Here is a 57,671-nt window from a genome sequence, read left to right on the forward strand (position 1 = left end):
GACCGTGATGAACCCGGGTCGTACGCCATTTCCTGCGGGGACCCCCCTGCACGCCCCCACCCTGCATCACTCGCGTCTGCACGCCGGTGGGACGAATGCCGCAGACGCAGGGCGGCCGGGTCCGGGGCCGTGCAGGGGAGTCCCCGCAGGACGACGAACAGGTACCCGGGGCGCTTTGCGTACCTGCGGAACGTTCGTCGTCTGAGGAGACGCCCCGGAGGGGCCCCGGACCCTCACCCACCGGGGAGCGGCGAAACCACGCGGGGCACCCGCACAAACAAGCCCGTCCGGCGATTGAGGACGGAACGGGAAGCCGCCTTGACCCGCGGTGAACCGCTGCCTTAGCGTAAGGGCTGTTCATGAATATGGACGTCAATCAGAATTGTGCACGCCTGAATCCGCTCAGGGAGCGCCCGTGACCTCAGCCCCACTTGCCGCCCGACTCACCGCTGTCGCCGGGCCGCTCTTCTTCCCCGTCACCGCCTACGGACCGGACGGCTCCGTCGACCTCGACGCCTTCCGCGCGCACGTGCGCAAGGGCGTCGACGCAGGTGCGGCGGCCGTGTTCGCCTGCTGTGGCACGGGTGAGTTCCACGCCCTGACGCCCGAGGAGTTCCGCCTCGTCGTCGCTGCGGCAGTCGAGGAGACCGCCGGTGAGGTGCCCGTCGTGGCAGGCGCCGGATACGGCACCGCACTGGCGGTCCAGTTCGCGAAGCTCGCCGAGGAGGCCGGCGCGGACGGCCTCCTCGCCATGCCGCCGTACCTGGTCTTCGCCGGCCAGGAGGGGCTGCTCGCCCACTACACGGCGCTGGCCGCCGCCACCGGCCTGGAGACGATCGTCTACCAGCGCGACAACGCCGTCTTCACCCCCGAGACCGTGGTCGCGCTGGCGCAGACGCCGGGCATCATCGGTCTCAAGGACGGCTACGGCGACCTCGACCTGATGCAGCGCATCGTCAGTGCCGTCCGCACCGGACTGCCGGGCCAGGACTTCCTGTACTTCAACGGGCTGCCCACGGCCGAGCTCACCGGTCTCGCCTACCGGGGCATCGGCGTCACGCTCTACTCCTCCGCCGTGTTCGCCTTCGCACCCGACATCGCACTGGCCTTCTACCGCGCCATGGAGTCCGGCGACGACGGTCTCGTCAACGCGCTGCTCGACACCTTCTACCGCCCGCTCGTCGAACTGCGCGCCAAGGGCCGCGGCTACGCGGTCTCGCTGGTCAAGGCGGCCGTCCGCCTCCAGGGCCTGGACGTCGGCGAGGTGCGCACCCCGCTCACCGAGCCACCGGCCGCGCACATCAAGGAGCTGACGGAGATCATCGAGGCCGGCCGTGCGCTGCTGGAGCGCAGCGGCGCGGGGGAGCGCGGGTGAAGACCTCCGCCTTCCTCTACCCCTGGGACATCGTCGGGGATCCGGACGCGGCCGCCCGGGTCGCGGACCTCGGTGTCCAGCAGGTGACGCTCGCCGCGGCCTACCACTCCACCCGCGCGCTGACCCCGCGCCATCCGGCCCGCCGCATCGTCACGGCCGAGCACGCCGCGGTGCTCTACCCGCCGGACGCCGCCCGGTGGGCGGGGCGCGAGCTGCGCCCGTACCCGCAGTCCTGGGTGGCATCGGACGACGCCTACGCGGAGGCCGCCGAGGCGCTGGCCGGAGCCGGGCTCGACGTGCACAGCTGGGTCGTGCTCGCGCACAACTCCCGGCTGGGCGCGGAGCACCCCGGCACCTCCGTGGTCAACGCCTACGGGGACCGCTACCCCTGGGCCCCCTGCATCGCGCAGCCCGCGGTCCGCGCGTATCTGGTGGACCTGGCCGCGGAGGCGGCGGTACGGGACGGGGCGCGCGGCACCGAACTTGAGTCGTGCGGCTGGTACGGCTTCGCGCATCTGCACGCCCACGACAAGATCGCGGGCGTCGGCCTCGGTGACGCTGCGCAGTACCTGATGTCGCTCTGCTTCTGTCCCGACTGCCGGGCCGGATACGACGGCCAGGGGCTGGACGCCGAGGAGGTGGGCCTGGCCGTGCGCCGTGCGCTGGAGCCGGTGTGGTCCGGTTCGGGCGCCCCGGAAGCGGGCTGGGACGGCATCGAGAAGCTGCTCGGTGCGGATCTCGCCGCCGCCACCCTCCGGTGGCGTACCCAGGTGGCCCGAGGGCTTCAGGAGTCGGTGGTCGCCGCGGTGCGGGCGTCGGCCTCGCCCGATTTCCAGGTGCTGCTGCACGCCGATCCCGCGCCGTACCGCTCCGGTGCCAACGTGGGTGTCGACCCGGAGCACATCCTGTCCGTGGCGGACGGTGTGGTGCTGCCCTGCACGGGTGGTGACGCGGTGCGCGAGGCCGTGCTCGGCCCGTTCGCCGGCCGCGGAGGCGTTCTCGCGGCCAACCTCACCGTGGTGCGGGGAATGGGAGGCAGCCCCGGCACGCTGGAGCGCGACGCCGCCCACGCGGCCTCGCTCGGCGCGAACCAACTGCGCCTGTACCACGCGGGGCTGGCTTCGGACCCGGATCTCGAAGCCGTCGCCGGAGGGCTCTCACGCCTCAGCCGCTGACGCACGCGGGCCGGTGGGGACCTTCCCCCCGCCGGCCCGTGACCAGCCATGCCGCCGTCAGCAGCGCCGCCGCGCCCACCAGGGGCAGCAGCACCCGCACGTCCACCAGTGCGACCAGCCCCGCGCCGAGCGCCAGCGCCACCGCGTTGGGCGCCATCATCAGCGTGCCCGCGGTCGCGGCCGTCCGGCCCAGGACCGCGTCCGGCGTCTCCCGCTGCACCGCCGTCATCGCGGCGATCAGCACACACGGCAGGCCCACCCCGATCAGGCCGCACGCCACCAGCGCCACCGCGTCGTACGGCAGGGCCCGCAGGCCCACCGCCACCGCGAACACGGCGATCCCCGCCGCCGTGAACACCCGCTCCGGCAGCCGCCGCAGCAGCGGTCCGGCCAGCAGCCCGACCGTGACGGACCCGGCGCCCTGGACCGCGGAGAGCACGCCCGCGTACGCGGGGGAGCGGCCGAGCACCCCGTCCACGACGGCGTACAACGTCGCCCCGTTGAGCCCTGCGCACAGCATCGTGACCGCCCCGGCGAGCACCAGCGGCCGCACCGCAGGCGACCCCCACACCTGCCGCGTCCCGGCGGTCCAGCCGCCGTCCCGGTCTCCGGCCGCCGGCTCCCGCCCGCGTACGCGCAGCAGTGCGTAGAGCCCGGCGGCCAGGGCGAAGGAGGCGGCGTCCAGCAGGGCCACCGCGCCGCCCCCGAAGCGGGCGTGGAGCGCTGCTCCGGTGAGCGGGGCCACCAGCTTCATGCCCTCGTTCGCCATCATCCGTAAACCGTTGAAATCGCCCAGCAGGCGCTTGTCCACGGCCTGGGCGACCACGGCCGACTCGGCCGCGTCCATCAGTGCGGAGCCGGTCCCGTACAGCAGGAGCACCGCGAACAGGATCCAGATCCGCCCGGCCGAATCCACCGCGGTCAGCGCGGTCATCAACAGGGCCATGACGGTGTTCGCCCCGACCAGCAGCGGCTTCCTGGGCAGCCGGTCGGCCACCGCTCCGAGGTGCGGCCCGAACAGTACCGGCAGCCAGACGGCGAAGAGGGCGAGCGCCGCCAGACTGTCCGAGCCCGTCAGTGACTTGACCCAGATTCCGGCTGCCAGCAACATCGCGGAGCTGCCGAATCCGGACACGACGACCGCTGCGAGGAACACCCCCGCTGTCCGGTCACGCAGGACCCGCCCCGCCGCCGACTCTGCCCGTATCGCCATCGAACCTCCCTGACCTGCGCGTTCGTTGTGCGATCAGGCTGGCCGGTAAGGCCGTTGCAGAGCATCCGGAGGATGCCGTAGGCCGGCTGTCCGGAGTGGCCGGGGCCCGAGATCGGTGTAGGGCACACGTCGTAGTCCCGTGAAGTTCTTCTGTCAGAAGCGTTGACGAAACATTCGTGGCGCCTCTAGCTTCATCGCGTCGTACTTCGTACGTCATATATGAGACGCGATACGCGAGATGCGAGAGCCCTTCACTCATGACCTTTGCGCCCACCCCGATTCCGTCCCGCACCCAGTACGTGCTGGAGGCGATCAAGCACGCGATCCTCACGGCGCAGCTGAGACCAGGGCAGGCACTCGTCGAGACCGAACTCGCCGCACAGTTCGGGGTGTCCAAGACCCCCGTCCGTGAGGCGCTCAAGACTCTCGCCGGTACCGGCCTGGTCGTCATGAGCCAGTACAAGGGCGCCATCGTGCGGCTGGTCGACGCGTCCATGGCCCGGGAGGTGTACGACGTGCGGCTGCTGCTCGAACCGGAGGCGCTGCGCCGTTCCATCACCCGCAAGGCCTCGCTCGACGAGGCCCAGGAGGCCCTGGAGCGCGCCGACTCGGCGCTCGACAAGGCCGACAGGTCGCTCGCCAACCGGGACTTCCACCGGGCGCTCTACCTGCCCTGCGGAAACCCGCTGCTGGCCCGGATGCTCGACGAGGTCCGCGACCAGGCGGCGCTCGTGTCGACGGTCGCGTGGACGGCCATCCCGTCGTGGGAGCGGGAGGCGGCCGAGCACCGGGAGATCCTGCGGCTCGCGCTCGCCGACGACGCGGACGCGGCGGCCGGGGCTCTGCACGACCACATCGCGTCGTTCGTGCGCCGCGCGTTCCCCGACGACGAAGACGGGGGTGACGCGGCGTGAACCAGCAGCACACCGACGAAAGGCCTGTCCGCATGGACCTCACACCGCTGAAGGCGGCCCTCGCAGATGTCGTCGCGATCCCGGTGACCCCGTTCGCCGCGGACGGGACCATCGACACGGCGGCGCACCGCGCCCTGCTGCGAAGGCTGCTCGACGGCGGCGTACGCATCCTCACCCCGAACGGCAACACCGGGGAGTTCTACGCGCTCACCCCCGAGGAGCGGCGCACCGTCACCGAGCTGACGATCGACGAGGCCGGCGGCCGTGCCACGATCCTGGTCGGTGTCGGACACGACGTGCCGACCGCCGTCGCCGCCGCCGAGCACGCCCGCGACGCCGGCGCCGAGATGGTGATGGTGCACCAGCCCGTCCACCCGTACGTCTCGCAGGACGGCTGGATCGACTACCACCGGGCCATCGCCGAGGCCGTCCCCGGACTCGGCGTCGTCCCCTACATCCGCAACCCGCACCTCGACGGTGAGTGCCTGGCGGTCCTCGCCGACAGCTGCCCCAACGTCGTCGGCGTCAAGTACGCCGTCCCGGACGCCGCACGCTTCGCGGCCTTCGCCCGGGACGCGGGCCTGGACCGCTTCGTCTGGGTCGCGGGTCTCGCCGAGCTGTACGCCCCCGCCTACTTCTCCGCGGGTGCCACCGGATTCACCTCCGGCCTCGTCAACGTCGCCCCCGGTGTCTCGATCGCCATGCTGGAGGCGCTGCGGGCCGGCGACCACCCGGCCGCGATGAAGGTCTGGGAGCAGATCCGCCGCTTCGAGGAGCTGCGCGCCGACCGGCAGTCCGCCAACAACGTGACGGTCGTCAAGGAGGCCCTGGCCTCGCTCGGCCTGTGCGGCCGCGACGTGCGACCGCCCAGCCGGGTGCTGCCCGAGTCCCAGCGCGCCGAGGTCGCCGCCCAGGTCGCGGGGTGGTCCATATGACCGGCCGCATCACCCCCGAGGAGCTGCGCAGCCACCAGTGGTACGGCACCGACGGGCTGCGCTCCTTCAGTCACCGTGCCCGCACCCGCCAGCTGGGCTACCTCCCGGAGGAGCACCTCGGCAAGCCGGTCATCGCGATCCTCAACACCTGGTCCGACATCAATCCGTGCCACGTCCATCTGCGCGACCGCGCGCAGGCGGTCAAGCGCGGTGTCTGGCAGGCGGGCGGCTTCCCGCTCGAGTTCCCGGTCTCCACCCTCTCGGAGACGTTCCAGAAGCCGACCCCGATGCTCTACCGCAACATGCTGGCGATGGAGACGGAGGAGCTGCTGCGCTCCTACCCCGTCGACGGAGCGGTGCTGCTGGGCGGCTGCGACAAGTCGACGCCCGCACTGCTGATGGGGGCGGCCTCCGTCGACCTGCCGGCCGTGTTCGTGCCCGCCGGGCCGATGCTGCCGGGGCACTGGCGCAACGAGGTGCTGGGCTCCGGCACCGACATGTGGAAGTACTGGGACGACAAGCGGGCCGGACTCATCGGCGACTGCGAGATGGACGAGCTGGAGAACGGGCTCGCCCGCTCACCCGGCCACTGCATGACGATGGGCACCGCCTCGACCCTCACCGCCGCCGCCGAGGCGCTCGGCGTCACCGTCCCGGGCGCCTCCTCCATCCCGGCCGTCGACTCCGGCCACGACCGGATGGCGGCGCAGTCGGGGCTCCGGATCGTCGAACTGGTGTGGCAGCAGCGGAAGCTGTCGTCGATCCTCACCGCGGAGGCGTACGAGGACGCCGTCGCCACCGTCCTCGCGCTCGGCGGCTCCACCAACGCCGTCATCCACCTGATCGCGATGGCGGGCCGCTCCGGCATCAAGCTCACCCTCGACGACTTCGACCGCATCGCCCGCACCGTCCCGGTGCTGGCCAATCTGCGCCCCGGCGGGAAGTACCTCATGGAGGACTTCCACTTCGCCGGCGGGCTGCCCGGGTTCCTGGCCCGGCTGACCGACGTACTGCATCTGGACCGTCCCACGGTCACCCATGACACCCTGCGCGAACAGCTCGACGGCGCACTCGTGCACAACAGCGACGTCATCCGGGAACGCGACAACCCCCTGGCGGACGAGGGCGGCGTGGCGGTGCTGCGTGGCAACCTCTGCCCGGACGGGGCGGTCATCAAGCACATCGCCGCCGAGCCCCACCTGCTGCGCCACACCGGCCCCGCGGTCGTCTTCGACGACTACAAGGAGATGCAGCGCACCATCAACGACCCGGCGCTGGCCCTCACTCCGGACCATGTGCTGGTGCTCCGCAACGCCGGACCCAAGGGCGGTCCCGGCATGCCCGAGTACGGCATGCTGCCGATCCCCGACTATCTGCTGAAGCAGGGTGTACGGGACATGGTGCGGCTCTCCGACGCCCGGATGAGCGGCACCAGTTACGGGGCCTGTGTGCTGCACATCGCGCCCGAGTCCTATGTCGGCGGACCTCTCGCACTGGTCCGCACCGGTGACTCCATCACCCTGGACGTCGAAGCGCGTCTGCTCCATCTCGACGTCGCGGAAGAGGAGCTGGCGCGGCGCAGGGCCGAGTGGACGCCGCCGGCCACCCGTTACGAGCGCGGTTACGGGGCGCTCTACCACGACCAGATCACCCAGGCCGACACCGGCTGCGACTTCGCCTTCCTGGCCCGGCCGGGAGAAGTGCCCGACCCGTACGCCGGCTGAACGGCCCACCGGAATTCCGGCGCCCCGCCCCGTTCGGTATATCGAACACCATGCGGCAAGCGCTTGCGCACTACACGCACCGCCTCGCACAGCACCTCCCAGCACCCTCAGCACCACCTCGCACCCCGTACCTGAGAGAGAACGGAGACGTGTCATGGCCCAAGCCGCCGCTGTGGCCACACCGCCCAAGGTGCCCAGGCGCCGCTCCGCGAGCCCCCGCCGGCTGCCGTATCTGCTGATCGCCCCCGCGGGGCTGCTGATGCTGGGCTTCATCGCCTACCCGGTGATCAGCGTCTTCTACTACAGCCTGCAGAACTACAACGTCACCAAGCCGTGGCGGAACGGCTTCGCGGGCCTCGACAACTTCACCCGGATCTTCACCGACGACGACCAGTTCTGGACGACGCTGACCTTCAGCGCCCAGTGGGTGGTCGTCCAGGTCGCGCTCCAGCTCACCCTCGGGCTCGCACTCGCCCTGATCGTCAACCAGAGCTTCATCGGCCGAGGCATCTCCCGCGCCATGGTCTTCTCGCCGTGGGCCGTCTCCGGTGTGCTGACCAGCACCATCTGGATCCTGCTCTACAACTCCTCGACCGGATTCAGCCGCTACCTCGCGGACGCCGGGATCGGCGACTACGGCACATCCGTGCTCTCCGACACCGGAACCGTCTTCTGGGCCGCGACCGTCGCCGAACTCTGGCGCGGGGTCCCCTTCTTCGCCATCCTCATCCTCGCCGACCTGCAGTCCGTCTCCAAGGAGCTGTACGAGGCGGCGTCCGTCGACGGCGCCGGGCGGATGCGCCAGTTCTTCCACATCACCCTGCCCCACCTGCGGGACGCGATCATCCTCTCCACGCTGCTGCGCGGTGTCTGGGAGTTCAACAACGTCGACCTCCTCTACACCCTCACCGGTGGCGGACCGGCCGGCGAGACCACCACCCTGCCGCTCTATGTCGCCAACACCGGCATCGAGGGCCACGACTTCGGGTACGCCTCCGCGCTCACCACCGTCGCCTTCGTGATCCTCCTCTTCTGCTCGATCGTCTATCTGCGCCTGAGCAAGTTCGGAGGCGACCACAAGTGACTGCCGCACTGGCCGAGAAGAACGGCACCGACACCGGGCGACTGCCCCAACAGAGCACTCGACAACCCGCCGCGCACCGGCGACGCAAGCCCGGCCGCGAACGCGCCTTCGACGACGTGCCGCGCTGGCAGATCTACGTACCGCTCGGCATCTACCTCGTCTTCACCCTCATCCCGTTCTACTGGATGTTCCTGTTCGCCGTGCGCCCCTCGGGCTCCACCTCGCTGCTGCCCTGGCCGATGACCGGGGAGCACTTCTCCAAGGTCTGGAACGAGCGCAGCTTCGCGGTCTTCTTCCAGAACAGCATGATCGTCGGGGTCTGCACCCTGGTCTGCACGACGCTCGTCGCGCTGGCCGGCGGCTACGCGCTCGCCCGGTTCAACTTCAAGATCAAGAACGCCTTCATGCTGGCGCTGCTCTGCTCCCAGTTCATCCCGGGCGCGCTGATGCTCGTGCCGCTCTTCGAGATCTTCAAGAACCTCCAGATGATCAACTCCCTGGGGAGCGTGGTCATCGCCGAGACGGTCTTCCAGCTCCCGCTCTCCATCATCCTGATCAGCGGGTTCATCAAGAACGTGCCCGTCACGCTGGAGGAGGCCGCCTGGGTGGACGGCTGCTCGCGCTTCCGGGCCTTCTGCGCGGTGGTGCTGCCGCTGCTGCGGCCGGGACTCATCGCGGTCGGCTCCTTCGCCTTCGTGCACAGCTGGAACCACTTCCTGTTTGCCCTGATGTTCCTCAGCGAGCAGGACAAGCAGACGATCCCGGTCGGCCTGAACACCCTCATCGGCGCGGACAGCGTCGACCTGGGCGCGCTCGCCGCGGGCGGTGTGATCGCCGCGGTCCCCGTGGTGATCGTCTTCGCCTTCATCCAGAAGTGGCTCATCACCGGCTTCAGTGCCGGCGCCGTGAAGGGGTGACGGACATGCCGTCGATTGCCACCACCACACCTGTCCCGATCGTCCTCGCGGGCGCCCGCGGCCACGGACGCTGGCACCTCGCCAACATCCGCCGCCTTCAGCACCAGGGCCTCGTACGGCTCGCCGGAGTCTGCGAGCTGACGCCGCTCGCCGACGGCGAACTCGACGCATTCGCCGGTGAACTCCCTGAGCAGTCCGCCGACTTCGGTGCGCTGCTGGACTCCACCGGGGCCCGCGCCGCCGTCATCTGCACCCCGATCCAGACCCACACCGAACTGGCACTCACCGCCGCCGGCCGCGGCGTCCACCTCCTGCTGGAGAAGCCTCCCGCCGCGACCCGCGCCGACTTCGAACGGATCCTGGCCGGGGTGCAGCACGCCGGCATCGCCTGCCAGGTCGGCTTCCAGTCCTTCGGCTCGCACGCCGTGCCCGCCATCCGCGAGCTCGTGCGCACCGGCGCCATCGGCACCGTGCAGGGTTACGGGGCCGCGGGCGCCTGGGTCAGGGACGAGGCCTACTACCGGCGGGCACCCTGGGCCGGGCGGCGCCGGATCGGTGACACCGACGTCGTCGACGGGGTCCTGACCAACCCGCTCGCCCATGCCGTCGCCACCGCCCTCGAACTCGCCGGCAGCGGCACGGCCAAGGACGTCGCCGCTGTCGAGACCGAGCTGTTCCGCGCCCACGACATCGAGGCCGACGACACCTCCTGCGTACGCATCACCACCGCGGCCGGCATCCCGGTCACCGCCGCCGTCACCCTCTGCGCCGAACAGGCCGGGGAGCCCTATGTGATCGTCCACGGCGACCGCGGCCGGATCACGTTCTGGTACAAGCAGGACCGGGTCCTCGTCCAGCGTGCCGGACACGGCCCCGAGGAGGCGGTGCACGGACGGACCGACCTCCTGGAGAACCTCGTCGACCACCTGGTGCGGGACGCCGCACTGCTCGTACCGCCGCACCGCACCGGCGCGTTCATGGAGGTCGTCGAGGCGGTACGGACCGCCGCCGAGCCACGCGCGTTGCCGGCCGACGCCTGGTACACCGTGCCGGCGACCGACTCCGCGGCCCCCCGCCGGGTGGTACGTGGCATCGACGCGCTGGTCGAAGCGGGCGCCGACACCCTCACCCTCTTCTCCGAACTCGGCGCCCCCTGGGCGTTCCCCATCGAGGTGAGTTCATCGTGATCACCACCGCACTGCTCAGCTGCGCCGGCCGCCCGGTCGGCCGCTACACCTACCTCCCCGGCGCCGACGGCCGCCCCTACCTCCACCCGGTCACCACGCTCGGGGGGACCCCGGTCACCGAGGAACGCCCGGCCGACCACCTCCATCACCTGGGCACCTCCGTCGCCGTCCCGGACGTCGCCGGGCACAACTTCTGGGGCGGCCGCACCTTCGTCCGCGACCGGGGCCCCACCGCGCTCGACAACCACGGGGTCCAGCGCCACCTGGGCTGGAAGCTCCGCGACCCGGACGGATTCGTCGAGGAGCTCAGCTGGGAGGCCGGAGACACCGAACTGCTGCGGGAGCACCGCACGGTCGCCACCGCCGAACTCTCTCCGAACGCCTGGGCGCTGGACTTCTCCTTCTCGCTCACCAACCGGGGCACCTCGGACCTGTCGATCGGCAGCCCCGCCACCAACGGCCGGCCGGGCGCCGGTTACGGCGGCTTCTTCTGGCGCGCCCCCAAGGAGGCAGTGGCGCCCGCCGTGTTCAGCGGGTCCGCGGACGGTGAGGAGGCGGTGCACGGGCGGGCCGCCGACTGGGTGGCGATGAGCGGTGACGGCTGGACCCTGGTGTTCGCCGGGGCGACCGAGGAGACCCGCCGGGATCCGTGGTTCGTGCGGACCACCGAGTACCCGGGCGTCGGCTCCTCCCTCGCCGCCGACCGCCGGCTCCCCGTCCCCGCGGGCGGGACGATCGTGCGCCGGGTCGTCACCGTCGTCGCGGACGGCCGGCTCGACCGGGACGGGGCCGCCGCCTACGCCCGCCGGGCGGTGACCGCGTGAGCGCGGCCGGCGAGCGCCCCTGGACCGCCGACCTCGGCAACGGCACCTACCGCAACCCGGTACTGAACGCCGACTGGTCCGACCCCGACGTGGTGCGGGCCGGCGACGACTTCTACCTCACGGCCTCCAGCTTCGGCCGGGTCCCCGGACTGCCGCTGCTGCACTCGCGCGACCTCGTCAACTGGACCCTCATCGGCCACGCCCTGGACCGGCTGGAGCCGGCCGCCGACTTCGCCGTGCCCCGCCACGACTGCGGGGTGTGGGCGCCGTCGCTCCGGCACCACGCCGGACGGTTCTGGATCTTCTGGGGCGACCCCGACCACGGCATCCAGCAGATCAACGCCGAGGACATCCGCGGCCCGTGGAGCGCGCCCCATCTGGTCAAGGCGGGCAAGGGACTGATCGATGCCTGCCCGCTGTGGGACGAGGAGACCGGGGAGGCCTATCTCGTGCACGCCTGGGCCAAGTCACGCTCCGGGATCAAGAACCGGCTCACCGGCCACCGGATGAGCCCCGACGGACGGGAACTCCTCGACGAGGGCAAGACCCTGATCGACGCCGACACGATCCCCGGCTGGTTCACCCTGGAGGGCCCCAAGCTCTACCGTCGCGACGGCGAATTCTGGATCCTCGCCCCGGCCGGCGGGGTCACGACCGGCTGGCAGGGTGCCTTCCGCTCCCGGGAGTTCTTCGGGCCGTACGAGGAACGCGTCGTCCTCGCCCAGGGCCGCACCGAGGTCAACGGGCCGCATCAGGGCGGCTGGGTCACGACCGCGGCCGGCGAGGACTGGTTCCTGCACTTCCAGGAGCGCGGGGCGTACGGGCGGGTGGTCCACCTCCAGCCGATGCGCTGGGACGCGGAGGACGGCGGCTGGCCGGTCATCGGCGACGGGGGAGAACCCGTATCCGTGCACACCAAACCGGCCGCGCCCGAGCAGTCCGCCGCCGCCCCGGCCAGCGGCGACAGCTTCCCGGGCGGCCGGTACGGCAGGCAGTGGCAGTGGACCGCCGATCCGCGCCCCGGCTGGACCGTCGAGCACGGCGGGGACGGGCTGCGGCTCAGCTGCGTACGGACCGCGTACGCACACGATCTGCGGGCCCTGCCGAACGTGCTGGTCCAGCGGCTGCCCGCCGAGACGTTCACCGTCGAGGCCGGGCTCACCCTCGGCAGCGAGGCGGCGGGTGCCAAGGCCGGTCTCGCGGTGCTCGGGGACGCGTTCAGCTGGATCGGCCTGGAGCGATCAGCGGACGGTGCGGACGGCGGGATCCGGCTCGTGCACCGGTACGCCGAGACGGTCGCCGAGCACGAACGCGACGCCGCGCACAGCAGGCCGGCCCCCGAGGGCCGGGTCCGGCTCCGGATCGAGGTCACCCCGGGCGCCCGCTGCCGCTTCTTCGCCGACACCGGGGACGGGACCGGATTCCGCCCCTCGGGCCAGGTCTTCGCCGCGACTCCGTGGCGCTGGGTCGGTGCCCTGCTCGGACTGTTCGCCACCGCACCGCCCGGGACGGGGCCGGCCGGGACGGCCTGCTTCACCGGATTCCGCACCACCGCATGACCCGTACGGAGCACATCCGCCCTGCCTGATCCGCATGTACAGGAGCCGCATCGATGCACCTGAGCGACAAGCGCACCAGAGCACGAACTCTTACCGCGGCCTTCGCCCTGGCCGCCGCACTCCTCGTACCGTCCGCCCCCTCGGCCGGCGCCGCCGCACAGCCGGCCGGTCCCGGCGCCGCGCACGACACCTGGTCCGACACCGCGCACGGATTCGCCTCGCTGGCCGGCGGTACCACCGGTGGCAGCGGCGGCAAGGTCGTCACCGTCTCCACCCAGGCCGAACTGGCGGCCTACGCGGCCGCGCCGGAGCCCTACGTCATCCGGGTCGCCGGATCCGTCGCCGTCGAGCCGTTCGGCCACGACATCGTGGTGGCCTCCGACAAGACCATCGTCGGGGTCGGCGACAGCGGGGAGATCGTCCACGGCGAACTGCACCTGAACCCCGGCACCCACAACGTCATCATCCGCAACCTCACCATCCGGGACTCGTACGTCGAGGGCGACTGGGACGGCAAGACCACCGACTTCGACGCCATCCAGATGGACTCGGCCGACCACATCTGGATCGACCACAACCGCCTCACGCACATGGGTGACGGACTGCTCGACATCCGCAAGGACAGCGAGTACATCACCGTCTCGTACAACCACTTCAGCAACCACAACAAGGCGCTCGGCATCGGCTGGACCGCGAACGTCAAGACGCAGATCACCATCGACCACAACTGGTTCGAGGGCACCAAGCAGCGCAACCCCTCCGCCGACAACTGCGCCTACGCCCACCTCTACAACAACTACCTCTCCGCGCAGGTCGCGGACGGCGACCCGGTGTGGACGTACGGCAACTGGGCGCGCGGCGCCACGAAGATGGTCATCGAGAACAGCTACTACCGGGACGTCCAGCACCCGTACCAGGCGGACGCCACGGCCGAACTGGTGCAGCGCGGCTCGATCCTGAGGAACACCACGGGCCGCACCGACGCCTGGGGCACCGCCTTCGACCCGCGCGACTTCTACCCGTACTACCTGGACCGCGCGGCCGACGTTCCGAAGCTGGTCACCCGTGACTCCGGGCCGCAGAAGGACATCGGCACCGAGACCGTGCTCCGGGTGCCCGGCGCGTACGCCACCGTGCAGGCGGCCGTGGACGCGGTGCCGCAGGGCAACGACGGCCGGATCACCGTACGGATCGCCCCCGGCACCTATCGCGAGCACGTCAGGATCGGGAAGAACCAGCCGTACGTCTCGCTCGTCGGCACGGGCAGGAACCGCTCGGACACGCTCGTCGTCTTCGACACCCCGCAGGGCGAACTCAAGCCGGACGGCACCACCCAGGGCTCCTGGGGCAGTGCGACCGTCGTCGTCGAGGGACACGACTTCAGCGCCCGCAACCTCACCTTCTCCAACGACTTCGACGAGGCCGCCGTCGAGCTGAGCGGCGAGCAGGCCCTCGCCGTGAAGACCACCGGCGACCGGCTGACCTTCGAGAACACGGCCTTCCTCGGCAACCAGGACACCCTGATGACCGACACCCCGGTCCTCACCCAGAAGGCCCGGGTGTACCTCAGGGACGTCTACATCGAGGGCGACGTCGACTTCATCTACGGCCGCGCCACCACGGTCATCGAGCACTCCGTGATCAAGGCGCTGAGCCGTGGCTCGGCCCTCAACAACGGCTACGTCACGGCCGCCTCGACGTGGAAGGACAACCCGTACGGCTTCCTGATCACCCGCAGCCGGATCATCAGCGACGCCCCCGCGGACACCTTCCACCTCGGCCGGCCCTGGCACCCGAGCGGCAACCCCGACGCGGTCGGCCAGGTCCTGATCCGCGAGACCCTCCTGCCCGCGGCGGTCAAGGCCACGCCGTGGAGCGAGATGGGCGGCTTCCCGTGGCAGGACGCCCGGTTCACCGAGTACCGGACCTACGGGCCCGGCGCCGCGGTGACCGCGGACCGGCCGCAGATGTCCGCCGAGGAAGCCGCGCACCACCAGATCTCCGACTACCTCAGGGGCGAGGACGGCTGGGCGCCGCAGGGCACCCACCGCTGAATCCCGGAGTTCGGCACACCCCCCATGCAGTGCGCACGACACAACAGAGAACCGAGAGAGAAGAGCCGACCATGACCATCTCGAAGACGCAGCGTGGGCGTGCCGCGGCAGCGGTGTCCCTCGCGGCAGTGCTCGCCCTGACGGCGACCGCCTGCGGTGACGACGGCAGCGAGACCGGTACCGAGGGCAGCGGGAAGGGTGAGATCACCTTCTGGGACAACAACGGTGGTCCGCGCACCGCCATCTGGACCGAGATCATCAAGGACTTCGAGAAGAAGTACCCGGACATCAAGGTCAAGTACGTGCCGATCCCGATCGCCGACGTGCAGTCCAAGTACGACACGGCCATCGCGGGCGGCGGACTGCCGGACGTCGGTGGCGTGGGCACCGCCTACCTCGCCAACATGGTCTCGCAGGAGGCCCTCGACCCGCTCAACGACCGGATCAAGGGCTCCGCCCTCAACGGCAAGCTCGTCGAGGGCATGGTCGCGAGCGTCAAGGACGCGGGCGGCCGGGGCGACGACATGTACACCGTGCCGACCTCCGCCAACAACGGTGCCCTCTGGTACCGCACCGATCTGTTCAAGGCGGCGGGCCTCGAAGCACCCACCACCTGGGCCAACTTCTACACGGCGGCCGACAAGCTCACCGACTCCAAGGACAACAAGTTCGGCTACACCATCCGCGGTGGCGCCGGCTCCATCGCCCAGGCGATCGACGCGTCGTACGGGCAGTCCGGCATCACGGAGTTCTGGAGCGGCGACAAGACGACGCTCAACGACCCGAAGAACGTCGCCGCGCTGGAGAAGTACGTGGCGCTGTACAAGAAGACGACACCCGCCGCCGACGTCAACAACGACTTCACCAAGATGGTCGCCCAGTGGGACACCGGCACCATCGGCATGCTGAGCCACAACCTCGGCTCCTACCAGGACCACCTGAAGGCGCTGGGCAAGGAGAAGTTCGCCGGCATACCGAACCCGATCGGTGACAGCGGCACCCGGGTCCAGGTCTCCAACCCGGTCGACGGGCTCGGCCTGTTCCGGTCGAGCAAGAACAAGACGGCGTCCTGGAAGTTCATCGAGTTCGCCGCCTCGCACGAGTCGAACAGCAAGTGGAACGAGTCCGCGGGCGCCATCCCGGCCAACACCGAGGCCGCCAAGGACCCGTGGATCAGCGCCACCGAGCCGACCGAGCTCGCCGCGAAGGCCCTCACCGACGGTTCCACCAAGATCGTGCAGCTGCCGTACTACCTGCCGGACTGGAACAACATCAGCAAGGCGGACAACGAGCCGGAGTTCCAGAAGCTGTTGCTCGGCAAGGTCACGGCCAAGGCCTTCCTGGACAAGATCGCGGACGAGCTGAACACGGCCCAGAAGGAGTGGAAGGAGATCGGCAACGGCTGACCGGCCGCTCGCCAGGCCGACACCCCGGTGACCGGGGACCGGCGGCGGTTCGGGTCGCGTCCCGCCGCCGGTCCCCTCTCCTCCTGCACTCCGTACCGCCGTACGCCCGCGTACGCACCGCTACGCATCCATGAGAGAGGCAGCTTCACCGTGTCACTCACCCGCAGGCAGACCGTGGCCGCCATCACCGCGCTGCCCCTGGTACTCGCCACCGGCACCGCAGCGGCGGCGCACAGCCCGGGCGGCCGCCCCCGTCCCCGTACCCTGCACATCGCCGGCGATTCGACGGCCGCGCAGAAGTACGCCGACGCGGCGCCCGAGACCGGCTGGGGGATGGCCCTGCCGTTCTTCCTGGGCCGTACCCTGGCCGTCGCCAACCATGCGATGAACGGCCGCAGTTCGAAGAGCTTCATCGACGAGGGCCGGCTCGCGGCCCTGCTGGAGGGGGTCCGCGAGGGTGACCTCCTGCTGATCCAGTTCGGGCACAACGACGAGAAGACCGAGGACCCGGCCCGCGGCACCGACCCGTACACCACCTACCAGGACCACCTGCGTCAGTACGTGCGCGGCGCGCGGTCCCGCCGGGTGCGGCCGGTCCTGCTCACCCCGGTCGAGCGCCGCCGCTTCGCCGCCGACGGCACGGCGAAGCCCACCCACGGCGAGTACCCGGCCGCGATGCGCGCGCTGGCCGCCCAGGAGCGCGTACCCCTGCTCGACCTCCAGGCGCTCACGCTCGCGCGCTGGCAGGAGCTCGGGCCCGACGGCACGTCGGATTACTTCAACTGGCTGGAGCCGGGCCAGTCGCCCAACTACCCCGACGGGCGACAGGACAACACGCACTTCCAGCCCCGCGGCGCCGTCGAGGCCGCGCGGCTCGTCGCCCGGGCCCTCGTGGCCGGGCAGGTACTCGCCCCGCGCGACGTACGCCGTACCGACTCCGCGATCCCGCTCGAGTGGATCACCTGGCCGCAGGCCTGACCCGGCCGCCCCACCCGTTCCTTCTCACCTCACCTCACCTCACCACTGAAGGATCCGCCATGCCCGCACGCATCTGTCATGCCCGCGCCATCGCCTTGGTGATGGGCTGCGCCTCCCTGGCGCTCGCCGTCTCCGTCCCCGCTCAGGCCACCGGGCACCCGGCCGGCCCCGGCCACCACAAGGGCATCGACCGCGCCGTCCTCGCCAAGGGCGACGGCTGGGCCGCCGCCGATGGCTCCACCACCGGCGGCGCCGCCGCGACCCCCGACCACATCTACACCGTGAGCAACCGGGCCGAACTCATCGCCGCCTTCGAGGACGCGGGCGACGCACCGAAGATCATCAGGATCGACGGAACCGTCCACGGGAACTCCGACGCCGAGGGCACCCCGATCGACTGCGAGGCGTACCAGACCGACGGCTACACCCTGGACACGTATCTCGCCGCCTACGACCCCGCCACCTGGGGCCGGGACGAGGTCCCGTCGGGCCCCCTGGAGGACGCCCGGCTCGCGTCCGCGGCGTTGCAGAAGGCCGCGGTGAACGTCTACGTCCCGTCCAACACCACGCTCGTCGGGGTCGGCAAGGACGCGACGGTCATCGGCGCCAGCCTCCAGATCCAGAACGTCTCCAACGTCATCGTCCGGAACATCTCGTTCGAGGACACCTACGACTGCTTCCCCCAGTGGGACCCCACGGACGGTGAGACCGGCCACTGGAACTCGGAGTACGACAACCTCGTCGTCTACGGCTCCGACCACGTCTGGGTCGACCACAACACCTTCAGCGACGGGGACCGCCCCGACGCCGGCCAGCCGCGCTACTTCGACGAGCTGTACCAGCAGCACGACGGGCTCTTCGACATCGTCAAGGGTGCCGACCTGGTCACCGTCTCGTGGAACGTCCTCAAGGACCACGACAAGACGATGCTCATCGGCAACAGCGACGGCGCCGGTGCGACCGACAGCGGCAAGCTCCGGGTCACCCTGCACCACAACCTCTTCAAGGACGTGAACGAGCGCGCCCCCCGCGTCCGCTTCGGGCAGGTCGACTCCTACAACAACCACTTCGTCGCCACGACGGGCAGCGTCTACGGCTACACGTACGGCATCGGCGCCAAGTCCCAGCTCGTCGCCGAGCACAACGCGTTCACCCTCGGCGCCGGATTCGACCAGGCGAAGATCCTCAAGAAGTGGTCCGAGTCCTCGCTCACCGCCGCGGACAACTACGTCAACGGCCGCCGGACGGACCTCGTCGCCGTCCACAACGCGGGCGTCCCCGCGGAGCAGCTCACCACCGGCGCCGGCTGGACGCCGACCCTGCGCGCCAAGGTCGACCACCCGCTGCTCGTGCCCCTGCTCGTCGGCCTCAAGGCCGGCGCCGGCCGGATTCCCGGCGCCTGACCACGGACCGCCGTCCGGTGGATTCCCCGCCGGTGCCTTCCCGGCACCGGCGGGGGCCGCCCTACCGCCGCTGCTCTGAGTGCTCGGGTGCGCGACGGGCTGCCGCCGTCCGCTGTCCGCCATCTTCCGGCCGTCCGGACGAGCGGTCAGTGGTCCGGGCCGAAGTAGTCGCCCACCGAGGCCCGTTCACCGGAAACGGGTATCGCGTGCGCGGTCAGGTAGTCGCCCACCGCGTTCCGTTCGCCCTCGGCGTGGTTGTACTGCCCCGCGAACGTGTGGGTACCGGCGGGGACGGTCCGGCCCGCCTTCAGCGCCCACCGGTAGACGAGATAGCCGCCGTCCTCCGTCGCCGACACGGTGAAGTCCTTCTCGGGCAACGAGCGCCAGGAACCGGTGCTGTTCACCCCGCCGGTGAGGGCGATGCGCAGCTCCACGGTGAGCGCGGACAGCGGCCGGGTCGTCCGCAGCGTCACATCGCTCTGCGCCCAGTACGCGTTGGAGTGCGGGTCGACGGCACCGTCCGTCCACAACGGCCCGTCCTCGGTACGCAACGCCCCGAGGCCCGCGGGCGCAGTCGCGGCCGCGGCGGGGGAGGAAGCCGGCGGCGCGGCCACCCGCTCCCCGCGCGGTCCGTCGTCCCCGCCGGCGGAGGTGACGGCGACGGCGCCGAACGCCAGCACTCCGCAGACCGCGGCCGTCGCCCCCGCGATCCGCAGCCACGGCGCCGCGGCACGCGGCGGGCGCACCACGCGGGCCGGCGGGCGGCCCTCGGCCATACCGCGCTCGACCCGGGCCAGCATCCGCTCCCGGTCGGGGCGGTGCGCCTCGGCGGCCTGGCGCAGCCGCACGGACAGCTCCTCGTCCTTCACCGGTCTCCTCCGCTGGGCTGCGCCGCGACAGCCGCCTGGATGTGCGTGGCGGAGGTCTGTGGACCCAGCAGCCGCTGCAGTTCCGCGACAGCACGCGAGGTCTGGCTCTTCACCGTACCCACCGAGATTCCGAGCACCAGAGAGGTGTCCCGCTCCGAGAGGTCGAAAGCGTGCCGCAGCACCACACAGGCACGTTTGCGGAACGGCAGTCTGCGCAGCGCCCCCTGGACGTCGACGACGGCCGGCACGTCCGGATCGTCGACAGCTTCCCCGCTGCCGCGCGGCGCCCAGAACAGCGCGATCCGGCGCCGCTCGCGCACCGCGCTGCGGATCCGGGTCCTCGCCATGTTGGCGACGACGCCGCGCGCGTACGCCACCGGATGGTCGGCGTCCCTGACCCGGTCCCAGCGGTGCCAGAGCGCCAGCAGTGCGTCGGCCGCCAGATCGTCGGCGGCATCGGCCTCGCCGGTCAGCAGATGGGCCAGCCGGGCGAGTTCGGCGTAGTGGGCCTCGAAGAACTCATGGAACTCGGCGGCAGCGGCATCGGCATTGGCATCGGCGTGGTCGAGGGACGTGCCCACAGCTACCTCATCTCTTCGCTCGAATCCCGGTGCCGCGTGGTCGGGTTGTGTACGTTCCCAGCCGCTGCCCACGGCGGGCGGCGGGGCGAGAGCGTACCAGCGCACCACGGAAGCGCTTCGACGCGGGTGCGTACCCAAGTAAGGCGTAACAGGGCGCAAACCTGAAGGGGCCGGGACACAGCGAACGTCCCGACACCCCGAAAAGAATGGAGGTACCGGGACGTCGCGCGGCTCTCGCCTACCGCTGGAGCGCGGCCTTCATCATCTTCTGGGCGATCGGCGCGGCGAGGCCGTTGCCGCTGACCTCCGACGCCGCAGAGCCCGAGTCCTCCACGATCACGGCGACCGCGACCTCCTGGCCGCTGGAGTCGTCCTTCGCGTACGAGGTGAACCACGCGTACGGGGTGTTGCTGTTGCCCACACCGTTTTCCGCTGTGCCCGTCTTGCCGCCCACCTCAGCTCCGGCGATCCGGGCGTTGGTGCCGGTGCCCTCCTCCACGACGGTCACCATCGCGCTGCGCAGCTGCTCCGCCGTGGACGAGGACACGACCCGCTTCATGTCACCGTCCTCGAAGTCCTCCAGCGTGCCGCCGTCCGCGTCCGTCACCTTGGAGACCATGTGCGGTGCGGCCAGCTCGCCGTCGTTGGCGAGGGCCGCGGAGACCATCGCGATCTGGAGCGGCGTCGCGGTGACCTCGAACTGGCCGATGCCGCTCAGCGCCGTCTGCGCCTTGTCCATCCCGGACGGGTAGACGCTCTTCGAGGCCCGGACCGGCACATCGAGCTTCTCGGTGTTGAAGCCGAACTTCTCCGCCATCGCCCGCACCTTGTCCTGGCCGAGATCGGCGGCGACCTTGCCGAAGACGTTGTTGCAGGAGTACTGGAGCGCCACGCGCAGCGTCGCGTTCTCGCACGGGGCGGTGGCGCTCTCGTTCCGCAGGACGGTGCTGGTTCCGGGCAGCGTGTAGGGGACGGGGCTCTTCGTCGGCTCGTCGACGGAGCTGTACAGACCGTTCTCCAGCGCTGCCGATGCCACCACCAGCTTGAACGTCGAACCGGGCGCGAGCGGCTGCCGCAGCGCACGGTTGACCAGCGGCTTGTCCGGGTCGGCGAGCAGCTTCTGCCAGGTGTCGCCGTCCGTCGTCCCGCTGATGTCGGAGGGGTCGTAGGACGGGGAGGAGACCATCCCCAGGATCTGCCCGCTCTTCGGGTCGATCGCGACGGCCGCGCCCTTGTCGTCCCCGAGCGCCTCGTACGCCGCCTTCTGGACGTCGGGGTCGATCGTCGTCAGCACGTTGCCGGGCGTGCTCTGCTTGCCGGTCAGCGCGTTCAGCGGATTCTTCAGCCGGGTGTCGGTGCCGTCCAGCACCTCGCTGTAGATTCCTTCGAGCTGGGTGGAGCCGTAGGCCTGCGAGCCGTAACCCGTGACGGCCGCGTAGAGGTCACCTTCCTTGTAGGTGCGCTTGTACGCGAGATCGCTGCCCTCCGTCTTCTTCGATCCGGTGACCGGGGAGCCGGCCACGATGATGTCGCCGAGCGGCTGCGCGTACTGCGCGATGGTGTTCCGCCGGTTGTGGTCGTTGTCTGCGAGCGCCCGGGCCTGGTACGCCTGCACCCAGGTCGCACGCCCCAGCAGGGCGAGGACCAGCAGCAGGGAGAAGACCGAGGCGCGCCTGATCGTCTTGTTCATCCCGCTGGAGGGACGAGCGGGATGCCGTACTCCGTTCCCGCCTGTGCCGTTTCTCACCGATTCCTCATCGATTCCGCCGTGCCCCGCCGAGGTCGGCCGGGGCCGGCCGCGGTCAGCCGGGCGTGATGAAACCCGACTCGTACGCCGCGATGACCGCCTGGGTACGGTCCCGGACGCCGACCTTCGCGAGGACGGCCGCCACATGGCTCTTCACCGTCGCCGGGCCCACTTCCAGCCGGGCGGCGATCTCCGCGTTGGTGAGCCCGCTCGCCATCAGCCGCAGCACGTCCGCCTCCCGGCCGGTGAGCCTGGCCACCCACGGCGGCGCGGCGGACGGCTGCCGCTTCCCGTACGCGGCCGCGAGACCCCGTACCGCAGAGGGGAAGAGCAACGAGTCGCTGCGGGCGACCAGCCGTACCGCCTGCACCAGGTCCTCGGCCGCCGCCCGTTTGAGCAGGAAGCCCGACGCCCCGGCGCGCAGCGCCTCGTACACATAGGAATCGTTCTCGAACGTGGTGACGACGACGATGCGGGGGGCCGGGTCGAGCGTGGCCAGGATCTGCTCCGTCGCCCGGATCCCGTCGATCTCCGGCATCCGCACATCCATCAGCACCACATCGGGGCGCAGTGCCCGCACCACGGAGACGGCCTCCGCGCCCGTCGACGCCTCTCCGACGACCTCCAGGCCGGTCTCGGCGTCCAGGATGACCCGCAGGGCGGTACGGACCATGCGTTCGTCGTCGGCGAGGACGATCCGGACCGGTGTGTTCATCGCTGCTCCTGTGCGGGGGCGTGCAGGGGGAGGCGGGCGGTCAGCCGCCAACCGCCGTCGTGCGGTCCTGCCTCGGTACGGCCGCCGAGCAGTACGGCCCGTTCGGCGATGCCGCGCAGCCCCAGGCCGCCGCCGGGGCGCACCACCGCCGGCCGTGCGGGCAACGGGCTGTCCAGGGCGATCTCCAGCTCCCCGGTGCGCACCGTGATCCGCAGCCGCGCCGGTTCACCGCGCCCGCCGTGCCGCAGCGCGTTGCTCAGCCCTTCCTGCACGATCCGGTACGCCTCGCGCGACACCGCCGCGGGGACCGTGCCCGTCTCGCCGTCGGCGGCGTAGGCGACAGGCATCCCACAGTGCGCCAGCAGCCCGTCCAGCGCGTCGAGCCCCGGGCCGGACGGCGCGTCCGGTACCTCGTCGTCCTTGCGCAGCAGCCCCAGAACGGTGTCGAGTTCACCGACCGTGCGCCGCGTCGTCTCCTCGATCGCGGTCAGCGCGGCCAGGACGAACTCCGGGTCGCTGTCCAGAACCCTGCGGGCCGCGCCCGCCTGGAGGGTGACGGCGCTGAGCGCGTGGCCGACCGAGTCGTGCAGTTCGCGGGCCAGCCGGTTGCGGACCGCCAGCTCGGCCGCGCGGCGCTCGGCGGCGGCCAGCCGGTCGTCGGGGGTCGGGCCCAGCAGCACCGGTGCCCGGTTCGCCAGCAGTGCCCCGGCCGCCGCCGCGCAGCCGGCCAGCGCCACCAGCATCGCGACCCCGGCGAGGGGCGCCAGGGCCAGGACCCATGTCCGGTCCAGCGCCGGGGGCAGGTCCAGCACGGGGGAGTCCCGCACGGTCGCGAAGAACGGCAGCCCCATGACGCCCACGGCGAACGGGACCAGCGCCAGCGTCATGCCGCTGACGATGCCCCCGAGCCCCACGTGCAGGGTGAACCAGGCCGCCGAACGGATCCTGGCCTGCCGGGTCCTGGCGGGCCCGTCCGCGAGCGGCCGGTCCGCCGGCAGACCGCACAGGGCACGGGCGACGGACACCGAGAGCGGCCGGGCGAGCGGGAGGAGGGCGGTGACCGCGGCCATCGGCAGCGCGTAGGCGAACGCGATGAGCTGGCCGGCCGGCGAGGCGAAGAGCGTGGCTTCCGGACGGTACGCGCCGACGATCACCGTGCCGACCAGGAAGTACGGCATCAGCAGGGCGCCGCCGATGATCAGGTGCAGCCAGCGCTGCCGGGCCCGCCGGCCGAGCAGCGGCGTCACGCCCGCGGGCCTGCCGCCCGCGTCGTGGCCGAGCGCTCCGCCAGGAAGTACGCGCCCAGTGTCATCACCAGTGTCCCGACCAGCATCTGGACAGCGTAGATCAGCACCATGGTGGCGGTGGGCTGATCGGCGATGTCGTCGATGTCGCTCAGCGAGGCGATGCTCATCCAGCCGCCCCAGCAGGCCGTCGCACCGGAGCCGCCCCAGGCCAGGGCGAGCGGCGCCCACAGCGGCAGCGCGGAGTCGCGACGGAAGGCCAGGACCAGGATTGCGACGGCGGTGACGACGACGAAGAGGGCGAAAACGGCTTCGAGTACCGCGGAGCCGCTGGTGCGCTCCGCGATCCGGCCCTCGTTGAGGCCTGTCGTCGAGCCGGCGGCCCAGAGCAGATGCAGGGTGCCGGGCACCAGGGCGATCAGTGAGGCGGCGACGGCGGCGGCCCGGAGCGCGGGAGCGGTGGGACTGTCCGGCAGTTCGCGCAGCGTGCCCTGCCAGAGGTGGCCCCAGCGGTCCCTGGCGTACAGCGCGAACAGGGTGCCGAGGGCCAGTCCCTGGAGGATGAAGCCGCCGTAGACGACGCCGAAGACCCATTCGTCCAGGAAGGGGCGGCCCACGTCGCCCTTGTTGACGGTCTTCCCGCCCAGGGCCTGGACCAGCAGCTGGAGCGGATAGCCGGTCATGATCGGCAGCAGCAGACCGGTCGCCACCCACATCGGCAGGGCGAGCAGCCAGGCGGGTACGCGCCGGCCCCAGGCCTGGGTGAGCAGCAGGGCGATGACCACGACCGCGCTGTCCATCAGGACCGACGCGCCGTTCGCGACAGCCATCGAGGTGCGGTGGTCGAGGAGCGGGCTGCCGGCCGGGATCCCGAGGTGACTGCCGGAGATCCAGGCGGCCTTGAGGGTGATGTAGGGCAGGCAGGAGACGATCGCGACGGCACGCAGCGACGTGCGGAGACGGTTGGTGACGGGTGAGGCGGCTTCCGGTGCGGGAGCGGGTGCGAGAGGTGTCCGTGTCATGGCACCCACGCTGCCGCGCGGCCGGTCCCGGCACGTCGTGCCCGGCGACGATCCGTCTCCGCCGGACGGCGGAGACGGAACGCCGCAGCGGCTCAGACCAGTTCGGGCTGCAGCTCCGGCTGCCGCACCGGTGCGGGCTTCGGGTGGTCCCACTGCCTGGTGGTCCGCACATACGCGTAGATCACCGAGGCCGTCGCCAGAACGAGCAGGGGGCCGAACAGCCACGGATGGGCGGCCATCTGCGTCGGCACGCAGCGGGCGGCCGCCAGGATCGCGGCGAAGACCGTTGTGCCGTAGGCGACCAGCTGGGTCCCGGACCGGTCCCAGCCGCGTTCCTGTGAGCGCAGGGCCGTCTCGATCGTGACGGTGAATATCACGCCGGTGATGATGTCGATGCCGTAGTGGTAGCCGAAGCCCAGCGTCGCGGCGAGGGTGGCCACCAGCCAGAACGCTCCCGCGTACCGCAGGAACCGGGGGCCCTTGCGGGAGTGGATGAAGATCGTGGTGGCCCAGGCCGTGTGCAGGCTGGGCATGCAGTTGCGCGGGGTGAAGTCGTCGAACGGCATGTGCTGCGGGCCGCTGCGCGGCGGCATAGCGTCGGGCCACAGATTGGCCACGGCCCAGTGCCCGCCGTCGGCGCCGTAGGCGAAGACCGGTCCGACGACCGGGTAGATCATGTAGATGGCCGGTCCGAGGAGGCCGATGACCAGGAAGGTGCGCACCAGGTGGTGGGACGGGAAGCGGCGTTCGTCCGCGACGTTGCGCAGCTGGTAGAGCGCTACGACGACCGCGGCCACCGCGAGCTGGGTGTAGACGGAGTTGAGGAAGACCTCACCGAACGACCCGGTGGACCTGACCAGCCGGCCCACCAGCCACGAGGGGTTGCCCAGCGCGTGGTCGGCGGTCGCGACGTACTGGTCGAGTACCAGCGGTCGGGTCTTGGAGGTGATGAGCAACCAGGTGTCGCCGGTCTTGCGGCCGGTCACCAGCACCAGGCCCAGCCCGACACCCTTCAGCAACAGGACGCGTTCCCTGCCGGTGCGGCGGGTGACCGCGATGACCGCGCACCCCAGGATCACCCACAGCGCGCCGTTGCCGAAGGGGTGGCCGTGGGTCACCGGCGCGTCGGCCACCCAGCGCACCAGCAGGATGACGAGGTCGATACCGATCGCGGTCCCCAGCGCGATGAACCGCTGCCGCCAGGTGAGTACGACCATCATCAGGCCCATGCTGGCGTACAGCAGGAAACCTGAGGCGGGGGCGACTATCACCTCTCGCGCCTGGCTGGCGATCGGCCCCGGCAGCCCGTAGTGACGCGCGGCTATCTCCAGAGCGACGAGGAATCCGAGGCCCACCACCGCCGCGGTGGCATACAGCGCCGTCCGTGGCCGACGCCAAGTGCCGGGCGTATTTCCGTTGGTTATTCGCGAAAACACCCGCGATGCTATAGGTATCAAGTGTTTGGCCGATTTGTTAGATGTTGGTGGAGTACGTCACGTCGTGGGGCACTTGTCGCGCCGGGCAGCACGGTTCGCCGGTGAGGGGTGAGCGATGAGGTCAATCGCCATGAATTCGAGCATGTTATCGGAGTGGTGTTCGAGGCCTCGAAGGTCATGGCGAATCGCGCGGCAGGCCGGCCGGCCTGCCGCGCGGGACGGGGCGGCGGTTCTCACCCGGGCAGGGTGAACAGCAGCTCGTCCGTCTCCTCGCCGCGCGCGTGCGCGTAGCCGTGGTCCGTGCCCGTCACTGTGAACCCGCACTTCTCCAGCACCCGCCGCGAGCCGGTGTTGTCGGCCGCCGCGCGCGCGTACAACGGGCGTTCCGGTACGACGTCGAGCAGCGCGCCCAAGGCGGCGGTGGCCAGGCCGCGGCCCCAGTGCGCCCGGTCGATCCAGTACGTGACCTGACGGTCGTCCGGCACTCCGTACGCCCCGGCGCTGCCGACCACCGCACCGTCCGCGAGCACCGTGCGCATCACGACGGAGGGGTCCGCCAGGATGCGCGCCCAGTGGGCGTCGAACGCGTGCCGGTCGGCCGGGTCCTCGCTGGTGAAGGCGGCCGTGCGGACCGACTCCGGGTCGGACATCCAGGCAAAGAACAACGGCAGGTCGACGTCTCGTACCGTGCGCAGCGAGACATCCACGATCAGAGCCTCCGGGTGGCGAGGGTCAGCCGGTCCCGCGCGTCGAACAGCGCGTCCTTGACCATCTGCTCGTGCGCCGGTGTGAGCCGGGCGACCGGCACCGAGCAGCTGATGGCGTCCCGGGCCGGGGTGCGGTACGGGACCGCCACGCCGAAGCAGCGCAGCCCCAGGGTGTTCTCCTCGCGGTCCACCGCGTACCCCTGCTCGCGGATCAGGTGCAGCTCCTCGATGAGCTTCTCCCGGTCGGTCAGGGTGTGCTCGGTCAGCGCGGGCAGCGTCTCCGGGAGCATCTTGCGGACCTGCTCGTCGCTGTGGGTGGCCAGCAGTGCCTTGCCGAGCGAGGTCGAGTGCGCGGGCAGCCGGCGGCCGACGCGGGTGAAGGGGCGCAGGTAGTGCTGGGACTGGCGGGTGGCGAGGTAGACCACGTTCGTCCCGTCGAGCCGGGCGAGGTGGATGGTCTCCGTGGTGTCGTCGGAGAGCCGGTCCAGGGTGGGACGGGCGGCCGCGACCACCTCGTCGCCGTCGATGTACGAGGTGCCGACCAGGAGTGCGCGCACCCCGATCCCGTACCGCGTCCCCGTCGCGTCCGTCTCCACCCAGCCCAGTTCGACCAGGGTGCGCAGCAGCATGTAGAGGCTGGACTTGGGGTATCCGACGGCCTCCTGCACCGCGGCGAGCGAGTGCATGCCCGGCCGCCCGGCGAAGTACTCCAGCAACTCCACTGTCCGTACCGCGGACTTGACCTGTGCCCCACCAGACTCGGCAACCGACATCGCCCTACGCCCCTTCCAGCCCACTTACGAAACCCTGCGACTTCTTGCCAACACCGAACGCCCGGAAATAGAGTCGCTTCATATTCACGATCAGGAACTCTGTTCAGAATACCGAACAACTTCTGATGTGTGGCAGTGGAGCGGAAGGAAACACGGTGGCAGCAGCACCAGTCTGGAGCGTCGACCCCCGCACCGGGAACCCGCGTGAGCAGGTTGCGGTGGAGGCTACAGCGGAGGAGGTCGACCGCGCGGTCCGGGCCGCTCACGCCGCACGCGGCTCCCTGGCCGACCGCACCGTGCGCGCCGCCTTCCTGCGCACCGCGGCCGATCTGCTCGCCGGGGCCGGTGAGCACGTCATCGAGGCCGCCGACGCCGAGACGGCACTCGGTCCGGCCCGGCTGACCGGTGAACTCGCCCGCACCGCAGCCCAGTTGCGTGCCTTCGCGGAGGTCGTCGACGAGGGCGCGTACCTCGACATCCACATCGACCACGAGGACGCCACCCGCACCCCTCCGTGGCCCGACCTGCGCCGCTACAAGATCCCGCTCGGCGTCGTCGCCGTCTACGCGGCCAGCAACTTCCCGCTCGCCTTCTCCGTCCCGGGCGGCGACACCGCCAGCGCGCTCGCGGCCGGCTGCCCGGTCGTGATCAAGGCGCACCCCGACCACCCCGCCACCTCCGAACTGTGCGCCTCCGTGCTGCGCCGGGCCGCGGCGCAGCACGGGCTGCCCGAGGACGTCGTCACCCTGGTGCACGGCTTCCAGGCGGGCGTCGAACTGGTCAGGCACCCGCTCGTCAGCGCCGCCGGCTTCACCGGCTCCATCCGAGGCGGCCGCGCCCTCTTCGACGCGGCGGCCGCGCGGCCGGTGCCCATCCCCTTCCACGGCGAGCTCGGCTCCCTCAACCCCGTCGTCATCACCGAGGCGGCCGCGGCCGAGCGCGGCGAGCAGATCGGCGCGGGGCTCGCGGGCTCGATCACCATGGGCGCGGGCCAGTTCTGCACCAAGCCGGGCTTCGTACTGGCCCCCGCGGGCGAGAGCGGCGACCGGCTGCTGAAGTCCCTCACCGCAGTGGTCAGCGACACCGAGGCCGGAGTCCTGCTCGACCACCGTATGCGCGACGCCTTCCTCGCCGGAGTGAGCGAGCGCGCCGCACTCCCTGACGTGAAGGTCCCGGTCACCCCCGGAGCCGGCGGTGAACACACCGTCGCGGCCGGCTTCCTGACCGTACCGGCGCAGCGGCTCGCCACCGAGGGGCCGCACGACGCGCTCCTGGAGGAGTGCTTCGGCCCGGTCACCGTCGTCGCCCGCTACACCTCCGAGGACGAGATCACCGCGGTCCTGTCCCGGCTGCCCGGCAACCTCACCGCCACGCTCCAGATCGCCACCGAGGAGACCGACGACAGCGCCGCCGCGCTCCTGGCCGCGCTCACCCCGCTCGCCGGACGCGTCCTGGTCAACGGCTGGCCGACCGGCGTCGCCGTCGCACCCGCCCAGCACCACGGCGGCCCCTACCCGGCCACCACCTCCACCTCCACCTCGGTCGGCGCGACCGCGATCGAGCGCTGGCTGCGCCCGGTCAGCTACCAGACCACCCCCGACGCGCTGCTCCCGCCGGAGCTGCGCGAGGACAACCCGCAGGGCCTGCCCCGCCGCGTGAACGGACGACCCGCATGACCCTCCGACTTCCCGAACTCCCCTTCGACCTGGAGCCGTTCGGCCCCGCCGCCGGCTGGAGCTACCAGGACGGCGTACTCACCGGCCGGGCCGGCGCCCGGCAGGACCGCTTCGTCCCGCCGGACGGCACCTCCCTCGACACCGAGAGCGACGCGCCCCGGGTCCTGGGCACCGCCCCGGCAGGCGACTTCCAGCTGATCGCCCGGGTGAAGGCGGGCTTCGCCGCCGCCTTCGACGCAGGGGTCCTCTACCTCCACGTCGGCGACCGGGAGTGGGCCAAGGTCTGCCTGGAGCTCTCCCCGGACCGCCCCACCATCTGCACGGTCGTCACCCGCGGCCACTCCGACGACGTCAACTCCTTCGTCGTCGACGGCGACACCTACTGGCTGCGCCTGAGCCGCACCGGCAACGCCTTCGCCTGCCACGCCTCGCCCGACGGCGAGAAGTGGACCTTCGTCCGCCTCTTCGCCCTGGGCGAGCCGGAACGGGCCGCTACCGCGTCCATCGGCTTCCTGGCCCAGTCGCCCACGGGCGAGGGCTGCGAGGTCTCCTTCGACCGGATCGAGTTCCGGCCGAAGGGGATCGCCGACCTGCGCGACGGCAGCTGACCGGACCGCACACCGTGATGCCCCCGCCTTCCGGACACGGAGGGCGGGGGCATCACGGTGTGCGTGGCCGTACCCGGCCGGGACCGCATACCGCAGGCCTCGACCGGGAGCCCCGCGTGATTGCCGGCCCGCCTGCCCGGCAGCCCGGCAGGATCTGGTGGATCACCGTCCGTGGACCGTGCCCGCCCCGTCAAGGACACGGCCCACCGCCATCCGCCGCCGGAAAATCCCTGCTCGTGCGCCACCTCCCGTGAGACTCTGCCGACGGTCCACTGCCGAACCGTTGGGGGAGAGACGTGCCATGGCTGTGCATCTGATCGGGGGCGGCTGGGACGAGGACGTCGCGTCGCTCGTGTACGGGCCGTTCCTCGCCGAGGCGGGGCGGGACGGTGTGGTGGGGTGCCTGCTGGTCGACGAGGGGGACGGCGACGAGCAGTTCGTGCGCTACGCCACCGTGCTGCGCGCGGTGGCGCCGCAGTGCAGGCCGGTGCCGCTGCTCGTGCCGGTGGGCGGAGTGTTCGCGCCCGAGATGCTTGCCGGTCTGGACGGACTGCTGGTCGGCGGTGGACTGACCCCCGCCTACCAGGACGCGATCGGCCCGGTGGCGGCCGTGGTGGCTCGGGCTCTCACCGAGCACTCGCTGCCGTACGCCGGCTTCTCCGCGGGAGCCGTCGTGGCCGCCGGCCGGGCCCTGGTCGGCGGGTGGCTGGACCGTGGAGTTCCGGTCTGTCCCGATGACGCCGCCGAGGACCTCGAAGAGATCGAGGTCCGCGACGGCCTCGGACTCGTCCCGTACACCGTCGAGGTGCACGCCGCACAGTGGGGGACGCTCGCTCGTCTGGTCGCTGCCGTCGCCCGCGGGGACACGGCCTGTGGTGTCGCCCTCGACGAGAGCACGCTGCTGACCGTGGAGAGCGACGGCCGCGCGGTGGTGGCCGGGGCCGGGCAGGCGCATCTCGTACGAGGTGCGGAGCCGGCCGGTTCCGTCACGGTGAACGCCTTCCGTGCGGGAGAGACGCTGACGGTCTGACCGGTATGCGCGCGCGGAGCAGGGCTCATGTTCCGAGCCGGTACGCCGCCGTGCGCGCATTCAGTTCAGTGCCGGACCGTCACCACGATCTTCCCGGTGTGCGCGTTGGACTCCATGAGCCGGTGCGCGTCCGGCATCCGCTCCAGGCCGTCGAACGTCGCCCCCACCACGGGAGCCAGGGCGCCGCTGCGGAGACCGGAGCCGATGAAATGGGCCGCCCGTCGGCGGCGGTCCGGATCGGCCGACAGGGCGAGATTGTTGTAACCGATCACGGTCAGGGGCCAGTTCGACGGCAGCACGGCCGGCCGGCCGTCCAGCCACCCGTACACGATCAGCGTCCCGTCGTGAGCTGCCGCCTCGCCCAGCGTGGCGAGGCCGGGCCCGCCGATCGCGTCGAAGATCACCTCGGCGCCCTTGCCGCCGGTGATGCGCCCGACCTCCTTCACCACGTCCTCGTCGTCCGTCGTGATGACGTGCGCGGCCCCCAGACCGAGCAGTCGCTGCTTCTTGGCGGCGGTACGGGTGGTGGCGATCGGGACCGCCCCGATCCGCCCGGCCACCTGGAGCGCCGCCGTGCCGACCCCGCTCGACGCCCCGGTGACCACCACGTGGTCGCCGGGCCGCAGGCCGCCCCTCTCCAGCAGGGCGCCGTAGGCGGTGGAGTACGTCAGCCAGGCGGCGGCCGCCTTCACCACGTCCACGCCCGCGGGCCGGTGGAGCACGTACCCGGCCGGAACCACCACGCGCTCGGCGTAGAGGCCGTGGCCGCTCAGTTCCTTCCCGGGTGTGGCCATCACGAGGTCGCCGGGCGCGAAGTCGCTCACCCCCGTACCGACGGCCTCGACGACTCCGGCAGCCTCGTAGCCGTTGCGGGAGGCCGGCAGCGTCGGCTGGTAGAAGTACGTGCCCGCGCGGAAGAGGGCCTCGGCCCGGTTGAGACCCAGGGCCTCGACCCGGATGAGTACCTCGCCGGGGCCGGGCGCGGGCAGTGGCACCTCTTCGACGGTGAGGACGTCCGGGTCACCGGTGGTGTGGAAGAGAACGGCCTTGGTGGTGGCGGGTGTTGCTGTGCTCGTCTCGCTCATGTTCATCACCGTACGAAGGTGTTCCAAGACGATCCATATCCGAGAAGCGCCCTTCCATGTCCGATCGTCTCCTGCTCCCGCGCCCGTGGATACGCTGGCGTCATGGATGTCCTCAGCGACGTGATCACGGCCATGCGGGGCGGCCGACCGCATTCCTCCCGGCAGAGCAGGTTCGCCCCCTGGGGCATGAGGTTCCCCGCATCCGAGGGAGCCGGATTTCATGTGGTGCTCCAGGGCTCGGCCTGGCTGATCCCTCCCGGTGAGGCTCCTGCGGTGCGGCTGGGCGTCGGTGATGTGGTGTTCCTGGCCCACGGCCGAGGGCATGCGCTGGCCGACGACCCCGCCACACCGGTCGACGATGTCGTCCCGGGCCCGGACGGCACCTGGCCGGCGCCCGCCGACGAGCCACCCTCCGACGCGTCGGCTCCGGCCGTGCAACTCCTGTGCGGCGCCTACAGACTGAACCGGGCGCGCGCACATCCCCTGCTCTCGCACCTGCCCGACGTGGTCCACCTCCCGGCCGGGGTCGGCGCCCACCCCGCGCTGCGCTCGGCGATCGACCTGCTCGGCAGCGAGCTCCGGACCCCGCTGCCCGGCTCCGACGCCGTGGTGCCCGCGCTGCTCGACACCCTGCTGCTGTACATCCTGCGCACGTGGTGGCTGGAGGAGCAGGCGGCGCCCCGTCCGAACGGGGCGCCGGCGGGCTGGTCGGCGGCGCTCGCCGACCCGGCGGTCTCGGTGGCCCTGTCCGCCGTCCACGACGACCCGGCCAGACCCTGGACGGTCGAGGAGCTCGGGTCCCTGGGCGGTCTCTCCCGCGCCGCCTTCGCCCGGCGGTTCACCGCCGTGGTCGGCGAACCGCCGCTGGCCTATCTGACCTGGTGGCGGATGACGACGGCGGGCCGGCTGCTGAGGGCCGACGACGCACCCCTGCGCTCGGTCGCCCAACGGACGGGATACACCTCGGAGTTCTCCTTCGCCAAGGCGTTCAAGCGGGAGTACGGAGTGGCCCCCGGGCAGTACCGCCGGCAGGCTGGCTGACCCACTCACGTCAGCGATGCCATCGGCGAGGGAGCGCAGGCCGCGACCCTCCGCACTGAGCAGGCCCAGAGGCACTGGGACCCGAGTTGGGTCCTGGGGCCCATGACGGGGGAGCCTCCGCTCCATAGCCTGGGGTGTCGTCATTCTGCCTTCGGGCAGTGCGGGTTGGGGGGCCAAGCATGTCTGCGACAGGTGGCATATCCGCGTACGGAGGCGTGGGGCCCGCGCCCGGTGCGGGGCGCCGCGCGCTGCCGCGTGCCATGGGCGCGGCCCGGCTGCTGCTGCATGTGCTCTTCGGCGCGACGCTGCTGGGCGGCGTCGGCCTGTTCGGTTCCGCGCTCGCCGCCGACGCGCTGGACGGCGTCGTGGTCGGCCTGCTGCTGTACGGGGCCGTCCCCGGAGTAGTGGGCTGGCTGCTCTCGCGGCGGGTGTGGACCGGCGGCCGCGGTGTGTGGGGCGGACTCGTCGCCGTACAGGTGTGGTTGATCATCGGTGGCGCGGCCAATGCCGCCGACGGGTCGATGCACGGCTTCACTCAGGTGTTCCTGCCGGTGCTGATCCTGGTGTTCCTGACCCGGCCGGAGAGCCGTGAGTGGTTCCGGCTCTCGGCGCGGGAACGGGAGGACAAGCCGGACTTCTCGCTGCCGCACATGATCACGTGGCGCCGTGACCGGGGGCAGTCGACCCTGGAGTACGTCGGGCTTGTCATGCTCGTCGCGGCCGTCGTCGTGGCGTTGCTGCTGAGCGGAGTGGGCGGCCCGATGGCGGACCGCTTCCGGGCCGCGGTCTGCTCGGTCACGGGCACGTCCTGCCCGGCGACGGGCACCGGCGGCGACACGGTGAACGCGGGCGACAGCGCGGGCGGCGCGGACACGGGAGGCGCGGACGAGGGCGCCACGGTGGTCGGCGGCGCGGACGGGGGCGGCGAGGACGGGGGCGGTGCCGCCGGAGGCGCGTCCACCGGAGGCGCGTCCACCGGCACGGGCGGAGCGGGCGGCGCGGGAGCGGGCGGCACCACCGAGGGCACGACCGGCGGTACCGACAGCGGGGCCGGAGGCGCCGGGGGTTCCGCGGGCGGGCCGTCCGGGTCCGACACCGCGGGCGGGCCGTCCGGGTCCGACACCACGGGCGGATCTGGCACCACGGGCGGATCCGACACCGCCGGCGGCCCCGACGGGTCCGGCACCGACAGGCCCGGCACGGAGACCTACCCCGAGACCGCCGCCGAACCCGAGGCCGCGTACGACGACATCCCCGCGTCCGGCGAGGAGGACGCGGGGGACTCCGGCGACTCCGGCGACGGGGAGGACAAGGAGGACTGCGGCGGCTGGGGCTTCTTCGGCTGTGCCTGGGACCGTGGCACGCAGGTCGTCGAGGGCGTGTTCGTGGACGGCATCTGGGGCGACGTGACCGGGGTCATCGACCTCTTCAAGCCCTCGACGTGGTCCGGGATCGTCGACTACGGCAAGCAGCTCGGCAGCCAGTGGACGGACGACTCCAAGGACGCCGGAAGCAAGTGGGACAAGGGCGACTACTTCGGCGCGGTCGGCGACTGGGGCAAGGCGTCGTTCAACACCGTGGTCAAGGTCGGCGACGACATGTTCGTCGGCGACGACGTGCGCGAGCGCTGGAACAACGGGGAGAAGACCCGCGCCGTCACCGACGTCGTGTGGAACGTCGGCTCCCTCTTCATTCCCGGGTACGACGTCGCGAAGGTGATCGGCAAGACCAGCAGGCTCGGCCACATCGGCAAGATCGCCGCCGACGTGGCGGAGGCCGCCGAGGACGCAGGGGCGGCCTCGCGCAGGGCCCGCAAGGCGGCCGAGGCCGGGGACGTCGGCGGCGCCCGCAAGGCGGCGAAGGAGGCCGACGAGGCCGCCGACAAGGCCGAGGACTCGGCCCGTAGGACCGGCTGCTCCATCGCCTTCGGACCCCTTGGATCCAGGACCCGCTACGGAGGCACCGGCGTCGCCGGATCCGGAACCGGAGTGCTCGCAGCCGGCACCCCCGGCCACGTGATCCTCGCCGACGACGGCTGCGACAAGGCGGCCGAGGCCAAGGCGAAGGAGGCCCGCGACCAGGAACGCGCCGCCTGGACGGACAAGAAGCGCGCCGAGGAGGCCGACCGCGCGGCGAAGGCGCTGGAGAAGAAGAAGCCGTGGCCGGACGCCGAACGCAACGACACCTCCGACCCGCGGAACTACAACTCGCCCGACTGGGCCAAGGACCTGAAGGACCCGGAGCTCGGTTCGGCCGACGCGGGCGACGGGTACTGGGGGAGCCGCGACCGCAACCCCAAGCCCAACTGGAAGAACGAGTCGTGGCTCCGCTACCAGGAACAGATCACCGGCACCAACCGCGGCAAGGAGTACATCGTCGCCAACCCCAAGGAGGGCAAGCCTCCGGTGGAGTACGACGGTTGGGACTCCGGCAGGCAGACGTTCCTGGAGGCGAAGAACGGTTACAAGAGCTACCTGTCGAAGGGTGACAAGGGAACGCTCACCCCATCCGGCCGGGAGAAGTTCGTCAAGGAGGCGACGGAGCAGGTCAACGCCTCCGGAGGGCGTCCGGTCGAATGGCACTTCTCCGACCCGGACGTCGCCAAGGCGGCCCGGAAGGCCTTCCGTGACGAGGGCCTTCCGATCAAGGTCGTCTACAGCAAGCAGAACCCGGAGACGAGCACGAGGAAGCCCGGGGCCTTCGACTAGTGCCGGGAGGGGCACTAGCCTGGGACGCGCGCCGATCCGCGTGGGTTGCGGGCGGGACCTACGACGGCTCACGACGGTGGAGGCAGGACATGCGACGTGTGGTGCGGGGCTTCTGGGGACCCCGGAAGGAGTCGCCCCTGGAGCTCGCGGGACGCTGGAAGGCGATGCTGGACGCGCTGCCCGCACTGCTTCCGGAGGCCGGTTCCGCCCCGCCAGGACAGCCGTGGACCTGGACCCACCACCACGCGTCCGGCCGCCCCACGGAACTCCGGCCCGACGAGGCGGAGCTGGCAGCCGCGCTGCAGGCCGACCACGACTCCCCGCAGACCTCGGACGGGGCGGGACTGAGCCTGGCGAGCACGGGCGGGCCGGGCTGGGAGATCAGCCTCTCCGGGCGCGCCGGCGGTGAGTCGGAGTACGTGACCCAGGCCGTCGTCCTGGCGGTGCTCTCCCCGGACGGCGCCGAGGTCCCCGAAGCGGCACTGCTCGCACTGATCGCGGACGTCTGGCAGCCGGACATCGGCGATGTGACCGACGACGACCTGCTCGACGCCCTGGAGGACGACGCCGGCTACGACTACACGCAGTCCCAGCTGTGCGTCGGCCGGCTCGGCTACCTCTCCCCGGGGCGCGCGGCGCTGGCTCCCGGCGGGGTGGGTACGCCCAGCAAGGAGCTGCGCGGAGCGGGCGTGCTCCTCGACATCGCACCGCCCGGGGACGTCGAGCCCGTCGTGGACGCCTATGTGCGCCTCCGCGACGCCGGCGCGCTGGAACCCCTGCCCCGCCCGATGAACCGCACCGCCCTGTAGCGGGACCTCCCGGTGCGCCCGGCCGCACGGTGAGCCGGACCGCGCTTCGGCCTGCCGGGGAATGGCGGGAACCCGGTCGGCGTTTGATCCTGAGCGGAGGGCCCCTCCGTGCTGCGGGAGCAGCCGCACGAGAGCCTGGAGAGTAGAAGAGTCATGCGCGTCGAGATCTGGAGCGACATCGCTTGTCCGTGGTGCTACATAGGCAAGGCCCGGTTCGAGAAGGGCCTGGCAGGGTTCGCCCACCGCGACGAGGTCGAGGTGGTCCACCGCTCCTTCGAGCTCGACCCCGGGCGCGCCAAGGGCGACACCGCGCAGGTCGTCGACATGCTGGCGCAGAAGTACGGCCGCACCCGCGAGGAGGCGCAGTCGATGGAGGCCAACGTCGCGTCCAACGCGCAGGCCGAAGGGCTCGGCTACCGAACCGAGGGGCGTGACCACGGCAGCACCTTCGACATCCACCGGCTGCTGCACCTGGCCAAGGCCCGCGGCCGTCAGGACGAGCTGCTGAGCCTCGCCTACCGGGCGAACTTCGCCGAGGAGCGTTCCGTCTTCGACGACGAGGTACTGGTCGAGCTGGCCGTCGAGGCCGGTCTGGACGCCGACGAGGCGCGCGCGGTCCTCGCCGACCCGCAGGCGTACGCGGCCGAGGTGCGGGCCGACGAGCAGGAGGCGTCCGAACTGGGCGCCAACGCGGTGCCGTTCTTCGTCCTCGACCGGCGCTACGGGATCTCCGGCGGCCAGCCCGCCGAGGTCTTCGCCCAGGCGCTGGAGCAGGCGTGGAAGGACCGCCCGCTGACCGCGATCGGCGGGGACGCGGCAGCCTGCGACGCCGAGGGGGCGTGCGAAGTTCCGCAGGCCGGAAGCAACGCCTGACCGCCGTACGCTGCACACATAAGTCCGCCGTACGCTGCACACATAAGTACTGCTTGGGTGCGCCCCTTAACTCTTGGTGATTGACTATGAGTTAAGGGGGATTCAGGCTGGGCCCATGATGATCTCTTCGCTCAGCCGCGCGGTGGCCGCCGAGTTCGCGCCGGAGACCGCCTATCTCAACACCTCCACCTGCGGCCTGCTGCCCCGCCGCACCGTCGACGCGGTGAGAGTCCTTGCCGAGGGGAACACCACGGGCCGCAGGAACGGGGCGGGCGATTTCGAGGCGGTGGACGGGGCCAGGGAAGGCTTCGCGCGGCTCGCCGGTGTCGACGCCGACCGGGTCGCCGTCGGCAGCTCGGTCACCGTTCATGTCGGGCTGATCGCCTGCTCGCTGCCTGCCGGGGCCGAAGTGCTGGCGCCCGAGGGGGAGTTCAGCTCGGTCGTCACCCCGTTCGCGGTGCGCGGAGACCTCCGGATGCGGTACGTCCCGCTGGAGGAACTGGCCGAGGCGGTGCGCCCCGAGACCGCGCTCGTCGCCTTCTCCTCCGTGCAGTCCGCCGACGGCCGGCTCGCCGACCTGGACGCGGTCCGGGCCGCGGCCGCCGTCCACGGAGCCCGCACCCTGCTGGACGCCACCCAGTCCGCCGGCTGGCTGCCGCTCGATGCCGGCGCGTACGACTACACGGTGGCGGGCGGCTACAAGTTCCTGCTCTGCCCGCGGGGCGCGTCGTTCCTCACCGTCACCGAGGAGGCGCAGCACTCCCTGCCGCCGGTCTTCGCCGGCTGGGTCGCGGCCGAGGACCCGTGGGGCAGCACCTATGGACCCGTCGCGAAGCTCGCCCCCGATGCCCGCCGCTACGACGAGCCGCCCGCCTTCCTCTCGTACCACGGCGCCGAGCACTCCCTCGCGCTGCTCAACGAGATCGGCATCGAGGCACTTCATGATCACGCCACCGGGCTCGCCGCCCGCTTCCGCGAAGGACTGGCCGGGCTGGGGCACGAGGCCCTGCCGGCTCCGTCGGCCGTCGTCGGGGTGCCCGGGCTCGGTGACCGGGTGGCGGAACTGGGACGGGCCGGGGTGATGGTCTCCGACCGCGCCGGCAATCTGCGGGCGGCCTTCCATCTGTACAACACCGAGGCGGATGTGGACCGCGCCCTGGACGTGCTCTCCGGCTGAGGTGCCTGCCGCCGCCCGACGGGCGCGGCGGTCAGTGGTCCGCCGGACAGTCCGCCGTCTCCCGGCAGAGATTCTCCTCGACCTTGGCCAGCAGCCTGGCCAGCTCCTTGCGTTCCCCCGAGTCCAGGCCGGCGAGGGTGTGCTCCTCCAGATTAGTCCAGGACCGCTCCACGTCGGAGAGCAGTGCGCAGCTGTTGTCGGTGGCCTCGACCAGGACGGCCCTGCGGTCGGCCGGGTCGGGGCAGCGCCGGACGTGCCCGGACTGCTCCAGGCGCTGGAGCATCTTGGTGACCGTGGAGGGGTCCAGGTCGACCGCCTTGATCACTTCGGACTGGCGGACCGCACCCGCGTCCCAGAGGTACATCATCAGGAACTCCTGGCCGGGGTAGAGGCCCGCGCCCTTGAGCAGCTTGCCCGCCGCGATCCGGTGGAGCCGTGCGACCCGTGACACGGCATGGCTGACCGGGCCGCCGCGCGCGGCGCTGGGCAGCTCGGTACAGGCGGGATCGGGCGTCATGGGGAGCTCCTCGGTGGGTACGGGGCGGCTCTTCGGCTGCCGGATGCGGATTCACTCCAACTTTACCTTGGTCGGCCAAGTAATCCGCTACAGTGACACTCGACGCAGATGCTTGGTCGGCCACATAGTTTTGGTTGGCCGACCATATATTTTCTTCGGGAGCTTTCGATGACCACCGCATTCGACCCGTTCGACCTCGCCGGCACGCAGCTCGCCAACCGCATCGCCCTGGCACCGATGACCCGCAGCCGGGCCGGCGGGGGCGGGGTGCCGACGGAGCTGACCGCCGAGTACTACGCCCAGCGCGCCTCGGCCGGGCTCGTCATCACCGAGGGCATCCAGCCGTCGGTCGTCGGCCAGGGCTACCCCGGCACCCCGGGGCTGCACAGCGACGAGCAGATCGCCGCCTGGCGCAAGGTCACCGACGCCGTGCACGACAAGGGCGGCAGGATCTTCGCCCAGATCATGCACGCCGGCCGCATCGGCCACCCGGTCCTGCTGCCCGACGGACTCACCCCCGTCGGCGCCTCGGCGGTCGCGGCCACCGGACAGGTCTTCACCCCCGTGGGCGCGAAGGACTTCGTCACCCCGCGCGAGCTGACCGAGGCCGAGATCCGGGAGACGATCGCCGACTTCGCCACCGCGGCGCGGGCCGCGGTGGACGCCGGCTTCGACGGAGTGGAACTGCACGGCGCCAACGGATACCTGATCCACCAGTTCCTGGCGCCCAACTCCAACCTGCGCACCGACGAGTGGGGCGGTGCCGTGGAGGGCCGGATCCGCTTCGCCCTGGAGACCGTGCGCGCGGTGGTCGCCGAGATCGGTGGGGCCCGCACCGCGATCCGTCTCTCGCCCGGGAACCCGTACAACGACATCGACGAGCCCGCGCCGGAGCCCACGTACAGCGCGCTGGTGCAGGCGATCGAGCCCCTCGGGCTCGCCTATCTGCACCTCGTCGAGGGCGCGGCCGGCGACCGGGCGCTGACCGAGTCCCTGCGCAAGCAGTTCAACGGGACCCTCGTACTCAACCCGGCGAGCGAGGGCCCGACCGGACCCGGGTCGCTCGCCCTGATCGAGGAGGGCGTGGCCGACCTCGTCGCCTACGGGGCGCTGTTCCTGGCCAACCCGGACCTGCCGGAGCGACTGAGGGCCGGCGGTCCCTACAACACCCCGGACAGCGCCACCTTCTTCGGGGGCGACCACCGCGGCTACACGGACTACCCGGTGCTGGGGGCGTGACGTCCGGAGACAGGGCGCCCGGAGAAGAACCTCTCCGCGGCGCCCTGTCGCCGGACTCCGGCACCCTGCCGCACAGGCAGTGCGGATGCCGGCGTGCGGAGGGCCCGCCCTCAGGGCGGGCCCTCCGCTTCCTCTAGGCCTTCTTCACGGTGAAGTCCGTCGTCACGGTTCCCTTCTTGACGACCTTGACGGTGGCCACCGTCGGGGCGTAACCGTCCTTGGCGACGATCACGGTGAGGGGGTTGTTGCGGGCGTCCAGCCAGAGGGCGTAGTGGCCGTCCTTGTCTGTGATCAGGGTGTAGGAGGATGCCCACGAGTCGATCTGGACGGTCGCGCCCTTGAGGGGAGCGGTGGTGCCGGCGGACGACTTGCCGGACACCGTTCCGGTGATCTTGCCCCAGGTGTTCGGCGGGGCCACCGTCATGGTGACGGGGACCGACGCCGCCGGGTACGGGGTGTTGGCGGAGATGCCGATCTGGGCCGTGAACTCGCCCGGCTGGGTGATCTCGTCGACCGAGGCCTTCACCGTCACCGCGACCGTGACACTGTCTCCCGGAGCGAGTTTGACGTCCGAGAAGTCCAGGGAAAGCCAGCTGACGTCCGAGCTGCCGGTCTGGTCGTAGCCGGCGAGCAGCTCGACGGCGGTGGACGGGGTGCTGGGAGCGTTGGCACCGCCGACCTTGTAGAAGCCCGGGGCGCCGCCGCCGCGGTAGGTCGCTACGTCGGCGTTGGGCAGGGACGACCAGGTCCCGGCTTCCGGGTCGTAGGCGTAACCCGCATTGGTGAGAGCGCCGTCGCTGACACCGGACGAGATCAGCAGCAGACCGTTGGCCGCCGTGGAGGACGAGGCCCACAGGGTCTTCGGCATGTCAGGCAGGGCCGACCAGGAGTCGGCGGCCGGGTCGTAGACGTATGCGGATTTCAGCTCGCCGGCACTGTTGGTGCCGCCGGAGCAGTACAGCAGCCCGCTGATGGCGCCGCAGGACTCCCAGGCGACGCTCGCCGGGTAGCTTGCCGCGGTGGACCACGAGTCGTCCGACGGGTCGTAGACCGTCACTGACGTGGAGCCGCAGGTAGTGGTGCAGCCGCCGACGGAGTAGAGCTTGCCGTTCAGGACCGCGGAGCCCGAGCCCGCCAGCGGAGCCGGCGAGGAGGCGCCGGTCGTCCAGGTGTTGGTGGCGGGGTCGTAGATCTCCAGCTTGGCATCGGGAGCGCCACTGGCACCCCAGCCGCCGACGGCGTACAGCTTGCCGTTGATGAAGCCGTGGGCCGGAGCCTCCCGGGTGTCGGCCGCGTCGGCCAACTTCTTCCAGCCGTTCGCGGCGTCGTACGAGTACAGCGACCTGGTGTCGTCCGCACCGTCGTAGCCGAACGCCGAGTAGATCGTGCCGTTGTCGGCGGTGACCGCGTTGTCCATGATGGCGTCGGGCAGATCAGCCACGGTCTGCCAGGCGTCGCCACCTTCGGCCGGAGCGACAGCGGCGGACTTGCCGGCCCGGCTCTTCGCCGACAGAGGCGAGTAGTCGCCCTTCGTGCTGATCAGCGGGGCGCCCGAGGCGGCCGGTGTGAAGACGCCGGCCTTCTCGGCCAGTTTGACAGTGGCGTCAGCACCACCGGTGTTCTTGATCGTGACGGTCTTGGTTGCCGAACCACCCCAGGCCACCGGGGCGTTGACCGCGGCGGGGGTGACTTTGAGACGCCCGGCCTTCAGGGAGAAGTCCTTGGTCACGGTCGAGTCGGCGGCGAGGGTCACGGCCTTGGAGGCGGTGGTGTACTTGGGCTTCGCGGCGGTCAGGGTCTGCTTGCCGACCGGTGCGAAGGCCCAGTAGAAGCCGTCGCCGAGCGCCGCGTCGTCCGGGGTGGCGGCCGAGGTCGTGCTCACGGCGCCGTCGCCGGTGCCGTTGAGCGTGCCCCCGGTGATGCCGTCACCCGTGTTGGCGTCGGTGACCTGCCCGACCACCAGACCGCCGGGGACGGTCGTCAGGCTGCGGGAGCCGATGAACACGTCGTCGAGCTGCCACCACCAGCTGAACTTGCCGGTGAAGTGGAACCGCACCCGGACGTCGGACTTGCCCGCGTAGCCGGTGAGCGCAAGGGTGATCTTGGACCCGGTGACGGCGGTGGTGTGCGAGGAGATCGTGGACCATGTGGTGCCACCGTCCGAGCTCACCTCGACGTCGGCCTTCTGGCCGGAGTACGGCTTGTAGCTGGTCCGGTAGCTCAGCGCGGGCAGATCCGTGCCCGAGAAGTCGTAGGACGGACTGGTCAGCGTGGAGTTCTGGACCTTCCCGCTGCCTGCCTTGTCGCTGTCCACGATGGCGAAGGCGCCCTTGCCGCCGGTGGTGTTCTTCCGGCCGCCCGGGTCGTCGAACTGCCATCCGCCCGTGGTGCCTTCGGCGTTGACGACGGACCAGCCCTCGGGCGCGGACGTGGTCGAGTCGAAGGGCTCGGTGGTGCCCGTGTCCGCCACCGTGTACCCGGCCGCGGTGCCCGCCCAGGCGTCCACCGGCAGGCTCACGTTGGCGGAGACCGCCGAGTCGCCCACGGTGATGTCCTTGGTGGCGCTCCGGTAGCCCGGGTAGTTGCTGGTGACCTTCAGGGTGTACGACTTGCCGGCCGGGAGGTCGACCGAGTAGGCGCCGGTGCTCGGGTCGGTCTCGACAGGTGCGCCGGGCACTCCGTCGACGGCGACCGCCGCGTAGAGCGGCCAGCCGTGGCCGGAACCGTCAGTGACCTTGCCGGAGACGGTGCGGGTCTGGACCGGGTCGAGCGCGAGGCTCTTGGTCGCCGAGCCCCCGTCGGTGACCTCGACGCCGGAGAAGGTGGCCGTGGTGTAGCCGTAGGCGGCGACCGTCAGGTCGTAGGTGCCGGGCGTCAGAGTCAGCGAATAGGTGCCGTCCGCCCCGGACTTGGCCTGGGAGTCACCCGCGGTGATCTCCGCGCCCGTGACCGGGTCACCGGTGGCGCTGCTGGTGACGGTGCCGCTCAGCACGCCGTGCGGACCGTTCCGGAAGGCCTGTACGCCGTTGGGCGTGCCGAGGCCGGTCGGACCGTCCCAGCCCTCACCCGCGGTGCACAGCTTGGCCGGGGTGCAGGAGCCGTTGTCGCCGTCGACGACGTCGTTCAGACCGCTGCCGGCCGCGTAGGGGTAGGCGGCCGGGTAGGAGCCCGCGGTCGGCGTGCCGGCCGCGGCGTACACACCGGCGATGATCGGTGACGAGGCGCTGGTGCCGCCGTAGACGGCCCAGCCGTCACCGCCGTAGGTCTGGTAGACCGAGACACCGGTCAACGGGTCGGCGACTGCGGCGACATCGGAGACCGCGCGCTTGTCGCAGTCGGTACCGACGCTCTCCTGCCAGGCGGGCTTGGCCTCGTAGACCGAGCAGCCCGAGCCAGGGCCGCCGTAGCTGTTGGACCAGACCGATTCGGAGTAGCCGCGGCTGGTGGAGGAGTCCTGCACCAGGGCAGTGCCGCCCACGGAGGTCACGTACTGGGACGCCGCAGGGTAGGAGACGCCGTAGGCGCTGTCGCCCGAGGAGGCGACCACGGCCACACCCGGGTGGTTGTAGTGGGCGTCGAATTCGGTGGTCTCCGACGGGTCCTCACCACTGCCCGGATCGCTGGAGTAGCCCGTGCCGTAGGAGTTGGAGACGTACTTGGCGCCCTGCGCGACCGCTTGGTCGACCGAGGCGCCCATGTCCTCGAAGCTGGCGGAGTCGGCTTCCACCAGGACGATCTTGGCGAACGGCGCGGCTGCCGAGACCATGTCCAGGTCGAGCGAGATCTCACCGGCCCAGCCGCTGTTGGGCGCCGGGTAGTCGGTGCCGCCCCGCTGGTCGACCTTCTTGAAGCAGCCGTTGTCCGTGGTGCAGGCGGGCAGTCCGTACTGCGCCCGGTAGACCGCGAGGTCCTCCTCGGCGGTCGGGTCGTCGTAGGCGTCGACGATGGCGATCGTCTGGCCCGCCCCGCCGTCGGCCGGCAGGTTGTAGGCGCCCTGGAGCGCGGTGGCGCCCCAACCGCTGGGGGTGGCGGCGTTGGGCTGGACGCCTTCCCTGGGGGTCACGTCGGTGCGCCGGAGCGCGAAGCAACGGACCTCGCCCGGCCCGGGTTCGGCGCAGGAGGCCTCCACGGACGGTTTGGTGTTCAGGTCAGAGCTGGCAGATGCCGCCGCGGTCGCCGCCGGAGCGGTGAGTCCCAGTACGGCGATGGCTGAGGCGCTGGCCAGGGCGGTCAGCCCGGTCCAGATCGATCTCCTACGTCTGAGAGTCGGACTGGATATGCCGGTAACAGACAATTGCGTGTCTCCCATGTGATGCACGGGTCGACCACACGCTTTACAGGTCGACGGCGAATAACTTTCGCCGTCCACCACTTAGTCGGTATTCGAGAGGCATATGTCAACGATGCAATCGTTAAGGATTTATTTCCCTGAGGCCGGAAGGGGGTCATTTCGAGCGAATCGAGAGAAAAGGGTGTCAGATCGCTTTCAGTGGTCTAGGCAGTCGGTTTCCGGCCTCTTGTGTTCCTGGCGTCCGGATCGGTGCGGCGCGGTGCACCCTTCGCGCCGTTTGTGTCACATTCACCTCATTGTGAGGAACGGCGACTCTCCCGGCGGTCGGCGGCGGACCGCTTGAGGCTGAACGGGGCCTGGCTGGATGGGAGTTGAAACTCGCCAGGGCGCCGAGTCCGATTCCAGCCACTTGGGAGGGCCCGCTGGCTCCGTCGATCCTGCCGGGTGGCTGCGACCAGTACTTTCGTCGGGCACGGGTGTGGCCGGGTGATTACTTTCGGACATGATCCGTGTAAGTTGCACGAGTGTGAGGGTGTTTCTGCTTGCGAGGGTTAATGGAAAAGGCGACTCCGCTTTGACGGCTCGGTGGGCCGGCTTGCTGTCGATTGGGAGTCCACTAAACGGAAGTGGGTGCCGAGAGGTTTATTCGCCGGGGGTCGGTGCGAATGTCGGCGGGTTCGAAAGGTAAACCTGGATCGGCGGATTTCCGTCCGGGGCGGCGGGCCCGGGTCCGCGGGGCTCGGGCGTGCGGTAGGCCCGCTGTGCCGGTTTTTTCCCGCAGACCGTCGCGGCGGCCGGTCCCGGCATGGAGGCGGAGCCCGCCCGCCACTTAAAGGTCTAGACCGTGGAGTCGCACGCTCAGGTCGCGAACGGGCCGCGGGCACGGGGAGGCCGGGGCCGTCACCGGGCCGGGGCTCCACCGGGTCGGGGGGACTTCACCGAGCCGGGGCCCCACCCGGCCCACCGGCCCGGTGCGAGGCGAGAGCGGCGCGGACGGGCGCCACGGTGCCGCCTCTACGCCGAGTCGCGGCGGACCAGTTCGGTGGGCAGTATCACCGCGGCCGCGTCCTCGCCGCCGATCTGGGCGAGCAGTACCCGTACCATCTCCGCGCTGATCCGGTCCCAGGGCTGACGGATCGTCGTCAGCGCCGGCCGGGAGGCGAGCGCCGCGGGGGAGTCGTCGAAGCCGCCCACCGCGACATCGTGCGGCACGCTCCGCCCGGCCCTCTCCAGTGCCGCGAGCACGCCCTGCGCCATCAGGTCCGAGGCGACGAACACCGCGTCCAGGTCGGGGACCCGCTCCAGCAGCAGCGAGGCGGCCGCCTCGCCGCCCGCCCGGCTGTAGTCGCCCGGCACGATCAGTGCGTCGTCGGCGGGCAGCCCGCACGCGGCGAGCATCTCGCGGTAGCCGGCCAGCCGCTCCACGCCGCCCGGGGTGTCCAGGGGGCCGCTGACCGTACCGATCCGGCGGCGCCCCGACTCGTACAGGAAACGCACCATGTCCCGGGCGCCGTCCCGGTCATCGGCCGCCACATAGCTGACCTTCGACCCCTGCCCGAGCGGCTTTCCGCAGGCGACGAGCGGGACCCCGGCCTCGTACAACTGCGCGGCGACCGGGTCGCCCGAATGGCTGGAGACCAGCAGGACCCCGTCCACATGGCCGGCGATGTACCGCATGTTCCGGCGGCGCTCCGCCTCCGTGCCCGCGATCATCAGCAGCAGCGGGATGTCGTGCGCGGCGAGCGCGCTGGTGCAGCCGCGCAGCAGCACGTTGAAGTTCGGGTCCTCGAAGAACCGCTCCTGGGGCTCCGTGAGCAGGAACGCCACCGAGTCGGAGCGGCCCGTGATCAGCGACCTGGCATGCCGGTTCACCGTGTAACCGGTCTTGCGGATCGCGGAGTTGACCGCTTCGAGCGCGGCCGGACTGACGTTGTGACCGCCGTTCAGCACCCGGGAGACCGTGCCGCGCGAGACTCCGGCCTCACGGGCCACGTCGTGGATCGTCGGCGCCCGGCGGCGCCCCGTACCGGTCTGCTCTGTGCGGCTCATGATGCATGATCTTTCATCAAGTGACGTCCTGGCGGGGTCCGTCAGGACTCTATGACCCCGGAGTCCGCGGGGCGCGGAGAACTTCGTCGGTCCCGGCCTGCTGAACAGGATCCGGACCACCCGGAACGCCGCCGCTGTCGCCAAGGCCGGAGAACCACGTGCTGTCCGGACACGACGCGAAACCGCTCCCGGCAGCCGCCCGGTTCTCCTCCGGAGGCCCGTCCGGCGCTACGGCTGCGGGGTCTCGTCCAGCGGGGCCCCGTGCCACTTCCACGATGTCACGCGCTCGCGGCCCGGCAGATCCGCGCGGCCGGTGGACCAGAGCAGTACGGTCCACCGGTCCTCGTCGGCAGGGGCATCGGGGAAGAGCCGGGCCAGCACCCGGTCGCACAGGTCCGCGGGCGGGGTCCAGCCGATGCCGAGGCCCTCCGCCACGTCGTGCGCGTGCACCAGGGTCTCCACGACGCCCATGGCGGCGAAGCCCTCCGCGTCCGAGGCCCCGAACACATGGTGGGAGCGGACGTCCGGAGCGGTCGTCCGCACCATCGCCGCCAGCAGCGCCCCATTGGCCTCCAGGGTCCGGAGCAGCCCGGGCGTACCCGCCGCCGGATCCGCGAAGACCGCGTTGTAGGGACCGCCCTCGCGCCGCGGGGCCCAGTGGAACGGCACATCGGTGTCGCGTGACGAGGCGGGCGCGCCCAGCTGGACGGCGTACGCGAAGAGGTCGTCGCTCAGGTGCTCCACGGTCTCCCAGCAGTCCCAGGTGAGCGTCCCCGCGGGAATGTGCCAGTCGTCCGCCAGTGACTCCTTGAACGCGGCCACCGCCAGGCCCACCGCCGACGTCACGTCGTCCGCGGTGACCGGCAGCCGCGTCCCGGTCAGCCGAGCCCGCTCACGCGCACTGCACTCCACACAGAACTCGTTGCCCTCCGGATCGGCCAGAGTCACCCAGCCCCGCCCGTTCGGCCTGCGGTGATCGCCGACCAGGGTGGCACCGAGGGCCACCAGCCGCTCGACCTCCTCGTCCCGGGTGCGGTCGTCCGGCTGGACGTCGAAATGGGTGCGGTTCTTGATGCTCTTCGGTTCGGGCACGGTGACGAACAGCAGGGCGGCACCCGGGGTCCGGACCATGGCCTCGGGGTCACCGGGGAAATCGTCGTCGGCGAGGGAGGATCCCAGCACCTCGGCCCAGAACGTGGCGAGCTTGTAGGCGTCGGCACAGTCGACGGTGACGTGGTGTACGTGTGAAGTCATGGGCCCCACTTTCGCCTGTGGCCCGTCGCCCGGTCCAGCGGGTTACGGCAGCGCCGACCGTCGCGGGGGAGGCCGTCACGACGACGGCGGGGACGGCGCGGCGGGGACGACGACAGCGGCGACGACAGCGGGGGCGGAGACGGCATTCCGTCCCCGCCCCCGCCCCCGCCGTTACCGGGACCGCCCTACCTCACCGGCGTGAAGTCCCGCGCCCCGATGAACTCCGGGCGGCGGATCGGCGCCGCGAACGGCTCCTCCGCCTCGTTCTCCACGCTGTTGAACACGATGAAGACGTTGCTGCGCGCGTACGGGGTGATGTTGTCGCCCGACCCGTGCATCGCGTTGCAGTCGAACCAGGTCGCCGAACCGGCCTTGCCCGTGAAGAGTTTGATGCCGTGCCGGTCGGCCATCTTCGTCAGCGCCTCGTCGGACGGGGTGCCCGCGTCCTGCATCTGCAGCGACTTCTTGTAGTTGTCCTTCGGCGTCTCGCCCGCACAGCCGAGGAACGACTTGTGCGAGCCGGGCATGATCATCAGCCCGCCGTTGGTGTCGTAGTTCTCGGTCAGCGCGATCGACACGGACACCGCCCGCATGTTCGGCAGACCGTCCTCGGCGTGCCAGGTCTCGAAGTCCGAGTGCCAGTAGAAGCCCGAGGCACCGAAACCGGGCTTGACGTTGATCCGTGACTGGTGGACGTACACGTCCGAGCCGAGGATCTGACGGGCCCGGCCCACCACGCGCTCGTCGCTGACGAGCCGGGCGAAGACCTCGCTGAGCCGGTGGACCTCGAAGACCGACCGCACGGAATCCGACTGCGGCTCGATGATCGAGCGTTCGTCGGCCCGCACCGCCGGATCGGCGATCAGCCGCTCCAGCTCGGCGTGGTAGCCGGTCACCTCGTCCGGGGTGATCAGCTGGTCGACGGTGAGGAATCCGTCGCGCTCGAAGCCCTGGAGCTCCTTGGCGGCGACCGGACCCGGTGCGCCCGGCGCGGACCAGATGACCGGGTCCTGGCGGGGAGTGGTCATCTCGGCGGCGCCGCGCGACGGGTACAGGTCGGCGCGTACATCAGTGGTCATGGTGGTTCAGCCCTCCTCGGTCAGCAGCGGGTAGACACCGTTCTCGTCGTGCTCCTCCCGTCCGGTGACGGGCGGGTTGAAGACACAGACACAGCGGAAGTCCGTCTTGGGACGCATGGTGTGGTGCTCATGGCCGTTGAGCAGGTACATCGTGCCGGGAGTGATCCAGTGCTTCTCGCCGGTCTCGTCATTGGTGAGCTCGGCCTCGCCCTCGACGCACAGGACCGCCTCGATGTGGTTGGCGTACCACATCGACGTCTCGGTACCCGCGTACATCGTGGTCTCGTGGAGCGAGAAGCCCACCTTCTCCTGGGCGAGCAGGATGCGCTTGCTCTCCCAGGTGCCTGAGGCGGCCTTCACATGCCGGTCGGTGTTCTCGATGTCACTGAACGATCGGACGATCACGGTGGGTCAGTGCCTTTCTCTCTACGGTGTTTCTCGTCGGGCCCGCCCGGGGCGGCCCCGGGTCAGGCGGTCTCGCGGACGCAGCGGGCCAGTGTGCGCAGGCCCTCGTCCAGCTCCTCGGGGGTGATGGTCAGCGGCGGCAGCAGCTTCACGACCTCGCTCTGCGGGCCGGAGGTCTCCAGCAGCAGTCCCAGCTCGAACGCGCGGGCGCACACGGCCGAAGCGCGCGCCGGGTCGTTGAACTCCAGGCCCCACACCAGTCCACGGCCGCGGAACTGGGCGGTGTCGTGCTCGCCGCAGATCGCCAGCAGCGCCGACTCGACCTGCTCGCCGCGGGCCAGCGTCTGCTTCTCCATCTGGCCGTCGGCCCAGTAGGCGTCGAGCGCGGCGGCGGCGGTGACGAACGCCGGGTTGTTGCCGCGGAAGGTGCCGTTGTGCTCGCCCGGCTCCCAGATGTCCAGCTCGGGCTTGAACAGGCAGAGCGACATGGGCATCCCGTAGCCGCTGATGGACTTCGACAGCGTCACGATGTCCGGCGTGATGCCGGCCTCCTCGAAGGAGAAGAAGCTGCCGGTACGGCCGCAGCCCATCTGGATGTCGTCGACGATCAGCAGCATGTCCTGGCGGTGGCACAGGTCCTGGAGCGCACTCAGCCACTCGGCGCGGGCGACGTTGATGCCGCCCTCGCCCTGGACGGTCTCCACGATCACGGCCGCGGGCTTGTTGAGGCCGGAGCCCTGGTCCTCCAGGAGCCGCTCGAACCAGAGGAAGTCGGGGACCTGGCCGTCGAAGTAGTTGTCGAACGGCATCGGCGTGCCGTGCACCAGCGGAATGCCGGCCCCGGCCCGCTTGAAGGCGTTGCCGGTGACGGCCAGCGAGCCGAGCGACATGCCGTGGAAGGCGTTGGTGAACGAGACGACGGACTCGCGGCCCTTGACCTTGCGGGCGAGCTTCAGCGCCGACTCGACCGCGTTGGTGCCGGTCGGGCCGGGGAACATCACCTTGTACGGCAGGTCGCGCGGCCGCAGGATGACGTTCTGGAAGGTCTCCAGGAAGGCCCGTTTGGCGGTGGTCGCCATGTCGAGGCCGTGGGTGATGCCGTCGCGCTCGATGTAGTCGATCAGCGCACGCTTCAGCACCGGGTTGTTGTGGCCGTAGTTGAGCGAACCGGCTCCGGCGAAGAAGTCGAGGTACGAGTGGCCGTCCTCGTCGGTCAGCCGGGCGCCCTGCGCGCGGTCGAAGACGGCGGGCCAGGCGCGGCAGTAGCTCCGTACCTCGGACTCCAAAGTCTCGAAGACACTGAGGGCGGGCGGGGTGATGGTCACAGCGGGTCTCCTGCGTGAGGGGGGTTGTGACGGGCGGCGGTGAAGGTGACTGCGACGGGCTCGGCCCGTCGGCGGAAGCGCCTGCTCAGGCGTGGAACGGGCCGATGCGGTAGAGCACTTCCGGCAGATGGGTGTCCTCGGGGAACAGGCCGCCGTCGAAGAGCACCTCACGCTCCAGCGTCACGTCGTGGCGCTGCGCGTAGGAGGTGAACAGGCGGTCCGACGCCTTGTTGTCCGGGGTGACGGTCGTCTCGACCGAGGCGAGGCCCTGCTCACCGGCGACGCGAGCCGTCAGGGCGTCAAGCAGCTTCGCCGCCAGCCCGGTCCCGCGGTGGCCGTGGTCGACGGCCACCTGCCAGACGACGAGCGTCTCCGGGCGGTCAGGCCTGATGTACCCCGTCACGAAGGCGACCGGGGCGCCGGTCTCGTCGCGGGCGACCACGGAGGTCGCCGCGAAGTCACGGCACCACAGCAGGTAGCTGTACGAGGAGTTGAGGTCCAGGACCTCGGAGTCGCGGGCTATGCGCCAGATCGCGGCTCCGTCCTCCACTCGTGGGGTGTCGATGGTGATGAATTCGCTTCGGGCACGTGCAAATTCTGCTGGTGCGGCGGTCATGCGAATTGAATTTACCCAGCAAAAATCGAAATTGCATCGAGGCAAGGGGTTGGGTGGCGCGGCTCCTTGTGTTATCACGCGAGTGTGCGCCCCAGCGCGAAGCGGTTACGTTTTCTGCCGATTTGGTATGCATTTATCCGGCATAATGACCCCGGTGTGGAGTCGGTCACAAGGTAGTAACTCTCGCGAGACGCAACCGAATTGTGCAGATCGGCCGCCCTGGAAACTGGGGTGTTTAGGCCTCTGGAATCCGGGCAGAAGAATGCGGGGAGCTGCTCTGAATAAGGCAGCTCCCCGCATTTATGGAATACGTCGGAATCTATTCGCTGGGCCAGGTTTCCGAAACGGCCTTGCGGGCAGCTTCCAGATCGACCTGCCGGCCGCCGTCGGCCAGCGCCGCCCCCAGAGCCGCGAGCGAGGAGAGCACCGCGCCCCGCGTCGCATCCACCCCGTAGTGATTGACCCGGATCATCTCCTTCGACAGCGCCCCGCCCCCCGCGATCAGCGGCAGCGACGGGTCGGCCGCGAGTGCCTGAGCGACCAGGTCCGAGGCATCCACGCCCTCGGGCGTGCGCAGCGTGGTCGCCACCGGGGCCGCGTCCCGGGCGTCGTGCACATACGGCGCCAGGCCACCGCCCAGCGCCACCGCACCGGCCCGGGTGGCAGCGGCCGCCGCCGCGTGACGGGCCATCAGCGCGTCCAGGCCCTCCGCCTCGATCCGCTCCACACAGGCTTCGAGCGCCAGCATCTCCAGCTGGGCCGGGGCGTGCAGCAGCGCCTTGCGGCCGCCGTCGATCCATCGCTCCTTCCAGTCCAGCAGGGAGAGGTAGGAACGGCGCGGGGCCTGCGGGTTGGCGGCGATCCGCTCCCAGGCCCGTGCGCTCACCGACACCGCCGACACCCCGGCCGGGCCGCCCATCGCCTTCTGCGCCCCGATCACGCACAGGTCCACACCCCACGCGTCCGGCAGCAGCGGCTCGGCGCCCACCGAGGCGACGGCGTCCAGCATGAACAGCGCCCCGTGCGCCCGGACGACCTCACCGATCTCCGCGACCGGGTTGGTGTTGCCGGTCGCGGCCTCCGCGTGGACCAGGGAGACGAAGTCGATCTCCGGGTGCGCGGCCAGCGCCTCGGCGACCTGGGCGGCGGTCACGGCGGTGTGGAACGGCACCGCGAGATCGATGACCTCGGCGCCGCAGTCCCGCAGCCAGTTGCCGAACGTCTGCCCGTACGGCCCCGTGACGACGTTCAGCGCCGTCGAACCGGGCCGGGCGCCGCCCCTGATGCAGCCTTCGAGGGGGAGGAGCGCCTCGCCCTGCATGATGACGACGTCCTGCTCGGTGGCGAGGAGACCGGCCACCCGCCGCTCGATCGCCGCGAAATGCGCGGCGGTGAGCGGGGTCAGGTCGAGGAAGGGGTGCGTCACGGTGGTGCTCTCTTCGGGATCGGATCGGTGTGCGGCCCGGCCTGCGAGCCAGGCCTGCACCGAGGGTACCGAGCGCTCCACGGGCGCCCCGGACCCGTCTGCCGGATCGGGCCGGACAGCGCGCGGCGCCGGGTCGGGTGCCCCGTGCGGTGCCTCGTACAGTGCTGCTCATGAGTGATCACGAGGCGCCGCGGGTGCTGCATGTGAAGGGGCGGGTGCTCGTCGGACCCGAGGAGGTCAGGGACGAGCTCTGGGCGGTCGACGGACGCATCTCGTACGAGCGGCCCGCCGGCGCGGACGACGCGGTCGTCATCACCGGCTGGGCCCTGCCGGGGCTGGTCGACGCCCACTGTCATGTCGGGCTCGACCATCACGGCGCAGTCGACACGGCGACGACCGAGAAGCAGGCCCTCGACGACCGGGAGGCGGGCGCGCTGCTCCTGCGGGACGCGGGCTCACCCGCCGACACCCGGTGGATCGACGACCGCGAGGACCTGCCGAAGATCATCAGGGCGGGCCGGCACATCGCCAGGACCCGGCGCTACACCCGTAACTACGCTCATGAGATCGAGCCCGACGAGCTCGTGGCGTACGTGGCGCAGGAGGCACGCCGCGGCGACGGCTGGGTGAAGCTGGTCGGCGACTGGATCGACCGCGAGGTGGGCGACCTGACCGCCTGCTGGCCGCGCGCGGAGGTCGGGGCGGCGATCGCCGAGGCCCACCGGCTGGGTGCCCGGGTCACCGCGCACTGTTTCGCCGAGGACTCGCTGCGCGATCTCGTCGAGGCCGGTATCGACTGCATCGAGCATGCGACCGGGCTGACCGAGGAGACCATTCCGCTCTTCGCCGAGCGCGGGGTCGCGATCGTCCCCACCCTGGTCAACATCGCCACCTTCCCCTCGCTCGCGCAGGGCGGTGATGCCAAGTACCCCCGCTGGTCCGCCCATATGCGCCGACTGCACGAGCGCCGGTACGACACCGTGCGCGCCGCCTACGACGCCGGGGTGCCGGTGTTCGTCGGAACGGACGCCGGAGGGGTGCTCGCCCACGGGCTGGTGGCCGACGAGGTCGCCGAGCTCGTCAAGGCCGGCATCCCGGTCCTGGAGGCGCTGTCCGCGACGACGTGGGGAGCCAGGGCGTGGCTCGGCAGGCCCGGCCTGGAGGAGGGCGCCCCGGCCGACCTGGTGGTGTACGACCGGGACCCGCGGGCGGACGTGCGCGTGCTGGCGGCCCCGCGCCGGGTCGTGCTGAACGGGCGCGTGATCGGCTGATCGCGGTGTCCCGGGTGCGGTCCGGACCCGGACCCGGACGGGGGCGGGATGCATCGTGTTGACCGGCAGTGACCGGGCGCGGATCCGCTCGTTGAATCACTTCCCCGTCTCCCGTGCGGAGGTCCTCCGAGCCGCCCGCGCTCGGTGAAACGGGTGAACGCGAGGAACGTACGTGCCGGAATATTCGAATGTAGACACGGAAACCCCCCTTTGGGGTGAACTCACCTCAGGTATCTGCCAGTTCACCCTCTGTGCGTAAAGATTCACGGAGTCGAGGCCACCGGTGCCCGCGATGTCCCCCATTGGACGGCGCCGGTGGCTCCATGTCTCTTGTGGGGGTTCCACCATCTTGAACAGCAACACCTTCCGCCTCGCCGCCCTGGCGGTCGCCGCCGCTCCCGTCGCCCTGCTGGTCGCCGTCCCGGCGCAGGCCACCACCGCGACCACCACCACGACCACCGGTGACGGGAAGGCGAGCGCGGTCGTGCTCCGTACCGCACTCGACGTCTCACTCCTGAACAAGGCGATCGATGTGCCGCTCAAGGCGACGCTCAACGAGGTGCACGCCCCGCGGAGCGCCGAGAAGACCGCGCTCACCGTGAAGCTCGACGGAGTGGAGGGCAGGCGGCCGGTCAGCGTGCTGCGGGCTGATGTGGCCACGGCGAAGGCGACCGTAGGCAAGCACCGCGCCGTGGGCTACAGCAACGTGGTGAAGGCGCGGCTGCACCTGCCGGGTCTGCCGGCGCTCTCGCTGATCGAGGTCGAGCAGGTCACCTCCAAGGCGGTCTGCGAGGTGGGCCACAAGCCGGTCGCCGAGTCGAACGTGCTGGGGCATGTGAAGGTCCTCGGCAAGCTGATCACCCTTACCGCCGCAGGTACCACGCAGGTCAAGGTGCCGGGTGTCGGGGAGGTGACGCTCGACCTGTCGAAGACGAGCACCACCTCGCGCACCGCGGCGGCGGTGGCGCTCCAGTTGAAGGTCTCGGTCAACCCGCTCAACCTGAATGTCGCCGACGTGAAGGGCGAGGTCACCCTCGTAGAGGCCACCTGCGAGACGCCGAAGGCGGCGGCCGGCACGGGCGGCGGGGAGAACGGCGGCAGTCACAACGGCGGTGCGAGTGACGGCGGGAGTGACAACGGCGGTTCGAGTGACGGCGGCAGTGACAACGGCGGTGCGAGTGACGGCGGGAGTGACAACGGCGGTTCGACCGATGGCGGTTCGACCGACGGTGGGTCGGACAGCGGTGGTTCCACCGACGGCGGATCCGGCACTGCGGGCTCCACGGCAGGTTCCACGGCCGGCGACACCGGCGGTGATGGCAATGGCGTGAAGCCCCAGACCGGCACCGGTCACGCGCCCGAGGTCGCCGTTGACGCCGACCTCGCGGAGACGGGCAGCAGCTCCACCACGCCGTACGTCGCCGGTGGCGCCGCCCTCCTGCTGGCGGTCGGAGCCGGTGCGATGGTCGTGGCCCGGCGGCGCGCGCAGGACTGACACCCGGCGGAACGCATCTGTGCCCGAGGGGGCGGCCGGGGGGCCGTAGGGGCGAGCACGGTGGCGGGGAGCGGTGGGATGGGGAGCGGTGCTCTGTGTGCGGAGCAGCGCTCCGCACGCCGAGCGCCGCTCCGGACTTGAGCAGCGCTCCGCACGCCGAGCGCTGCTCCGGACCTGAGCGCTGCTCCGGACCTGAGCACCGCGCCGCACACAGCGCACCGCGCCGCACACAGCGCACCGCGCCGCACACAGCGCACCGCGCCGCACACAGCGCACCGCTCCGAATGTAGAGCACCGATCCCTGGAGGGAGCACCGCTCCAGACGTGAGCACCGCTCCGTATCCAGAGCGCAGCCACCGGCTCGACACGTGTCAGGGGCCCGGCCCGCGACACGTGTCAGGGGCCCGGCAGGACCGTCGCCGTCCCGGTCAGCGGCTGACCGCGGACAGTGCCTGGAGTGCCTGGTCGAACGCCTGCAGGAAGCGGTTGGTCGTCGTGCGGTCCCGCACGGCCAGCCGCAGCCACTCGGCGCCGAGCCCGGGAAACGTATCGCCGCGCCGGGCCGCGAAGCCCAGCATCCGCAGTCGCTCGCGTATCTCCGTGGCCCGCTCCAGCCGGACCAGCACGAACGGCCCCTGCGCCGGCTCCACCACCCGTATCTCGGTGAACTCCCGCAGACCCGCTACCAGATGACAGCGGTCCACCGCGATCCGGTCGGCAGCCGCCGTTGCTTCGGCCAGTGCCCGCGGCTCCACACATGCCTCGGCCGCCGCCAGCGCCGGCGACGACACCGGCCACAGCGGCTGCGCCTCCTCCAGCAGGCGGACGGTCTCCGGCGCGGCCGCGACGTAACCGATCCGCAGCCCGGCGAGCCCCCAGGTCTTGGTGAGGCTGCGCAGCACCACGAGCCCCGGGATGTCCGTACGGCCGCACAGCGCCTCGCGCTCGCCCGGCACCGCGTCCATGAACGCCTCGTCGACGACCAGCGTCCGCCCGGGACGCGCCAGTTGCTCCAGCACGGCCGCGGGATGGAGCACGGACGTCGGGTTGGTCGGATTGCCGACCACCACCAGATCCGCGTCGGCCGGTACGGCCGCCGGATCCAGCCGGAAGCCCTCCTCGGCCCGCAGTAGCACCCGTCCCACCTCGTGCCCGGCCGCGCGCAGCGCCGCCTCCGGCTCGGTGAACTGCGGATGGACCACGACCGGGCGCCGGGCCGGCAGCGCCCGCGCGATCAGCACGAACGCCTCCGCCGCACCGGCCGTCAACAGGAGCCGCTCCGGCGGCAGTCCGTGCCGTGCGGCGACCGCCGCACGCGCCGTGCGCCCGTCCGGGTACGCGGCGAGCTCGCCCAGGGACGCGGCTATCCGCTCCTTCAGCCAGGCCGGCGGGGTACCGGCCCGTACGTTGACGGCGAGATCGGTCAGATCCCGGCCCCGTCCCCGTACCTCCGCGTCACCGTGGTGACGCAGATCGTGCGCGCCCGCGCCTGTCGCGTCGGGACTCTCAGTGGGAGTGTGCATGACCGCCATGGTGGGGGTGGTGGTGATGGCCGTCGTCGTCAGGGTGGAAGTGCGGCTGCTGCGGCAGTCCCACCTTGTCCTCGAAGCCCGGCAGTGCGATCCGGTACACGCAAGAGTCGCAGTTCATCCGCAGATCGCCCTTCACGGCCTCCCGGTAGCGCTCCATGACCAGATCGAGCAGTTCCTCCGCGGCACCGATCACCTCGGCCGGCCGGACGTCCAGCTCCGGGTGGGCGGCGGCCCACTCCGTGGTCCGATGACGCACCCGGTCCGGCAGGATGCCCGTGAAGAGGAAGTACGGCAGAACGACTATGCGCCCCGCACCCAGCTTC

46 protein-coding genes and 1 pseudogene (1 of these 47 running past the window's edge) are annotated in these 57,671 nt (G+C 71.1%); 25 read left to right on the plus strand and 22 right to left on the minus strand.

All coding sequences use genetic code 11. The annotated features are described in order from the left end of the window. The first annotated feature begins 415 nt into the window (after positions 1-415). Together ACIOEW_RS36780 and ACIOEW_RS36785 are read left to right on the plus strand one after the other, a co-directional pair. Positions 416-1,375, plus strand: a complete 960-nt coding sequence (locus ACIOEW_RS36780) for a 5-dehydro-4-deoxyglucarate dehydratase (RefSeq protein ID WP_401969550.1) — start codon at positions 416-418, stop codon at positions 1,373-1,375. Further along, complete coding sequence (locus tag ACIOEW_RS36785; protein ID WP_401969551.1) at positions 1,372-2,550, plus strand: hypothetical protein; 1,179 nt, start codon at positions 1,372-1,374, stop codon at positions 2,548-2,550. Before ACIOEW_RS36780 ends, ACIOEW_RS36785 begins: the two co-directional genes overlap by 4 nt. On the opposite strand, the gene ACIOEW_RS36790 is transcribed toward ACIOEW_RS36785, so the two are convergent. Further along, entirely contained in the window at positions 2,540-3,763 is a 1,224-nt protein-coding gene (locus tag ACIOEW_RS36790; protein ID WP_401969554.1) for an MFS transporter, read from the minus strand. The two genes, ACIOEW_RS36785 and ACIOEW_RS36790, sit on opposite strands and share 11 nt — an antisense overlap. A 257-nt stretch (positions 3,764-4,020) precedes the next feature. Here ACIOEW_RS36790 and ACIOEW_RS36795 point away from each other — a divergent pair, with 257 nt between their 5' ends. From ACIOEW_RS36795 to ACIOEW_RS36850, 12 genes are all read left to right on the plus strand, one after another. Beyond that, positions 4,021-4,677, plus strand: coding sequence for a GntR family transcriptional regulator (locus ACIOEW_RS36795; protein WP_362546820.1), 657 nt, complete (start codon positions 4,021-4,023; stop codon positions 4,675-4,677). A 32-nt stretch (positions 4,678-4,709) separates the two neighbouring features. Further along, positions 4,710-5,612, plus strand: a complete 903-nt coding sequence (locus ACIOEW_RS36800; RefSeq protein WP_401969685.1) for a dihydrodipicolinate synthase family protein — start codon at positions 4,710-4,712, stop codon at positions 5,610-5,612. Next, a complete protein-coding gene (araD, locus tag ACIOEW_RS36805) occupies positions 5,609-7,336 on the plus strand; it encodes an L-arabinonate dehydratase (protein WP_401969556.1) in 1,728 nt (575 codons plus the stop codon). The genes ACIOEW_RS36800 and araD overlap by 4 nt, the downstream gene beginning before the upstream one ends. 154 nt (positions 7,337-7,490) lie before the next feature. Continuing rightward, complete coding sequence (locus ACIOEW_RS36810) at positions 7,491-8,420, plus strand: sugar ABC transporter permease (RefSeq protein ID WP_350988898.1); 930 nt, start codon at positions 7,491-7,493, stop codon at positions 8,418-8,420. Beyond that, positions 8,417-9,337, plus strand: a complete 921-nt coding sequence (locus tag ACIOEW_RS36815) for a carbohydrate ABC transporter permease (protein WP_401969559.1) — start codon at positions 8,417-8,419, stop codon at positions 9,335-9,337. Before ACIOEW_RS36810 ends, ACIOEW_RS36815 begins: the two co-directional genes overlap by 4 nt. A gap of 5 nt (positions 9,338-9,342) precedes the next feature. Continuing rightward, entirely contained in the window at positions 9,343-10,524 is a 1,182-nt protein-coding gene (locus tag ACIOEW_RS36820; protein ID WP_362546829.1) for a Gfo/Idh/MocA family oxidoreductase, read from the plus strand. After that, complete coding sequence (locus ACIOEW_RS36825; RefSeq protein WP_401969560.1) at positions 10,521-11,348, plus strand: PmoA family protein; 828 nt, start codon at positions 10,521-10,523, stop codon at positions 11,346-11,348. The genes ACIOEW_RS36820 and ACIOEW_RS36825 overlap by 4 nt, the downstream gene beginning before the upstream one ends. Next, positions 11,345-12,907, plus strand: coding sequence for a family 43 glycosylhydrolase (locus ACIOEW_RS36830; protein ID WP_401969562.1), 1,563 nt, complete (start codon positions 11,345-11,347; stop codon positions 12,905-12,907). Before ACIOEW_RS36825 ends, ACIOEW_RS36830 begins: the two co-directional genes overlap by 4 nt. A gap of 53 nt (positions 12,908-12,960) precedes the next feature. After that, positions 12,961-14,961, plus strand: coding sequence for a pectinesterase family protein (locus tag ACIOEW_RS36835; protein WP_401969563.1), 2,001 nt, complete (start codon positions 12,961-12,963; stop codon positions 14,959-14,961). Between the two features lie 71 nt (positions 14,962-15,032). Next, complete coding sequence (locus ACIOEW_RS36840; RefSeq protein WP_362546841.1) at positions 15,033-16,367, plus strand: sugar ABC transporter substrate-binding protein; 1,335 nt, start codon at positions 15,033-15,035, stop codon at positions 16,365-16,367. Positions 16,368-16,517: 150 nt separating this feature from the next. After that, positions 16,518-17,345 (plus strand): rhamnogalacturonan acetylesterase, encoded by an 828-nt coding sequence (locus tag ACIOEW_RS36845; protein ID WP_362546844.1) that lies wholly within the window; start codon positions 16,518-16,520, stop codon positions 17,343-17,345. Positions 17,346-17,404: 59 nt separating this feature from the next. Next, positions 17,405-18,748, plus strand: a complete 1,344-nt coding sequence (locus ACIOEW_RS36850) for a polysaccharide lyase family 1 protein (protein WP_401969566.1) — start codon at positions 17,405-17,407, stop codon at positions 18,746-18,748. 146 nt (positions 18,749-18,894) lie between these two features. On the opposite strand, the gene ACIOEW_RS36855 is transcribed toward ACIOEW_RS36850, so the two are convergent. The 9 genes from ACIOEW_RS36855 to ACIOEW_RS36895 all read right to left on the minus strand — a co-directional run bounded on the left by ACIOEW_RS36855 (position 18,895) and on the right by ACIOEW_RS36895 (position 27,842). Beyond that, complete coding sequence (locus ACIOEW_RS36855) at positions 18,895-19,617, minus strand: hypothetical protein (protein WP_401969568.1); 723 nt, start codon at positions 19,615-19,617, stop codon at positions 18,895-18,897. Beyond that, on the minus strand, positions 19,614-20,198 hold the full coding sequence (locus ACIOEW_RS36860; protein WP_401969569.1) for a SigE family RNA polymerase sigma factor: 585 nt from the start codon (positions 20,196-20,198) through the stop codon (positions 19,614-19,616). The genes ACIOEW_RS36855 and ACIOEW_RS36860 overlap by 4 nt, the downstream gene beginning before the upstream one ends. A gap of 238 nt (positions 20,199-20,436) precedes the next feature. Then, the gene (locus ACIOEW_RS36865) at positions 20,437-21,888 is read right to left on the minus strand and encodes a penicillin-binding transpeptidase domain-containing protein (RefSeq protein WP_362546856.1); all 1,452 of its coding nucleotides are present in this window, start codon (positions 21,886-21,888) and stop codon (positions 20,437-20,439) included. A 112-nt stretch (positions 21,889-22,000) separates the two neighbouring features. Continuing rightward, the gene (locus ACIOEW_RS36870) at positions 22,001-22,660 is read right to left on the minus strand and encodes a response regulator (RefSeq protein WP_401969571.1); all 660 of its coding nucleotides are present in this window, start codon (positions 22,658-22,660) and stop codon (positions 22,001-22,003) included. After that, positions 22,657-23,907, minus strand: a complete 1,251-nt coding sequence (locus tag ACIOEW_RS36875) for a sensor histidine kinase (RefSeq protein WP_401969574.1) — start codon at positions 23,905-23,907, stop codon at positions 22,657-22,659. The genes ACIOEW_RS36870 and ACIOEW_RS36875 overlap by 4 nt, the downstream gene beginning before the upstream one ends. After that, positions 23,904-24,926, minus strand: a complete 1,023-nt coding sequence (locus ACIOEW_RS36880) for a hypothetical protein (RefSeq protein ID WP_401969577.1) — start codon at positions 24,924-24,926, stop codon at positions 23,904-23,906. The genes ACIOEW_RS36875 and ACIOEW_RS36880 overlap by 4 nt, the downstream gene beginning before the upstream one ends. Positions 24,927-25,018: 92 nt before the next feature. Continuing rightward, positions 25,019-26,284 (minus strand): phosphatase PAP2 family protein, encoded by a 1,266-nt coding sequence (locus ACIOEW_RS36885; protein WP_401969687.1) that lies wholly within the window; start codon positions 26,282-26,284, stop codon positions 25,019-25,021. 311 nt (positions 26,285-26,595) lie between these two features. Then, positions 26,596-27,072 carry a GNAT family N-acetyltransferase gene (locus ACIOEW_RS36890; protein WP_362547034.1) on the minus strand — a complete coding sequence of 159 codons (477 nt, stop codon included), beginning with the start codon at positions 27,070-27,072 and terminating at the stop codon, positions 26,596-26,598. Next, entirely contained in the window at positions 27,072-27,842 is a 771-nt protein-coding gene (locus ACIOEW_RS36895) for an IclR family transcriptional regulator (RefSeq protein ID WP_219569419.1), read from the minus strand. The genes ACIOEW_RS36890 and ACIOEW_RS36895 overlap by 1 nt, the downstream gene beginning before the upstream one ends. Positions 27,843-27,997: 155 nt before the next feature. Here ACIOEW_RS36895 and ACIOEW_RS36900 point away from each other — a divergent pair, with 155 nt between their 5' ends. The 3 genes from ACIOEW_RS36900 (at position 27,998) to ACIOEW_RS36910 (ending at position 31,156) form a co-directional block, all read left to right on the plus strand. Further along, positions 27,998-29,518, plus strand: coding sequence for an aldehyde dehydrogenase (NADP(+)) (locus ACIOEW_RS36900; RefSeq protein WP_401969579.1), 1,521 nt, complete (start codon positions 27,998-28,000; stop codon positions 29,516-29,518). Next, the gene (locus tag ACIOEW_RS36905; RefSeq protein ID WP_401969581.1) at positions 29,515-30,126 is read left to right on the plus strand and encodes a DUF1349 domain-containing protein; all 612 of its coding nucleotides are present in this window, start codon (positions 29,515-29,517) and stop codon (positions 30,124-30,126) included. Before ACIOEW_RS36900 ends, ACIOEW_RS36905 begins: the two co-directional genes overlap by 4 nt. A gap of 301 nt (positions 30,127-30,427) precedes the next feature. Further along, complete coding sequence (locus ACIOEW_RS36910) at positions 30,428-31,156, plus strand: hypothetical protein (protein WP_401969583.1); 729 nt, start codon at positions 30,428-30,430, stop codon at positions 31,154-31,156. A 65-nt stretch (positions 31,157-31,221) separates the two neighbouring features. Here ACIOEW_RS36910 and ACIOEW_RS36915 read toward each other — a convergent pair whose 3' ends face one another. Then, positions 31,222-32,241: a zinc-dependent alcohol dehydrogenase family protein gene (locus tag ACIOEW_RS36915; RefSeq protein ID WP_401969585.1), complete on the minus strand. Its 1,020-nt coding sequence runs from the start codon at positions 32,239-32,241 to the stop codon at positions 31,222-31,224. Between the two features lie 102 nt (positions 32,242-32,343). Between ACIOEW_RS36915 and ACIOEW_RS36920 the strand changes: the two genes are divergently transcribed. The 5 genes from ACIOEW_RS36920 to ACIOEW_RS36940 all read left to right on the plus strand — a co-directional run bounded on the left by ACIOEW_RS36920 (position 32,344) and on the right by ACIOEW_RS36940 (position 38,849). Next, on the plus strand, positions 32,344-33,282 hold the full coding sequence (locus ACIOEW_RS36920; protein ID WP_401969587.1) for an AraC family transcriptional regulator: 939 nt from the start codon (positions 32,344-32,346) through the stop codon (positions 33,280-33,282). A 179-nt stretch (positions 33,283-33,461) separates the two neighbouring features. After that, entirely contained in the window at positions 33,462-35,990 is a 2,529-nt protein-coding gene (locus ACIOEW_RS36925) for a Tox-REase-5 domain-containing protein (protein ID WP_401969590.1), read from the plus strand. Between the two features lie 89 nt (positions 35,991-36,079). Continuing rightward, entirely contained in the window at positions 36,080-36,799 is a 720-nt protein-coding gene (locus tag ACIOEW_RS36930) for a hypothetical protein (RefSeq protein ID WP_401969593.1), read from the plus strand. 153 nt (positions 36,800-36,952) lie between these two features. Further along, positions 36,953-37,672: a DsbA family oxidoreductase gene (locus ACIOEW_RS36935; RefSeq protein ID WP_362546891.1), complete on the plus strand. Its 720-nt coding sequence runs from the start codon at positions 36,953-36,955 to the stop codon at positions 37,670-37,672. A gap of 115 nt (positions 37,673-37,787) precedes the next feature. Then, positions 37,788-38,849 carry an aminotransferase class V-fold PLP-dependent enzyme gene (locus ACIOEW_RS36940; protein ID WP_401969595.1) on the plus strand — a complete coding sequence of 354 codons (1,062 nt, stop codon included), beginning with the start codon at positions 37,788-37,790 and terminating at the stop codon, positions 38,847-38,849. A gap of 31 nt (positions 38,850-38,880) precedes the next feature. On the opposite strand, the gene ACIOEW_RS36945 is transcribed toward ACIOEW_RS36940, so the two are convergent. Further along, positions 38,881-39,366, minus strand: a complete 486-nt coding sequence (locus tag ACIOEW_RS36945) for a MarR family winged helix-turn-helix transcriptional regulator (protein ID WP_401969597.1) — start codon at positions 39,364-39,366, stop codon at positions 38,881-38,883. A 168-nt stretch (positions 39,367-39,534) separates the two neighbouring features. Here ACIOEW_RS36945 and ACIOEW_RS36950 point away from each other — a divergent pair, with 168 nt between their 5' ends. After that, positions 39,535-40,605: an alkene reductase gene (locus ACIOEW_RS36950; protein ID WP_401969599.1), complete on the plus strand. Its 1,071-nt coding sequence runs from the start codon at positions 39,535-39,537 to the stop codon at positions 40,603-40,605. Between the two features lie 133 nt (positions 40,606-40,738). On the opposite strand, the gene ACIOEW_RS36955 is transcribed toward ACIOEW_RS36950, so the two are convergent. The 8 genes from ACIOEW_RS36955 to ACIOEW_RS36990 all read right to left on the minus strand — a co-directional run bounded on the left by ACIOEW_RS36955 (position 40,739) and on the right by ACIOEW_RS36990 (position 53,050). Then, positions 40,739-44,734, minus strand: coding sequence for a carboxypeptidase regulatory-like domain-containing protein (locus ACIOEW_RS36955; protein ID WP_401969601.1), 3,996 nt, complete (start codon positions 44,732-44,734; stop codon positions 40,739-40,741). Between the two features lie 1,176 nt (positions 44,735-45,910). Then, a complete protein-coding gene (locus tag ACIOEW_RS36960; protein ID WP_362546906.1) occupies positions 45,911-46,945 on the minus strand; it encodes a LacI family DNA-binding transcriptional regulator in 1,035 nt (344 codons plus the stop codon). Between the two features lie 228 nt (positions 46,946-47,173). Beyond that, a complete protein-coding gene (locus ACIOEW_RS36965) occupies positions 47,174-48,199 on the minus strand; it encodes a VOC family protein (RefSeq protein ID WP_401969604.1) in 1,026 nt (341 codons plus the stop codon). Positions 48,200-48,384: 185 nt separating this feature from the next. Continuing rightward, the gene (gene thpD, locus ACIOEW_RS36970; RefSeq protein ID WP_362546912.1) at positions 48,385-49,278 is read right to left on the minus strand and encodes an ectoine hydroxylase; all 894 of its coding nucleotides are present in this window, start codon (positions 49,276-49,278) and stop codon (positions 48,385-48,387) included. 6 nt (positions 49,279-49,284) lie between these two features. Further along, a complete protein-coding gene (locus tag ACIOEW_RS36975) occupies positions 49,285-49,683 on the minus strand; it encodes an ectoine synthase (protein WP_351003160.1) in 399 nt (132 codons plus the stop codon). A 62-nt stretch (positions 49,684-49,745) separates the two neighbouring features. Beyond that, positions 49,746-51,008, minus strand: coding sequence for a diaminobutyrate--2-oxoglutarate transaminase (ectB, locus tag ACIOEW_RS36980; RefSeq protein ID WP_401969607.1), 1,263 nt, complete (start codon positions 51,006-51,008; stop codon positions 49,746-49,748). Between the two features lie 85 nt (positions 51,009-51,093). Then, entirely contained in the window at positions 51,094-51,624 is a 531-nt protein-coding gene (ectA, locus tag ACIOEW_RS36985) for a diaminobutyrate acetyltransferase (protein WP_401969609.1), read from the minus strand. Positions 51,625-51,943: 319 nt separating this feature from the next. Beyond that, positions 51,944-53,050 (minus strand): pyridoxal-phosphate-dependent aminotransferase family protein, encoded by a 1,107-nt coding sequence (locus ACIOEW_RS36990; protein ID WP_401969611.1) that lies wholly within the window; start codon positions 53,048-53,050, stop codon positions 51,944-51,946. 170 nt (positions 53,051-53,220) lie between these two features. Between ACIOEW_RS36990 and ACIOEW_RS36995 the strand changes: the two genes are divergently transcribed. Both ACIOEW_RS36995 and ACIOEW_RS37000 read left to right on the plus strand, forming a co-directional pair. Then, entirely contained in the window at positions 53,221-54,321 is a 1,101-nt protein-coding gene (locus tag ACIOEW_RS36995; RefSeq protein WP_401969614.1) for an amidohydrolase family protein, read from the plus strand. 349 nt (positions 54,322-54,670) lie between these two features. Continuing rightward, positions 54,671-55,816, plus strand: a complete 1,146-nt coding sequence (locus tag ACIOEW_RS37000; protein WP_401969616.1) for an SCO1860 family LAETG-anchored protein — start codon at positions 54,671-54,673, stop codon at positions 55,814-55,816. Positions 55,817-56,244: 428 nt separating this feature from the next. Here ACIOEW_RS37000 and cobC read toward each other — a convergent pair. Beyond that, positions 56,245-57,354: pseudogene (gene cobC, locus ACIOEW_RS37005) on the minus strand (Rv2231c family pyridoxal phosphate-dependent protein CobC); the annotation flags it as partial. Continuing rightward, positions 57,323-57,671, minus strand: partial view of a sirohydrochlorin chelatase gene (locus ACIOEW_RS37010; protein WP_401969690.1) — the 3' portion only. It continues 560 nt past the right edge of the window; 349 of the gene's 909 nt are visible here — the last part of the coding sequence; the start codon falls outside the window, past its right edge; its stop codon occupies positions 57,323-57,325. The pseudogene cobC and the gene ACIOEW_RS37010, both read right to left, overlap by 32 nt.

Origin of the sequence: Streptomyces sp. NPDC087901, from assembly GCF_044742205.1 — a bacterium.
In the GTDB taxonomy this organism is placed as follows: domain Bacteria; phylum Actinomycetota; class Actinomycetes; order Streptomycetales; family Streptomycetaceae; genus Streptomyces.

Coding starts and splice junctions, on each gene's coding strand:
- ACIOEW_RS36790 (WP_401969554.1), bottom strand. CDS start 3,763: ATGGCGATACGGGCAGAGTCGGCGGCGGGGCGGGTCCTGCGTGACCGG.
- ACIOEW_RS36795 (WP_362546820.1), top strand. CDS start 4,021: ATGACCTTTGCGCCCACCCCGATTCCGTCCCGCACCCAGTACGTGCTG.
- ACIOEW_RS36800 (WP_401969685.1), top strand. CDS start 4,710: ATGGACCTCACACCGCTGAAGGCGGCCCTCGCAGATGTCGTCGCGATC.
- araD (WP_401969556.1), top strand. CDS start 5,609: ATGACCGGCCGCATCACCCCCGAGGAGCTGCGCAGCCACCAGTGGTAC.
- ACIOEW_RS36810 (WP_350988898.1), top strand. CDS start 7,491: ATGGCCCAAGCCGCCGCTGTGGCCACACCGCCCAAGGTGCCCAGGCGC.
- ACIOEW_RS36820 (WP_362546829.1), top strand. CDS start 9,343: ATGCCGTCGATTGCCACCACCACACCTGTCCCGATCGTCCTCGCGGGC.
- ACIOEW_RS36835 (WP_401969563.1), top strand. CDS start 12,961: ATGCACCTGAGCGACAAGCGCACCAGAGCACGAACTCTTACCGCGGCC.
- ACIOEW_RS36840 (WP_362546841.1), top strand. CDS start 15,033: ATGACCATCTCGAAGACGCAGCGTGGGCGTGCCGCGGCAGCGGTGTCC.
- ACIOEW_RS36850 (WP_401969566.1), top strand. CDS start 17,405: ATGCCCGCACGCATCTGTCATGCCCGCGCCATCGCCTTGGTGATGGGC.
- ACIOEW_RS36865 (WP_362546856.1), bottom strand. CDS start 21,888: ATGAACAAGACGATCAGGCGCGCCTCGGTCTTCTCCCTGCTGCTGGTC.
- ACIOEW_RS36870 (WP_401969571.1), bottom strand. CDS start 22,660: ATGAACACACCGGTCCGGATCGTCCTCGCCGACGACGAACGCATGGTC.
- ACIOEW_RS36880 (WP_401969577.1), bottom strand. CDS start 24,926: ATGACACGGACACCTCTCGCACCCGCTCCCGCACCGGAAGCCGCCTCA.
- ACIOEW_RS36895 (WP_219569419.1), bottom strand. CDS start 27,842: ATGTCGGTTGCCGAGTCTGGTGGGGCACAGGTCAAGTCCGCGGTACGG.
- ACIOEW_RS36905 (WP_401969581.1), top strand. CDS start 29,515: ATGACCCTCCGACTTCCCGAACTCCCCTTCGACCTGGAGCCGTTCGGC.
- ACIOEW_RS36910 (WP_401969583.1), top strand. CDS start 30,428: ATGGCTGTGCATCTGATCGGGGGCGGCTGGGACGAGGACGTCGCGTCG.
- ACIOEW_RS36915 (WP_401969585.1), bottom strand. CDS start 32,241: ATGAGCGAGACGAGCACAGCAACACCCGCCACCACCAAGGCCGTTCTC.
- ACIOEW_RS36920 (WP_401969587.1), top strand. CDS start 32,344: ATGGATGTCCTCAGCGACGTGATCACGGCCATGCGGGGCGGCCGACCG.
- ACIOEW_RS36925 (WP_401969590.1), top strand. CDS start 33,462: ATGTCTGCGACAGGTGGCATATCCGCGTACGGAGGCGTGGGGCCCGCG.
- ACIOEW_RS36930 (WP_401969593.1), top strand. CDS start 36,080: ATGCGACGTGTGGTGCGGGGCTTCTGGGGACCCCGGAAGGAGTCGCCC.
- ACIOEW_RS36935 (WP_362546891.1), top strand. CDS start 36,953: ATGCGCGTCGAGATCTGGAGCGACATCGCTTGTCCGTGGTGCTACATA.
- ACIOEW_RS36940 (WP_401969595.1), top strand. CDS start 37,788: ATGATGATCTCTTCGCTCAGCCGCGCGGTGGCCGCCGAGTTCGCGCCG.
- ACIOEW_RS36945 (WP_401969597.1), bottom strand. CDS start 39,366: ATGACGCCCGATCCCGCCTGTACCGAGCTGCCCAGCGCCGCGCGCGGC.
- ACIOEW_RS36950 (WP_401969599.1), top strand. CDS start 39,535: ATGACCACCGCATTCGACCCGTTCGACCTCGCCGGCACGCAGCTCGCC.
- ACIOEW_RS36960 (WP_362546906.1), bottom strand. CDS start 46,945: ATGAGCCGCACAGAGCAGACCGGTACGGGGCGCCGCCGGGCGCCGACG.
- ACIOEW_RS36965 (WP_401969604.1), bottom strand. CDS start 48,199: ATGACTTCACACGTACACCACGTCACCGTCGACTGTGCCGACGCCTAC.
- thpD (WP_362546912.1), bottom strand. CDS start 49,278: ATGACCACTGATGTACGCGCCGACCTGTACCCGTCGCGCGGCGCCGCC.
- ectA (WP_401969609.1), bottom strand. CDS start 51,624: ATGACCGCCGCACCAGCAGAATTTGCACGTGCCCGAAGCGAATTCATC.
- ACIOEW_RS36995 (WP_401969614.1), top strand. CDS start 53,221: ATGAGTGATCACGAGGCGCCGCGGGTGCTGCATGTGAAGGGGCGGGTG.